49 protein-coding genes, 2 tRNA genes and 2 pseudogenes (1 of these 53 cut by a window edge) are annotated in these 56,546 nt (G+C 65.1%); 19 read left to right on the top strand and 34 right to left on the bottom strand.

Going from position 1 to position 56,546, the window contains the following annotated elements:
• Positions 1–237: 237 nt before the first annotated feature.
• The 7 genes from HOP53_RS15175 to HOP53_RS15145 form a co-directional block, all read right to left on the bottom strand.
• A tRNA-Lys gene (locus HOP53_RS15175) sits at positions 238–313 on the bottom strand.
• A 31-nt stretch (positions 314–344) separates the two neighbouring features.
• Positions 345–420 (bottom strand) — tRNA-Lys (locus tag HOP53_RS15170).
• Positions 421–583: 163 nt separating this feature from the next.
• Positions 584–1,441, bottom strand: a complete 858-nt coding sequence (gene rluB, locus HOP53_RS15165) for a 23S rRNA pseudouridine(2605) synthase RluB (RefSeq protein WP_234270811.1) — start codon at positions 1,439–1,441, stop codon at positions 584–586.
• Entirely contained in the window at positions 1,438–2,337 is a 900-nt protein-coding gene (gene scpB, locus HOP53_RS15160; RefSeq protein WP_234270810.1) for an SMC-Scp complex subunit ScpB, read from the bottom strand. The genes rluB and scpB overlap by 4 nt, the downstream gene beginning before the upstream one ends.
• Positions 2,334–3,323, bottom strand: coding sequence for a segregation and condensation protein A (locus HOP53_RS15155; RefSeq protein ID WP_234270809.1), 990 nt, complete (start codon positions 3,321–3,323; stop codon positions 2,334–2,336). The genes scpB and HOP53_RS15155 overlap by 4 nt, the downstream gene beginning before the upstream one ends.
• 172 nt (positions 3,324–3,495) lie before the next feature.
• Complete coding sequence (radD, locus tag HOP53_RS15150) at positions 3,496–5,331, bottom strand: DNA repair helicase RadD (RefSeq protein WP_234270808.1); 1,836 nt, start codon at positions 5,329–5,331, stop codon at positions 3,496–3,498.
• Between the two features lie 55 nt (positions 5,332–5,386).
• On the bottom strand, positions 5,387–6,181 hold the full coding sequence (locus tag HOP53_RS15145) for a crotonase/enoyl-CoA hydratase family protein (protein ID WP_234270807.1): 795 nt from the start codon (positions 6,179–6,181) through the stop codon (positions 5,387–5,389).
• Between the two features lie 327 nt (positions 6,182–6,508).
• Between HOP53_RS15145 and HOP53_RS15140 the strand changes: the two genes are divergently transcribed.
• Positions 6,509–7,000: a hypothetical protein gene (locus HOP53_RS15140; RefSeq protein WP_234270806.1), complete on the top strand. Its 492-nt coding sequence runs from the start codon at positions 6,509–6,511 to the stop codon at positions 6,998–7,000.
• Positions 7,001–7,117: 117 nt separating this feature from the next.
• Here the strand turns inward: HOP53_RS15140 and purL are convergent, their stop codons facing one another.
• The gene (gene purL, locus HOP53_RS15135; RefSeq protein ID WP_234270805.1) at positions 7,118–11,068 is read right to left on the bottom strand and encodes a phosphoribosylformylglycinamidine synthase; all 3,951 of its coding nucleotides are present in this window, start codon (positions 11,066–11,068) and stop codon (positions 7,118–7,120) included.
• A 153-nt stretch (positions 11,069–11,221) separates the two neighbouring features.
• On the opposite strand from purL, the gene mltF reads away from it, so the two are divergent.
• On the top strand, positions 11,222–12,691 hold the full coding sequence (gene mltF / locus HOP53_RS15130) for a membrane-bound lytic murein transglycosylase MltF (RefSeq protein WP_234270804.1): 1,470 nt from the start codon (positions 11,222–11,224) through the stop codon (positions 12,689–12,691).
• 9 nt (positions 12,692–12,700) lie between these two features.
• Positions 12,701–14,677, top strand: a complete 1,977-nt coding sequence (locus HOP53_RS15125; protein ID WP_234270803.1) for a GGDEF domain-containing protein — start codon at positions 12,701–12,703, stop codon at positions 14,675–14,677.
• Here HOP53_RS15125 and tadA read toward each other — a convergent pair.
• Positions 14,654–15,145 carry a tRNA adenosine(34) deaminase TadA gene (gene tadA / locus HOP53_RS15120; protein ID WP_234270802.1) on the bottom strand — a complete coding sequence of 164 codons (492 nt, stop codon included), beginning with the start codon at positions 15,143–15,145 and terminating at the stop codon, positions 14,654–14,656. The genes HOP53_RS15125 and tadA overlap by 24 nt on opposite strands.
• Before the next feature lie 62 nt (positions 15,146–15,207).
• On the opposite strand from tadA, the gene HOP53_RS15115 reads away from it, so the two are divergent.
• Complete coding sequence (locus HOP53_RS15115) at positions 15,208–16,023, top strand: acyl-CoA thioesterase (protein WP_234270801.1); 816 nt, start codon at positions 15,208–15,210, stop codon at positions 16,021–16,023.
• Between the two features lie 185 nt (positions 16,024–16,208).
• A complete protein-coding gene (locus HOP53_RS15110) occupies positions 16,209–17,975 on the top strand; it encodes a methyl-accepting chemotaxis protein (RefSeq protein ID WP_234270800.1) in 1,767 nt (588 codons plus the stop codon).
• Positions 17,976–18,360: 385 nt separating this feature from the next.
• On the opposite strand, the pseudogene HOP53_RS15105 reads toward HOP53_RS15110, so the two are convergent.
• From HOP53_RS15105 to chrA, 3 genes and pseudogenes are all read right to left on the bottom strand, one after another.
• A pseudogene (locus HOP53_RS15105) lies at positions 18,361–19,743 on the bottom strand (methyl-accepting chemotaxis protein); the annotation flags it as partial.
• 289 nt (positions 19,744–20,032) lie between these two features.
• On the bottom strand, positions 20,033–20,908 hold the full coding sequence (locus HOP53_RS15100) for a bifunctional nuclease domain-containing protein (protein ID WP_234270798.1): 876 nt from the start codon (positions 20,906–20,908) through the stop codon (positions 20,033–20,035).
• Between the two features lie 92 nt (positions 20,909–21,000).
• Positions 21,001–22,374, bottom strand: coding sequence for a chromate efflux transporter (gene chrA, locus HOP53_RS15095; protein ID WP_234270797.1), 1,374 nt, complete (start codon positions 22,372–22,374; stop codon positions 21,001–21,003).
• 241 nt (positions 22,375–22,615) lie between these two features.
• Here chrA and HOP53_RS15090 point away from each other — a divergent pair, with 241 nt between their 5' ends.
• Together HOP53_RS15090 and HOP53_RS15085 are read left to right on the top strand one after the other, a co-directional pair.
• Positions 22,616–22,792: an MgtC/SapB family protein gene (locus HOP53_RS15090; RefSeq protein WP_234270796.1), complete on the top strand. Its 177-nt coding sequence runs from the start codon at positions 22,616–22,618 to the stop codon at positions 22,790–22,792.
• A 9-nt stretch (positions 22,793–22,801) separates the two neighbouring features.
• Positions 22,802–23,857 (top strand): MgtC/SapB family protein, encoded by a 1,056-nt coding sequence (locus HOP53_RS15085; protein WP_234270795.1) that lies wholly within the window; start codon positions 22,802–22,804, stop codon positions 23,855–23,857.
• 7 nt (positions 23,858–23,864) lie between these two features.
• On the opposite strand, the gene HOP53_RS15080 is transcribed toward HOP53_RS15085, so the two are convergent.
• From HOP53_RS15080 to HOP53_RS15065, 4 genes are all read right to left on the bottom strand, one after another.
• Positions 23,865–24,227: a DUF1428 domain-containing protein gene (locus HOP53_RS15080; protein ID WP_234270794.1), complete on the bottom strand. Its 363-nt coding sequence runs from the start codon at positions 24,225–24,227 to the stop codon at positions 23,865–23,867.
• A gap of 40 nt (positions 24,228–24,267) precedes the next feature.
• The gene (locus tag HOP53_RS15075) at positions 24,268–25,515 is read right to left on the bottom strand and encodes an RNA polymerase sigma factor (RefSeq protein WP_234270793.1); all 1,248 of its coding nucleotides are present in this window, start codon (positions 25,513–25,515) and stop codon (positions 24,268–24,270) included.
• A 7-nt stretch (positions 25,516–25,522) separates the two neighbouring features.
• Entirely contained in the window at positions 25,523–25,882 is a 360-nt protein-coding gene (locus HOP53_RS15070) for a YciI family protein (RefSeq protein WP_234270792.1), read from the bottom strand.
• 96 nt (positions 25,883–25,978) lie between these two features.
• Positions 25,979–26,848, bottom strand: coding sequence for a LysR family transcriptional regulator (locus HOP53_RS15065; protein ID WP_234270791.1), 870 nt, complete (start codon positions 26,846–26,848; stop codon positions 25,979–25,981).
• A gap of 167 nt (positions 26,849–27,015) precedes the next feature.
• Here HOP53_RS15065 and HOP53_RS15060 point away from each other — a divergent pair, with 167 nt between their 5' ends.
• Positions 27,016–27,327: a cupin domain-containing protein gene (locus HOP53_RS15060; protein WP_234246579.1), complete on the top strand. Its 312-nt coding sequence runs from the start codon at positions 27,016–27,018 to the stop codon at positions 27,325–27,327.
• On the opposite strand, the gene HOP53_RS15055 is transcribed toward HOP53_RS15060, so the two are convergent.
• Positions 27,324–27,965: an NAD(P)H-dependent oxidoreductase gene (locus HOP53_RS15055; RefSeq protein WP_234270790.1), complete on the bottom strand. Its 642-nt coding sequence runs from the start codon at positions 27,963–27,965 to the stop codon at positions 27,324–27,326. The genes HOP53_RS15060 and HOP53_RS15055 overlap by 4 nt on opposite strands.
• A gap of 14 nt (positions 27,966–27,979) precedes the next feature.
• The gene (locus tag HOP53_RS15050; RefSeq protein ID WP_234270789.1) at positions 27,980–28,921 is read right to left on the bottom strand and encodes a DMT family transporter; all 942 of its coding nucleotides are present in this window, start codon (positions 28,919–28,921) and stop codon (positions 27,980–27,982) included.
• A 69-nt stretch (positions 28,922–28,990) separates the two neighbouring features.
• Between HOP53_RS15050 and HOP53_RS15045 the strand changes: the two genes are divergently transcribed.
• Complete coding sequence (locus HOP53_RS15045; protein ID WP_234270788.1) at positions 28,991–29,482, top strand: MarR family winged helix-turn-helix transcriptional regulator; 492 nt, start codon at positions 28,991–28,993, stop codon at positions 29,480–29,482.
• 15 nt (positions 29,483–29,497) lie between these two features.
• Here HOP53_RS15045 and ogt read toward each other — a convergent pair whose 3' ends face one another.
• Positions 29,498–30,037 (bottom strand): methylated-DNA--[protein]-cysteine S-methyltransferase, encoded by a 540-nt coding sequence (gene ogt, locus HOP53_RS15040; RefSeq protein ID WP_234270787.1) that lies wholly within the window; start codon positions 30,035–30,037, stop codon positions 29,498–29,500.
• Positions 30,038–30,089: 52 nt separating this feature from the next.
• On the bottom strand, positions 30,090–31,040 hold the full coding sequence (locus HOP53_RS15035) for a DNA-3-methyladenine glycosylase family protein (RefSeq protein WP_234270786.1): 951 nt from the start codon (positions 31,038–31,040) through the stop codon (positions 30,090–30,092).
• A 386-nt stretch (positions 31,041–31,426) separates the two neighbouring features.
• Between HOP53_RS15035 and HOP53_RS15030 the strand changes: the two genes are divergently transcribed.
• Genes HOP53_RS15030 through HOP53_RS15020 form a run of 3 tightly spaced genes read left to right on the top strand, consistent with a single transcriptional unit; the run spans position 31,427 to position 33,230 of the window.
• Positions 31,427–31,891: a GNAT family N-acetyltransferase gene (locus HOP53_RS15030; RefSeq protein WP_234270785.1), complete on the top strand. Its 465-nt coding sequence runs from the start codon at positions 31,427–31,429 to the stop codon at positions 31,889–31,891.
• 11 nt (positions 31,892–31,902) lie between these two features.
• Entirely contained in the window at positions 31,903–32,514 is a 612-nt protein-coding gene (locus tag HOP53_RS15025; protein ID WP_234270784.1) for an FMN-binding negative transcriptional regulator, read from the top strand.
• Entirely contained in the window at positions 32,511–33,230 is a 720-nt protein-coding gene (locus HOP53_RS15020) for a GNAT family N-acetyltransferase (RefSeq protein ID WP_234270783.1), read from the top strand. The genes HOP53_RS15025 and HOP53_RS15020 overlap by 4 nt, the downstream gene beginning before the upstream one ends.
• On the opposite strand, the gene pdxR is transcribed toward HOP53_RS15020, so the two are convergent.
• Genes pdxR through HOP53_RS15000 form a run of 4 tightly spaced genes read right to left on the bottom strand, consistent with a single transcriptional unit; the run spans position 33,222 to position 36,957 of the window.
• A complete protein-coding gene (pdxR, locus tag HOP53_RS15015; protein ID WP_234270782.1) occupies positions 33,222–34,769 on the bottom strand; it encodes a MocR-like pyridoxine biosynthesis transcription factor PdxR in 1,548 nt (515 codons plus the stop codon). The two genes, HOP53_RS15020 and pdxR, sit on opposite strands and share 9 nt — an antisense overlap.
• Positions 34,753–35,763 carry a GGDEF domain-containing protein gene (locus tag HOP53_RS15010; protein ID WP_234270781.1) on the bottom strand — a complete coding sequence of 337 codons (1,011 nt, stop codon included), beginning with the start codon at positions 35,761–35,763 and terminating at the stop codon, positions 34,753–34,755. The genes pdxR and HOP53_RS15010 overlap by 17 nt, the downstream gene beginning before the upstream one ends.
• Before the next feature lie 57 nt (positions 35,764–35,820).
• Complete coding sequence (locus HOP53_RS15005) at positions 35,821–36,330, bottom strand: SRPBCC family protein (protein ID WP_234270780.1); 510 nt, start codon at positions 36,328–36,330, stop codon at positions 35,821–35,823.
• Positions 36,331–36,333: 3 nt separating this feature from the next.
• Complete coding sequence (locus tag HOP53_RS15000) at positions 36,334–36,957, bottom strand: LolA family protein (RefSeq protein ID WP_234270779.1); 624 nt, start codon at positions 36,955–36,957, stop codon at positions 36,334–36,336.
• 136 nt (positions 36,958–37,093) lie between these two features.
• On the opposite strand from HOP53_RS15000, the gene nfo reads away from it, so the two are divergent.
• Positions 37,094–37,942 (top strand): deoxyribonuclease IV, encoded by an 849-nt coding sequence (nfo, locus tag HOP53_RS14995; RefSeq protein WP_086511462.1) that lies wholly within the window; start codon positions 37,094–37,096, stop codon positions 37,940–37,942.
• A 5-nt stretch (positions 37,943–37,947) separates the two neighbouring features.
• Here nfo and HOP53_RS14990 read toward each other — a convergent pair whose 3' ends face one another.
• The 5 genes from HOP53_RS14990 to HOP53_RS14970 all read right to left on the bottom strand — a co-directional run bounded on the left by HOP53_RS14990 (position 37,948) and on the right by HOP53_RS14970 (position 43,188).
• Positions 37,948–38,571: a response regulator gene (locus tag HOP53_RS14990; protein WP_234270778.1), complete on the bottom strand. Its 624-nt coding sequence runs from the start codon at positions 38,569–38,571 to the stop codon at positions 37,948–37,950.
• Positions 38,480–39,901 carry a cache domain-containing protein gene (locus HOP53_RS14985; protein ID WP_234270777.1) on the bottom strand — a complete coding sequence of 474 codons (1,422 nt, stop codon included), beginning with the start codon at positions 39,899–39,901 and terminating at the stop codon, positions 38,480–38,482. Before HOP53_RS14985 ends, HOP53_RS14990 begins: the two co-directional genes overlap by 92 nt.
• Positions 39,902–40,100: 199 nt before the next feature.
• Positions 40,101–41,426 (bottom strand): TRAP transporter large permease, encoded by a 1,326-nt coding sequence (locus tag HOP53_RS14980; protein ID WP_234270776.1) that lies wholly within the window; start codon positions 41,424–41,426, stop codon positions 40,101–40,103.
• Positions 41,427–41,429: 3 nt separating this feature from the next.
• Positions 41,430–41,954 (bottom strand): TRAP transporter small permease subunit, encoded by a 525-nt coding sequence (locus HOP53_RS14975; protein ID WP_234270775.1) that lies wholly within the window; start codon positions 41,952–41,954, stop codon positions 41,430–41,432.
• 124 nt (positions 41,955–42,078) lie between these two features.
• Complete coding sequence (locus HOP53_RS14970; protein WP_234270774.1) at positions 42,079–43,188, bottom strand: TRAP transporter substrate-binding protein; 1,110 nt, start codon at positions 43,186–43,188, stop codon at positions 42,079–42,081.
• A 580-nt stretch (positions 43,189–43,768) separates the two neighbouring features.
• Between HOP53_RS14970 and HOP53_RS14965 the strand changes: the two genes are divergently transcribed.
• Complete coding sequence (locus tag HOP53_RS14965; RefSeq protein ID WP_234270773.1) at positions 43,769–43,927, top strand: hypothetical protein; 159 nt, start codon at positions 43,769–43,771, stop codon at positions 43,925–43,927.
• A 3-nt stretch (positions 43,928–43,930) separates the two neighbouring features.
• On the opposite strand, the gene HOP53_RS14960 is transcribed toward HOP53_RS14965, so the two are convergent.
• Positions 43,931–48,268 (bottom strand): DEAD/DEAH box helicase, encoded by a 4,338-nt coding sequence (locus HOP53_RS14960; protein WP_234270772.1) that lies wholly within the window; start codon positions 48,266–48,268, stop codon positions 43,931–43,933.
• Positions 48,269–48,343: 75 nt separating this feature from the next.
• A complete protein-coding gene (locus HOP53_RS14955) occupies positions 48,344–49,252 on the bottom strand; it encodes a LysR family transcriptional regulator (protein WP_234270771.1) in 909 nt (302 codons plus the stop codon).
• A gap of 104 nt (positions 49,253–49,356) precedes the next feature.
• Here HOP53_RS14955 and trpB point away from each other — a divergent pair, with 104 nt between their 5' ends.
• Positions 49,357–50,562, top strand: a complete 1,206-nt coding sequence (gene trpB, locus HOP53_RS14950; RefSeq protein WP_234270770.1) for a tryptophan synthase subunit beta — start codon at positions 49,357–49,359, stop codon at positions 50,560–50,562.
• A gap of 20 nt (positions 50,563–50,582) precedes the next feature.
• Positions 50,583–51,404: a tryptophan synthase subunit alpha gene (trpA, locus tag HOP53_RS14945; RefSeq protein ID WP_234270769.1), complete on the top strand. Its 822-nt coding sequence runs from the start codon at positions 50,583–50,585 to the stop codon at positions 51,402–51,404.
• A 79-nt stretch (positions 51,405–51,483) separates the two neighbouring features.
• Here trpA and HOP53_RS14940 read toward each other — a convergent pair whose 3' ends face one another.
• Positions 51,484–52,413, bottom strand: a complete 930-nt coding sequence (locus tag HOP53_RS14940) for a LysR substrate-binding domain-containing protein (RefSeq protein ID WP_234270768.1) — start codon at positions 52,411–52,413, stop codon at positions 51,484–51,486.
• A 146-nt stretch (positions 52,414–52,559) separates the two neighbouring features.
• On the opposite strand from HOP53_RS14940, the gene HOP53_RS14935 reads away from it, so the two are divergent.
• Complete coding sequence (locus HOP53_RS14935; RefSeq protein WP_234270767.1) at positions 52,560–53,255, top strand: FMN-dependent NADH-azoreductase; 696 nt, start codon at positions 52,560–52,562, stop codon at positions 53,253–53,255.
• An 84-nt stretch (positions 53,256–53,339) separates the two neighbouring features.
• Positions 53,340–54,293 carry an OmpA family protein gene (locus tag HOP53_RS14930; RefSeq protein ID WP_234270766.1) on the top strand — a complete coding sequence of 318 codons (954 nt, stop codon included), beginning with the start codon at positions 53,340–53,342 and terminating at the stop codon, positions 54,291–54,293.
• 152 nt (positions 54,294–54,445) lie between these two features.
• Here HOP53_RS14930 and HOP53_RS14925 read toward each other — a convergent pair.
• Positions 54,446–54,682 (bottom strand): annotated as a pseudogene (locus tag HOP53_RS14925) (hypothetical protein); the annotation flags it as partial.
• Between HOP53_RS14925 and HOP53_RS14920 the strand changes: the two are divergent.
• Positions 54,619–54,993, top strand: a complete 375-nt coding sequence (locus tag HOP53_RS14920; RefSeq protein WP_234270765.1) for a TetR family transcriptional regulator C-terminal domain-containing protein — start codon at positions 54,619–54,621, stop codon at positions 54,991–54,993. The pseudogene HOP53_RS14925 and the gene HOP53_RS14920 overlap by 64 nt on opposite strands.
• Here the strand turns inward: HOP53_RS14920 and HOP53_RS14915 are convergent.
• On the bottom strand, positions 54,986–56,546 hold the 3' portion of the coding sequence (locus tag HOP53_RS14915) for an MFS transporter (protein ID WP_234270764.1). 29 nt of this gene lie beyond the right edge of the window; only the last 1,561 of its 1,590 coding nucleotides appear in the window; its start codon lies off the right edge, out of view — the gene reads right to left on this strand; it ends in the stop codon at positions 54,986–54,988. The two genes, HOP53_RS14920 and HOP53_RS14915, sit on opposite strands and share 8 nt — an antisense overlap.

Below are 56,546 nucleotides of genomic sequence, written 5' to 3'. Positions count from 1 at the left end.
CGTGTCTACCACCGTGACTGGCAGGGGCTCCCCCTGCGTGTACCGGGTGCACCGTGAACCGTACGCTCCGTACGGGCGATGCGCCTGGGGCTGTCGTCGGCGTCTCTCGCCATCGCAGCCCATCACGCTATTCTACACCACCTCTGCGTCTACACCACCTCTTCGCCTACACCGCACCAGCGAGAGTCGAACCACGACAAAAACGCCCCCGACTCGAAGAGCCGGGGGCGTGGAATCTGGTGGGTCGTGTAGGATTCGAACCTACGACCAATTGGTTAAAAGCCAACTGCTCTACCAACTGAGCTAACGACCCAGCACTTGCAAACAAGCTTCCAGGTCCGGAATGGTGGGTCGTGTAGGATTCGAACCTACGACCAATTGGTTAAAAGCCAACTGCTCTACCAACTGAGCTAACGACCCTTCCGAACGGGTGCAGATATTACTGATCACACCCTTCACTGGCAAGGACTTTTTTGACTTTAGGCGAGCATGCCCGCCTCAGGAAAGCGCGGACTGTTTCCTAGAAGCCCGGAGAACCGCGCAACGCAGTGATTCGCTCGCGCAGGCATTTGTGCAGTGTTTCCTAGCGTCCCTTGGTACTCTTGGGCTTCCTCATCGCCTGCACCGGGCGCCGCTTGTTCTTGTCGCGGCTCCAGCGGTTCTTCTCGTCCGGGGTGAGCTCGGGCACCTTGCGCGGTTCCATGCCGGCGGACAGCGCCAGATCATCGATCTCGTCCTGGGACAGCTCCACCCACTCCCCCGCCTTGGCCCGCTTGTCGAGGAAGATGTTGCCGTAGCGCACCCGCTTGAGCCGGCTCACCGTCAGTCCCTGGGACTCCCACAGCCGCCGCACCTCGCGGTTGCGCCCTTCCGTGATCACCACGTGGAACCAGGTGTTGATGCCTTCGCCGCCGAACTCCTGGACGTCGGTGAAACGCGCCGGCCCGTCTTCGAGCATCACGCCCTCGACCATGGCCACCACGTGCTCCTTGCGCACCTCACCCATGACCCGCACGGCGTACTCGCGCTCGACCTGGGTGCTGGGGTGCATCAGCCGGTTGGCCAACTCGCCGTCGGTGGTGAACAGCAGCAAGCCGCTGGTGTTGATGTCGAGACGGCCGATGGCGATCCAGCGTTCGCCCTTCAGGCGCGGCAGGCGTTCGAAAACCGTGCGGCGGCCTTCCGGATCCTTGCGCGTGCACAGCTCGCCTTCCGGCTTGTTGTACATGATCACGCGGCGCGGCGTCTCCTCGGCACCGCGCAGGGTCACCGGGCGGTCGTCGAAGCTGACGCGGTCGCGCATCTCGATGCGGTCGCCGAGAGTGGCGACCTTGCCGTTGACCTTGACGCGACCGGCCTCGATGGCCGCTTCCATCTCGCGGCGTGAGCCCAGCCCGGCGCGGGCCAGGACCTTCTGCAGTTTTTCCGTGTTGCTCGTCATTCTGACTTCTCGTCTACGGTGGATTCCGCCCCCGCTCCGCCGTCATCGTCGACGCTGGTGCGGGCACGTTCGGCCAGGCGCGCTTCGAGATCGGCGAAGCTCAGTCCCGGCCTGTCGGACGCCTTCCCGGCGTGTGTTTCGTCAGCCATCCCGGCCGTCGTTGGGTCAAGCGTCGCCTGTGCGGCGATACGCTCGTCCATGGGTTCGTCGTCGAACGCCTCGTCGTCGAACGAATCGTCTTCGATGTCGTCGAGCGTAGCGTCCTCGGTTTCATCCTCGTCACCGGTCGCCGACTCGCCGGCCTGCTCCAGCAGGGGGCTGGGCGGTGGCGGCGACTCGTCCTCGAACAGCGGCTCGGCCATGCCCTTGAGTTCGTGCATGGGCGGCAACTCGTCCAGCGTCTTGAGACCGAAGTCGTCGAGGAACTGCCGCGTGGTGGCGTAGACCGCCGGTCGCCCGGGAACGTCGCGCTGTCCGACCACGCGAATCCAGCCGCGTTCGGCCAGGGTGCGCATGATCGAACTGCTCACCGCCACACCGCGCACCTCCTCGATATCGCCGCGGGTCACCGGCTGACGATAGGCGATCAGCGCCAGCGTCTCCAGCAGCGCCCGAGAATAGCGCTGCGGGCGCTCGTCCCACAGCCGCGACACCCAGGGCGAAAGCCGTGGACGAATGCGCAGCTGGTAGCCAGAGGCGGTTTCGATCAGCTCGAGCGCCCCCCGCTCGTGGCGCAGCCCCACCCGCTCGAGCGCCTCGCGCAGGCTGCGCCGCTGGGGCCGCTCATGGTCGTCGAACAGACCCTCGAGCCGCTCCAGCGACAGCGGCTCGGCCGCTGCCAGCAGTGCCGCCTCGAGAATTTCATCGAGGCTGTCGGGCAGCTCCATGGCGGTCATGAGCGCTCATCTCCCCGGGGCATGCTTTCCTCCACTTCGGCGCCTGACTCTTCAAAACCGGGCTCCTCGAAATCGGGACCTTCGGCAAAGGGGCTCTCGACGTCGGCCCCATCGTCATCGAAAGCCGCTTCCTCGCTGTACTCCCGTGGCGCCCGGGCACGCAAGTGGATCGGCGACAGTGGCGCATTTTGCACGATCTCGATCATCGCCTCCTTGGCCAGCTCGAGGATGGCCATGAAGGTGACGATCACCCCCGCGCGCCCCTCCTCGAGCGTGAACAGCGCCTCGAAGGGGGTGTAGTGTTCGTGGTTCAGGCGCTCCATGATGGCCAACATGCGCTCCCGGGTCGAGAGCACCTCGCGCCCCACCTGGTGAGCCTGGTTGAGCTCGGCACGACGCAGGATGCCGGCCAGCGCACCGAGTAGCTCGTCGAGTTCCACATCGGGATGAATCACCCGGGCCTGCAGCGGCGGCAGCGCCGCCCGCGCCGGGAACCAGTCGCGCCCCACTCGCGGCAGCTCGGCCAACGCCTCGGCGGCGCTCTTGAGCTGCTCGTACTCCTGCAGGCGGCGGATCAGCTCGGCGCGGGGGTCCTCCTCCGCCTCGTCGCCCCCCTCTTTCGGGGGGCGCGGCAGCAGGGTGCGCGACTTGATCTCGGCCAGCATCGCCGCCATCAGCAGGTACTCCCCGGCCAGCTCGATCTCCATCGCCTTCATCAGCTCCACGTACTCGATGTACTGGCGCGTGATGGCAGCCACGTCGATGGCCAGGATATCCAGGTTCTGACGGCGAATCAGGTAGAGCAGCAGGTCGAGCGGCCCCTCGAACGCTTCGAGGAAGATGCGCAGCGCCTCCGGCGGGATGTAGAGATCCTCGGGCAGCTCGGTGATCGGCTCGTCGAACAGCCGCGCCAGCACCGCCGACTGGGTCTCGGCGTCGCTCGCGGCCGGCTGTTCGGCAACAGCCGTGGGGGGCGTCTCGCTCACGCGGGGGCTGGCCTCTCGGCTGGGCTGGTCTGATGATCGATCCTGCAGTCTAACAAGAGTGCAGGGTCAGGGTAAGTCCGGCCCGGCCTCGACACAGGCCCCCAGCGGTGGACGATGCTTGGCAGTCGGAAAGCTCGACCTGATCACACCAATCGCGGCGTGAGTGTCGGCCTCACTCCACCGCCTCGGCCTTGCGATAGCGCCCGGTATAGTCGAACAGCTTTTCGCGCACCTGCCAGTGGCGCCCCACCTTGCGCCCCACCACGAAATCGGGATGTCGCAGGCGCCGACGCTCGGCGATGACCTCTTCGGCACTCAGCGGCTGCCAGCGCGCTCCAGGCGCACGCAGGTGATCGCGCAGGAACACCGCAGCGAAGGCGGCGCGCTGAGCCGGGGTTTCCAAAGCGAACCACTCGCTCAGGCTCGTCCCGTCCTCGTCGTGGTAGGTGACCTTGAGCCGCGGCAGCCCGCGGCCGTTGACGGTGGCCTCGAGCTGCATACCGGCCACCCGCAGCACCCGGGCATCCCTGAGGCGCAGCGCCTCCTTGAGCTTGTCGTCGGCGTCGACCAACTGGGTCTGGCAGCCATGGCAGCGCCGCGCCGCGATATCGTTCTCGGCACCACACTCGCCGCACACCTTGAAGCGGTAGCGGAACGAGCACTGCTCCATCGCAGACGTTGTCGATGCTGACCTTATGTTTTTCGCGCGGGGTCGGGCGCGTTCAACGAGCCCCTGACAGCGCCTGCCGAAATGCTCGATGACGATTTCGCCCTCCTTGCGGCCCCAGAACAGGTTGGCATGGCCGCAAGCGGGGCATTCGACCTGCACCGGCTCGGTGTCCGAGGCCGAGCGCGGGCTGCCCACTTCCGGCGCATAGAGATCCCAGGGGTTGCCGGCGTAGTCGAGAATCAGGCAGTCGCGCTTGCCCGGGGCCAGGCGTAGGCCGCGACCGACGATCTGCTGATAGAGACTCACCGACTCGGTAGGTCGCAGAATGGCGATCAGATCGACATGAGGCGCGTCGAAGCCGGTGGTGAGCACCGCCACGTTGACCAGGTACTTGAGCTCACGGGCCTTGAAGGCGGCAATGATGCGCTCGCGCTCCCGCGACGGCGTCTCGCCGGTGATCAGCGCCGCCTCGGCGGCCGGCAGGTAGCCGAGCACCTCCTCAGCGTGGACCACGCTGGCGGCGAACAGCATCACGCCCTGGCGGCTGCGGGCGCGCTCGACGATCTCGGCGACGATACCCGGCGTAGCACGATTGCCCGCCGCCACCCGGTTTAGCTCCTCCTCGCGGAACACCCCGCCCGCGCCCGGCACCAGCGCGGAAAAATCGTAGCGCTCCACAGCAGCATCCACGCGCCTGGGTTCGGCCAGGTAGCCCTGCCTGACCATCAGCCGCAGCGGCTGCTCGAACACGCAGTCGCGAAAGAAGCAGTCGTCGTCGCCGCGCACCATGCCATGGTGATGGCGGTGATAGATGAAGCCCTGGCCCAGGCGATAGGGCGTAGCGGTCAGGCCCAACACCTTGAGCCGCGGATTGACCTGCCTGAGCGCTTCGATCACACGACGATAGCTGGCCTCCTTGTCCGGCGCGACGCGGTGGCATTCATCGATTACCAGCAGGGTGAAACGGCCCTGCTCCGGGGCGGATGCATCGAAGCGCGAAAGGTTGCGCACCACCGACTGTACCGAACCGAACACCACCTGGCGGGCGCTCTCCTTGCGCCCCAGGCCGGCACTGAAGATGTCCGCCTCGAGGCCATAGGCCAGGTACTTGGCGTGGTTCTGCACCACCAGCTCACGCACGTGGGCCAGTACCAGCACCCGCCCGCGGGCGAGTCGCGCCAGCTCGGCGATGACCAGCGACTTGCCGCTGCCGGTGGGCAGCACCACCACCGCCGGCTCGTCGCTGGCGCGGAAGTGCGCCACCACGCGGCGCACCGCCTCCTGCTGGTAGGGGCGCAGCGCAGGGGCGGCGGTGTCGGGCGGGGTGACGGTTCTCATGTGCGGACAGTCGGCAATCGATGGCCGCTCATCTTACCCGCCCGCGGGCACGAAATCAGGTGAAGCGAGGCTCGCGTCCGGCCATCCTGGCTGCTACCGCTTCCAGCTGCTCCTCGCCGCCAAGCAGGCCGCGCTGCAGACTGGCCTCCAGCGCCAGGCGCTCGCGCTTCGACATAGCAGGGGCGCGCGTGAAGAGTTCACGTGCCGCCGCCACCGCCTTGGGCGAGCGCGCCGCCACCGCGGTGGCAATGTCTCGCGCGGTACGCCGTGGATCATCGGCGAGACGCGTGCCGAGCCCCAGCGCAACCGCTTCCTCACCGCCTACCTTGCGCCCGGTCCAGGCCAGCTCGCGCAGCACATCGCTGCGAATCGGCTCCCCTGTCACGCTGATGCCCATGTCGGGAATGATGCCCCAGACGATCTCCAGCAGTGCCAGCCGGGCCTCGGGATGCACCACGCGAACGTCGGCGCCCAGGGCAATCTGCAGCCCGCCGCCATAGACGTGCCCGTGCAGCGCGGCGATCACCGGCACGCCGGCATCGCGCCAGCCAAGCGCCAGGCGCTGTACCGGATTGATGCCCTGTTCATCGGGAGCCAGCAGCGAGGGCAGCCGTTCGGGACGAGACATGATCGCCGCCATGTCGAGCCCGGCGCAGAAGCTCTCCCCTTCTCCCTGTAGCACCACAGCGCGCAGCCCCTCAAGCTTGGTCAGGTGCTGCTGCGCCGCCAGCAGAGCGTCGATCATCGCCCAATCGAGGCCGTTGTGCTCACGGGGACGCACCAATGTAACCTCGGCGACATGATCCTGAAATTCCAGTGTCACTCGCTCATGAAAGACTTCCCTAGTCATGCCTCGCAGCCTCTTGTCGTTGGTCTCGGCAGTCTGGCGTGACGGCTACAGTTGTCAAACCTTCGTTTCATTTTTCTTCATGGCTTCTTCCGCAGTTCGACTATAGTGAAAACTCAGTGCCGTGTCGGACGAGACCACCCTAGGGCGATGGGAAAGCGGGTGGTTTGCGTCATACCGGTGGATGGAATCACTGGTTCTTCAGACCTAAACGCCTCGAAACTTGATGAAGGTCATGCAAACTGGGGGCACTATTCGAGCATCATTCCAGCGCTGTGGAATCAAGCAGGGAAGCAGCCGATGCTCAGCCTCCGACAAGAGGACACTGCCATGCCAGAAAGACCAATAACGATCGCCAGGCGGGCCCTGGCGCTGGATGAGCTGTTGACACTCGCTGAAGCCCACGAACGTGCCGAGGTGACTCGGTATCGAAGGCTTGCCTTCAGCTTTCTACCCTTCGATACCTCCGTGAGCCGGCTGTTGGCCTCGCTCGGCATCCAGTGCGAAATGCGTGTCGAGGAGCTCCGCCGTCTTTCGCGCCAACTGGGCCTGCCGGAAGGCGCCACCCAACAGGCGGCACAGGCCATGTCGCCACCGTTGTTCATCGATACACCACTACAGGCGCACGAGACCCTTACCCAGGCGATCGTCGATGCCGAGCAATCGCTGCATTTCCACAAGCATCTGCGTGAAGCCAGCACCGTGACGGCGCTGTACCCGGCACAGACAGCGATCATCAAGCAGAAGCAGGCAGAGCATGTGGTACTGGAGGGCTTCGTCGCCTCACGCAGCGAACCGAGGCAGATGGAACAGCGCGCCTGAGGGCGACTCAATCCCGCCTCTCGGAGTCAGCGATACCCAGGCAGGGATAAGCCAGAACAGCATGAAGCAAAGAGGCGGCCACTGGCCGCCTCTTTCATTTGCGAATGACGGGCAAGATCAGCCCAGCCATACCCTGGCATTACGGAACAACCGCAGCCAGGCACCGTCGCGGGTCCATTCCACGGGCCGCCAGGAGTTGGTGACCGCCCGCACCACACGCTCGGGGTGCGGCATCATGATGGTCACCCGCCCATCCGGCGTGGTGAGCCCGGTGATACCGGAAGGCGAGCCATTGGGGTTGGACGGGTAGTGGGTAGTTACCTGGCCATAGTTGTCGACGTAGCGCAGGGCAACCTGAGAACTGCCCTGCATGCTGCGCAGGTGCGCGCTGTCGCGGAACTCGGCGCGCCCTTCACCGTGAGCCACGGCAATGGGTAGCCGCGAGCCCTCCATACCGGCAAGCAGGATCGATGGGCTCTGCTCTACCTGAACCATTGCCACCCGGGCCTCGAACTGCTCGGATTCGTTACGCACGAAACGCGGCCAGCTGTCTGCGCCGGGAATCAGCTCCTTCAGTTGGGAGAACATCTGGCAGCCGTTACAAACGCCGAGGCCGAAGCTGTCGTCACGCTCGAAGAACGCCGCAAACTGCTCCCGTGCCCGCGGGTTGAACAGTACCGACTTGGCCCAACCCCCGCCGGCTCCCAATACGTCGCCATAGGAGAAGCCGCCGCAGGCGACGAGCCCCTTGAACGAGGCGAGATCGACACGTCCGGCGAGGATATCGCTCATGTGCACGTCCACCGACTCGAAGCCGGCGTGGTGGAAGGCCCAGGCCATCTCCAGGTGACCGTTGACCCCCTGCTCGCGCAGAATGGCCACCGCCGGGCGTGTGGTGTTGACGAACGGTGCCGCGACGTCCTCTTTCACCTCGAAGGTAGGGCTCGCGGAGAGGCCCGGGTCGCGACCGTCGAGCAGGCCGTCGAACTCGCTCTTGGCGCAGTCGGGGTTGTCGCGCAGCGCCTGCATGCGGTAGCTGGTCTCGGCCCAGGTACGCTGGGCCAGCAGCCGGGTGGTCTCGAGCAGCGGCTCCTCGAACAGGGTCACGCGTACCTGGTCGTCGTAGCGCGGCCGGGCGATGACGCCACAGGTCTCGATACCCGCAGCGGCGAACTGGGCCAGCACCTCTTCGGTGTACTGACGATTGATCTGGATTACCGCACCGAGCTCCTCGGCGAACAGCGCATCCACCGCCTGGGTAGGCTCGTCGATCAGCCAGTCGAGCTTGATCTCGAGGCCGGCATGGGCGGCGAAGGCCATTTCCAGCAGTGTGACCAGCAGACCGCCGTCGCTGCGGTCGTGGTAGGCCAGAAGCTTGCCGTCAGCATTGAGCCCCTGGATCACGGCGAAGAACGCCTTGAGATCCTCGGGATCGTCGAGATCGGGACATTCGTTGCCAAGCTGACCGTAGACCTGCGCCAGCGCCGAGCCGCCCAGACGGTTCTTGCCGCCGCCCAGATCGATCAGGATCAGATCGGACTCGTCCTGCTCCAGGTTGATCTGCGGTGTCAGGGTCTTCAGCGCATCGGTGACCGGGGCGAAACCGGTGACCACCAGCGACAGCGGTGCGGTGATACTCTTCTCCTCGCTTTCGCCCTTGTCGGTCTCGGCCTGCCAGGCCGTACGCATGGACATGGAGTCCTTGCCCACCGGAATGGCGATGCCGAGCTGCGGACACAGCTCCATGCCCACCGCATGCACGGCATCGAACAGCGCCTGGTTCTCGCCGACGTGATCCGCGGCACTCATCCAGTTAGCGGAGAGCTTGATGTCGGACAGCTTGGCGATCGGCGCGGCGGCCAGGTTGGTGATGGTCTCCGCCACCGCCAGGCGGGCGCTGGCCGCCGGATCGATCAGCGCCACCGGCGGGCGCTCACCCATGGCCATGGCCTCGCCGGCATGGGTATCGAAGCTCGCCGTGGTCACGGCGACGTCGGCCACCGGCACCTGCCACGGGCCAACCATCTGGTCGCGGGCCACCATACCGGTGATGGAGCGGTCGCCGATGGTGATCAGGAAGCTCTTGGAAGCCACCGTGGGCAGCCGCAGCACGCGCTCCATGGCCTCGCGCAGGTCGAGGTTGTCGAGCATCACGCCGGGCAGCTCCAGCGACTCGCGCTGGAACTCGCGCTGCATCTTCGGCGGCTTGCCGAACAGCACGCTCATCGGCAGATCGACCGGCCTGCTTGCCATGGACTGGGCCTCGAAGTGGCCGTCGCGCACCTCCAGGTGATGCGCCTCGGTAGCCTCGCCGACCACCGCGTAAGGGCAGCGTTCGCGGGCGCACAGCGCATCGAAGGTGTCGAGATCCTCGGGCGCCACCGCCAGCACGTAGCGCTCCTGGGCTTCGTTGCACCAGATCTCCAGCGGGCTCATGCCCGGCTCGGCATTGGGCACCGCACGCAGATCGAACAGGCCGCCGCGCCCGCCGTCCTTGACCAGCTCCGGCAAGGCATTGGAGAGCCCGCCGGCGCCGACGTCATGAATGAAACGGATGGGGTTGGCTTCGCCCAACGCCCAGCAGCGGTCGATCACTTCCTGAGCGCGGCGCTCGATCTCGGCGTTGTCGCGCTGTACCGAGGCGAAGTCGAGATCGGCGCTGGAGGCGCCGGAGGCCATCGACGAGGCAGCACCACCGCCCAGGCCGATCAGCATGGCCGGGCCGCCCACCACGATCAGCTTGCCGCCGACCGGAATCTCGCCTTTCTGGACGTGACCCTCGCGAATGTTGCCGTAGCCGCCGGCGATCATGATCGGCTTGTGATAGCCACGCCGCTCGATACCGCCGGCACCCAGGGTGTCCTGCTCGTAGGTGCGGAAATATCCGGTCAGGTTGGGACGGCCGAACTCGTTGTTGAACGAGGCACCGCCGATGGGCCCTTCGAGCATGATGGCCAGCGCCGACTGCATGCGCTCGGGCTTGCCGTAGTCGAAGGCTTCCCAGGGCTGGACGAACTCGGGAATGCGCAGGTTGGACACGGTGAAGCCGGTCAGACCCGCCTTGGGCTTGGAACCGATGCCCGTGGCCCCCTCGTCACGGATCTCGCCGCCGGCGCCGGTAGCCGCCCCCGGGTAGGGCGCGATGGCGGTGGGATGGTTGTGGGTTTCCACCTTCATCAGGATATGGATCGGCTCGCGATGCGCAGCGTAGACGGCACGTTCGGCGGCCTTGCCGGTCAGCGGTGCGGCAAAGAAGCGCCCCGCCTCGCTGCCCTTGATCACCGCGGCGTTGTCGCTGTAGGCGGAGAGAATGTCGCCGGGCGAAGCCTGGTAGGTGTTCTTGATCATCTTGAACAGCGAATGGCTCTGCGCCTCGCCGTCGATCACCCAGTCGGCGTTGAAGATCTTGTGTCGGCAGTGCTCGGAGTTGGCCTGGGCGAACATCATCAGTTCGACGTCGGTGGGGTTGCGCGCAAGCTCGCGGAACGCCTCGACGAGATAGTCGATCTCGTCCTCGGCCAGGGCCAGGCCCAGCGCGACGTTGGCCTGCTCCAGCGCCGCCCGGCCGCCCTCGAGAATGTCCACCCGCCCCAGCGGGGCCGGTTCGTGATGAGCGAACAGCTGAGCGGCATCGGAGGCATCGACCAGCACGCTCTCGGTCATGCGATCGTGCAGGGTCTCGCGAATCGCCATGAAGGCCGCTTCCGACATCGGCGCCCTGAGCGCCACGCGATAGGCAACGCCCCGCTCGAGGCGGCGCACCCGCGCCAGGCCGCAGTTGCGGGCGATATCGGTGGCCTTGGACGACCACGGCGACTGGGTACCGATACGCGGCACCACCAGAAACAGCTGGCCGTCGGCCTCGCCCTGAGCGCCATCTTTGGCGCCATAGTCGAGCAACTGGCCGAGCAGACTCCGTTCATCGTCGGATAGCTCACCGTCGTGATCCACGAAGTGCACGTAGGAAGCGTGCAGGGACTCGACCTCGGGAACCCGTGCGCGCAGGGCAGCCAGCAGCTTGTCGTGACGGAAAGCGGAAAGGGCAGGCGCGCCTCGAAGTTCGAGCATGTCTTGAAGCCTCTGAAGCAAGCGGAGGAAGGGCCGCGCGGCGGCGAAGAAAGGCGCTATGATACTGGAAAGCGACGGGCAGACGAAATGCAGCGGATGACAGCCGTGTCTCGGGCCGTTATCGTGAAGCTCTCATCGCCGATCGTCAGCTGAATGCCCGAGTTCGCGAATCGAATATTGCTGAGCCGTCTGCGCCTGGCCGCCATGCTGCTGCTGGGAGTCGTTCTGTGCCTGACCCCCTACCGCCATTTCAAGCCTGCCAGCGGCCTGCTGGAAGAGGTGCGCGAGCGCGACTTCATCAGCATCCATACGCGCAATACGCCAACCACCTATTACGAGGGACGTCACGGCCCGACCGGTTTCGAGTACGAGCTGATGCGCCGTTTCGCCGAGTATCTCGGCGTCAGTCTGACCCTGGATGCCCGCCACCATATCCAGAGCGCGCTGGACGCGGTGCGTCAGGAGGGCGACCTGGCGGCGGCGGCCCTGCCGCTGGATCTGACCCAGCCCGACCTTATCTATAGCCGCCCCATCCTCGACCTGCAACCGCTGCTGGTCTATCGCCGTGGCCTGCCGCCGGTGAAAGACCCGGAAGCCCTCGCCGGCCTGACCATCGGCACCATCCGCGGGTCGGGCACCGATCGCGTGCTGCGCGAGCTGCAGGCGGAACATCCGGAGCTCGGGTGGCGCGAATCCTCGGAGGTGGAAGTCGCCGAGCTGCTGAGCCAAGTGGAGGGCGGCTACCTGGATGCTGCCGTGGTCTTCGAGCATCAGTTCCGTATCAACCGGATCTTCTTCCCCGGCGTGGAGCGCGGTTTCCCGCTGGGCAAGCCACTCTCAATGGCATGGGCCTTTCCCGCCAGCGGCGGTCTGAGGTTGCAGCAGGCGGCCAACCGCTTCCTCTACGGCCTGCAACAGGCAGGCGTGCTCGACGAGCTGGTGGCCCGCCACTTCGGCCATGACGACTATCTCGAGTACGTCGGCGCGCGGGTCTTCATTGCACACCTCAACGAGCGCCTGCCCACCTATGCCGACCTGTTTCGCGAAGCGGCGCGCAACACCGGCTTCGACTGGAAGCTGCTGGCGGCGCTGGGCTATCAGGAGTCGCACTGGGATCCCGAGGCCACCTCGCCTACCGGTGTGCGGGGGCTGATGATGCTGACCCTGCCCACCGCCGGCGAGATGGGTGTGAGCGATCGCCTCGACCCGGCACAGAGCGTCGACGGCGGAGCGCGCTACCTGCGTCAATTAAAGGATCGGCTGCCCGAGTCGATACAAGGAAATGACCGCCTCTACATGGCCATGGCCGCCTACAACGTCGGCATTGGTCATCTGTACGATGCCCGCCGTATCACGGAAGAATTGGGTGGCGACCCCAACCGCTGGGAAGATGTACGTGAGGCGCTGCCGCTGCTGCAGAAGCGCGAATGGCACAGCAGAACCCGCCACGGCTATGCGCGGGGCGGTGAGCCGGTGATCTACGTGCGCAACATTCGGCGCTACTACGAGATCCTGTCGTACGTCGACCGCAGCCAGCAGCAATACCTGCAGCTGAACGATGCGTCAAATGGCGAGGATGAGGAGTTCCCGTTGTTCGATATCATCTCCCCCCTCCACCAGTAGAGGGTACTCATGTCCCGCCACGCCGCTCTTCTGACCAGCCTGGCTTTCGTTCCCCTCACCCTGGGGCTCGTCGGCGCGGGCGGCGACCAGCCCCCCTTGCACGAGTCAGTCACGTTGGGCCTTGTCGGACTGCTCATCCTGGCCCAGTTGATGGCGCTGCTGGGCGGACGGGCGCTGGCCAAGGGGGTGGTAGGCGTCGTGATGCTGCCGGCGTCCCTGGCCCTGACCAGTTATGCCCTGCCGGAATACTGGGTGACGCTGGAGAGCTGGGACGCCATGAGCCATGGCCTGGCCAAGGGAGTGACACTGGAAGCATGGCGTCCGGCCCTGCTGACGACCCTGAGCCTGATCCTCGTGGCCGTACTCATCCTCACCCACTCCCGGTCTACGCATGGCGGCCCGCTGCTGCTGGTCATGGCCGTGCTACTGAGCGTACAGGGGCTGCTCGACGCTGCCGCGCCAAGTGAGTCGCTGCTGCGAACCACGGCCGGCCTCTGGACCACACTGTCCCTAGCGCTCCTGCTGGCCGGTCTGAGCGTGGCGGCACTGCCGGGTTGGCGACTTCACGCGGCCCCACTCAGGCGGGCCCTGGTTCCCTCTTTGGCCCTCGTACTTACCGTGCTGCTGCTGTGGCACCACCAGAAAAACATGACCGAGCGGGAGCTGCATGGCACCGTCGCGACGGAAGCCAGGCAGCTCGGACAGCGGCTCACGCGTGAAATACAGGATCATCTGATGGCGGTGGAGCGCTTCGCCAACGTCTGGACGCTGTTCGATGCGCCCCCCAGCCAGGAACAGTGGTCTCGCCAGGCAACGCTGTATCACCGCGATTTTCGCTACCTGCTCAACATCGCCTTCGTCGATCCCGACAGCCGCCTCACTCGCGTCTATCCGCCCAGCGACATCAACCTTCAAGTGCTGGGCGCACGCCTCTTCGATGCCCAGCCCGCCGGGCGCGAGGCCGTGAGTCGAGCGCTGTTCGAACGGCGCATCGGCCGCACCGACGTGATCATGCTGCTGCAGGGCGTTCCCGGCATCATTCATTACCTGCCGATCCCCCTCGATGAACAGCGCACCCTCGGCGCCGTGGCCATGGTCATCGGCCTGCCGATGCTGGCCGAGGCGCTGTTCAGCGAGGTCGATGGCCAGCACTTCGGCCTGCTCCTCAGTCAGGGAGAGCAGGTCTTGGCCAGCCAGACGCCTGACACACGGCTCGCGTCCTGGCAGCACCAGGCTCAGCTCGACGTGGCAGGCACTCCCCTGCTGCTCAGTGTGCAACCCAGCCATGCCCGGCTGTTGCAGCGCCTGCCGCGCCACCCGGTGGTCACGCTGATCACCGGGCTTACCCTGGCCTACCTGCTCTACCTGGTGCTGCACGGCTACACCCGCCTGGCACGCCAGCATCGCCGGGTACGCGACACCAACCGGGTGCTGCGCCGTGAAATTCTCATGCGCAGCCAGCTTCAGGAAGAGGTCGAGTGGCTGGCCCGGCATGACGAACTGACACGACTACCCAATCGGCGCCTGTTCATGGAAGCGCTCGAGGCCAACGCCGTGCGGCGTCCGCTGAGCGTGCTGATCTGCGATGTGGATCATTTCAAGCGCATCAACGATCACCAGGGCCACCTGGTGGGAGATAGCTACCTGGTTGAAATGGGTCGGATCGGGCGCGAGCTGATCGAGCCGCAGGGTGGCCTGTTCGCCCGTTACGGTGGCGAGGAGTTCGTCGCCTGCCTGCCACAGGTAGATGCCATCCAGGCGCTGGAAATCGCCGATACGCTGCGCCGTCATCTTGCGGAAGCCGAGCTGCAGCATCATGACGGTCAGCTCCTGACTGCCAGCGTGGGCGTGGTCACGTTGATCGACGGTCCGCTCGACGTTGCCGTCATCATGCAGGCCGCCGACGACGCCCTCTATCGCGCCAAGGCCGAGGGCCGCAATCGGGTCAAGGCGGCGCCGCCCTTAGTGATCGCCGAGCGGGCCTGATGCCGCTTCGTCACGTTCTCTCCGGGCCTCGAAGAAGGTCTTTAGCAGCTTGGCGGCGCGCGCGGCCAGTACGCCCCCCTCCACCGTGACCCGATGATTGTGCCAAGGCTGGGCAAACAGGTTGGCCTTGGACTCCACCATACCGGTGCGCGGTTCTACCGCTCCATAGACCAGCCGGGCGATGCGCGCATGGATGATCGCCCCGGTGCACATTAGGCAGGGCTCAAGGGTGACGTAGAGCGTGCACCCATCCAGTCGATAGTTGCCCAGCCGCTGAGCGGCATCGCGCAGGGCGCGAATCTCGGCATGAGCGCTGGGATCGTGTCCCGAAATGGGCGCATTGAAGCCCGCTCCCACGATCTCTCCGGACGGGCTCACCACCACCGCTCCCACCGGCACCTCTCCGGCCGCCAGCCCTTCACGGGCCTGGTCCAGCGCCCGATGCATGTAGAATTCGTCACTGCGCATCGGCGCGGACTCCGTTATGCTGATGCCTTAAACAACCGTATGATACGCCCTGAGGAAGCCACATGTCCGACGCCCTGAATCAGCTCGTCGCCCTGCTCGGCCTGGAAGAGATCGAGGAGAACCTGTTCCGCGGCCGCAGCCAGGACCTGGGGCTACCCCAGCTGTTCGGCGGCCAGGTACTCGGCCAGGCGCTATCGGCGGCCACCCGCACGGTGGATGCCTCGCGCCAGGCGCATTCACTGCATGGCTACTTTCTGCGCCCCGGCGACCCTAACCGCCCCGTAGTCTATCAGGTCGACCGCGTACGCGATGGCGCCAGCTTCACTACCCGGCGTGTCACCGCCATTCAGAAGGGGCGCCCGATCTTCTTCTGCAGCGCCTCCTTCCACGGCCGTGAAGAGAGCATCGCCCACCAGATGGCGATGTCCCAACTGGCAACGCCCGAGGCCCTGGCTCCCAGCGCCCGGCTGGAGCGCTTTCCCGGCCACCCCATCGAGTTTCTGCACCTGGGCGACGAGGCCGAGCCGGGGCAGCCCTCACGCAAGCGGCTGTGGTTTCGTCTCACCGGCGAGCTGCCCGACGACCCCGCCCTGCACCGCTACCTGCTGGCCTACAGCTCCGACTTCAACCTGCTGACTACGGCACTGGTGCCGCACGGCATCACCTTCCGCGACCCCAAACTGCAGATCGCCAGCCTCGACCATGCGCTGTGGTTCCACCACGACGTGCAGGTCAACGACTGGCTGCTCTACGACATGGACAGTCCCTGGGCCGGCGGTGCCCGCGGCTTCACCCGGGGGAGCATCTATGACCGCAGCGGCCGGTTGGTGGCCTCTACCGCCCAGGAGGGACTGACCCGGCTACGGAACCCATCCTGACACCCAGTCAATACTGGCGTTGTTTGCCATGCTGCCTGACGCGTTTCCACTGGAAAAACGCAGCCGCGGCATTATGTCTCACTGTCAAGCCCGCGAAGTACCCTTCAGTTTTCTCCTTTGCAGCCGAAGTAAGCAACGGCATCCCGCCAAGCCCTCGCTTACCTTCGTCCGTGAAGGAGTCCCATATGAACGAACCTCCCAGCAAGACCTCATTTTTCTCAAGCCTTCAGGCTCGCATCCTCGCCCTGGTACTGTTCCCTCTGCTGTTGACCACCGCCACCCTGGTTATCGTCGATGCCTTCGGGCGTATCAAGGACAGCCACACCAACCTCGCCCACCAGCGTCAGCTCCTCATCGAGACCCGACAAGTCGGCGTACGCGACGTCGTGGAAAGTGCCCGCACCGCCATCCAGCCGGTGCTGCAAGACCGCTCCCTCAATGACAGTGAAAAGCGCGAACGTGCCGCCGAGATCCTGCGTGCCATCCGCTTTGAAGGCGATAATTATATTTTTGCCTACGAGTACAACGGCACCAATATCGTGTTGCCATACAGCCGCGAACGCGAAGGCACCGATATGAGCGGCGTGCAGACGCCCGATGGTGCTTACCTGGTACGCGATCTGGTGCAGGTTGCGCGTCAAGGCGGCGGCTATTACGAGTATCCTTGGCCTTACCCAGGCACCAACGAGATCATTCCGAAATACTCTTTTGCCGATGCAGTCCCTGAGCTGGACTGGATGATCGGCGCCGGGGTCTATGTCAACGATATCGACGCAGCCATGGCGGGTGCCGAGTCAAGAGCCGCCCACGAGCTACGCAGCTCCATCATTACCTCGGCTCTGCTCGGTATGCTGATCTTCATGGGCGTTGCGGCAGTTACCATATGGATGGTACGTCGCACCGTGCAGCCCATCCGCCGCACCGCAGAAGCGATGCGCGACATCGCCAAGGGCCAGGGCGATTTGACGCGTCGTCTGAACATCGAGAGCCGCGACGAGATCGGCGAGCTGGCCGCCCAGTTCAACGCCTTCGTTTCGCGCATGCAGGAGACCCTGCGCGACGTGCGGCGCAGCACCACCAGTGTGCACCAGGCCGCCGAGGAGATTGCCCAAGGCAGCGACGAACTGGCCACCCGCACCGAACAGGCCGCCGCCAACCTGCAGGAGACCTCCGCCTCGATGGAGGAGATCACCGCCACGGTGAACCACAGCGCCGAATCGGCCGAACAGGCCAATCAGCTAGTCATCGCTACCTCACAGGTCGCCCGTGAAGGGGAAGCCGCGATGCAGCAGGTCGAGCGCACCATGAGCGACATCGACACCTCCTCCTCGCGCATTGCCGAGATCATCAGCCTGATCGACGGCATTGCCTTCCAGACCAACATCCTGGCGCTCAACGCCTCGGTCGAGGCGGCACGGGCCGGTGAGCACGGTCGCGGTTTTGCCGTGGTGGCCCAGGAAGTCCGCTCGCTGGCCAGCCGTTCGGGTGAAGCCGCCCGGGAAATCCGCGCCTTGATCGACGCTTCCGTGACCCATGCCCGCGACGGCAGCGCCATCGTTCAGCGTGCCGGCGAGACCATGCGCGAGATCGTGACCAGCGTGGCGAGGGTCAATGACGTCATCGCCGAGATCAGCGCCGGAGCCCGGGAGCAGAACGCCGGCATCGGCCAGATCAACACCGCCGTGGCCGAAATGGATACCATGACCCAGCAGAACGCCGCCATGGTGCAGCAGACCAGCACCACCGCCAACGAGATGCGCCGCCACGCTCAGCATCTCAACGAGCTGATCGGCACCTTCGTGCTCGGTGAGGATGGTCATGTTCAGGCCGCAACGCGCCGGCCTGCCGCAGCGGCCCAGCCGCGTGCCGCACTGCCTCGCCCTGCCGCGGATCCCAAGCCGCACCAGGCACGTCAGGCACGTCAGGCCGAGGAGGAGTGGGAAACCTTCTGAGGCGGTCCGACAGCAGCCAGGGCGGCCAATGCCCGCCCTGGCTGGTCACTTGCACTACCCGTTCGCTTCGCAAGGCGTGTTAAAAGCTATCCCACTCCGGTTCTAGCTGTCGCTTCGCCTGACTCGGCCGGGGCTCATGACGCTCAGCGGGCGGCGCGACCAAGGCCGTGGCACTCTTGGCAACAGTACGGCCTAAGATTGCGCCCTGACTCGGATCCTGGCGATGAATTTTGAAGGAAGCAACCGCTTCGCTCAGCTCCCTCGCCTGCTGCTCCAATGACGCCGAGGCATTGGCAGTCTGCTCAACCAGAGCTGCATTGTCCTGAGTCACCTGGTCCATTTGATTCACCGCAACGCTGACCTGCTCGACAGCAGCATTCTGCTCCTGAGAACCACGCGCCACTTCATCCATCAATTCAGACACACGCTTTACGCCTGCAACGATCTCATCCATTGCCGTACCTGCCTCATCGACCAGCAAGCTTCCTTCCTTGACGATCCCGGCATTCTGATCCACCCGTGACTGAATCTCCTGCGCCGCATCGGCACAGCGCTGCGCCAGATTGCGCACTTCCTGCGCAACGACGGCAAAACCACGGCCCTGCTCGCCGGCACGAGCCGCTTCTACCGAGGCGTTGAGGGCGAGGATATTGGTTTGGAAAGCAATGCCATCTATGACTTCGATGATGCCACTGATCTTCTGCGAACTTTCGTTGAGTTCACGCATCTTTCCCGCCACCAATTCGGCCTTTTCACCCCCGGTTTCTGCACTCTGGCTCACCTGACGTGTCAGTTGGTTCGCCTGTGCCGCATGCTCGGTATTCTGCTTCACCGTAGCGGCAACCTGCTCCATGCTGGTAGCGGTTTCCTGCAGACTGGAAGCCTGCTCTTCGGTTCGCTGAGAAAGATCGGTATTTCCCGAGGCTATCTGCCCTGAACCCGTAGCAATGTTTCCTGCCGACTGTTGAATCGAGACGATCAGCTCTCGCTGCTGTTCCTGCATGTCAGCCAGTGCTCTCAAGGCAAGCCCTACCTCGTCCTTCGCTCCGGTCACGATAGGCTGGCTGAGATCGCCTTTGGCCATGAGCGAGAAATGCTCCATCATTCGCTTGAGCGGCTGCCCGATGGCGCGAATCAACCACCAGCTCATACCAACCGAAACCAGCAAAGCGAGAAGAAAGGCGCCAATGATCAGATTCCTCTCAAATACGTAATAATCCAGGGCGCTGGAAAATTCATCCTGAGCAACTGCCGCTTGCAAGTCGATCAATTCATGAGCCACATCGTTGGCAGCCTGGAAGAGAGGGAGCGTAAGCTGCTGGTATACGCGATTACCGGCCGCAAAATCACCATCCGCATAGTACTCCAGTGCCGGCTCGAGCCCTGTGGCAACAAACTCTCCCTGACGGGTTTCGAATATTTCAGCGAGCTGACGTTCTTCATTTGTCAGTCGATGCGCGGTGAACGCTTGCCAAGTGGCTTCTATCTCTTCGGCATTGTTCTCGATGTCGGCTTGTATGTCGCCAAATGAACGGGCCTCTTCACCGCCCCGATCTAATCGAGGATCATTCAACACTATTTGACTCATGGCAATGAGATTCTCACGCATTAGCTCATCGATTCTTGTTAGCTGAATAGTAGGAATGAGTCTATCTTCGTACACGGTCTGGATAGCGCGGTTACTAGTGTTCATTCCGCTTAGCCCAAACCCACTCACCAACAGCAGGAAGGCAAGGAACATGATGCTGAACATGATGAGCCTTGCTCTGATGGTAATCGTCATTGCCGTCTCCGCGTCATGTAATATACATTGCCGACAATTTACATCAATGAGCTATTCGATCAGGATGGCGCTCTAGCAAAAGTCGTCAGAAATGGATTCCGACGTCATCACAAAAGTGCAAAAAACCCTAACTCACGTTTCACCCTAGCCAAATATCCAATGAAAAAATCGCGGCCTCAAGACAGATAACGGCCTCAGCATATATAACTTTAGGAAAAGTTAATTAATTATAATTAGAGCAATATAATTCACCTAAAAGGTTTCTTTTGAGGTCTCAGGTGCGAATGCCGGGCACGTCCTGCCTCGGCCGCGGCATGGGCTCACGCGGTGGTACGTCAGTAGTGACCTCGATCTCGTGTTCCTCGCCCTGCTGCCAGTAGCGCAGCCGGGCGTCTTCGTCCACGGCCGTGTCGCGCACCAGCTCGAGATAGCGCAGCGGCGTCTCGGGCACCTCACCGTTCACTTCCAGCAGCAGCGCGCCCGGCTCCAGGCCGGCCTCGGCCGCTGGGCCGCGCACGTCACTGACCAGCACACCAGGCTGGTCGGGCAACCCCAGCGCTTCGCGCAGGTCATCGGTGGCCGGTGCAACGGTGATGCCGAGCGCCACCACCACCTGATCGTCCAGACCTTCGTACTCGATGTCACGCGCCGCCTCGAGCACCTGAGGTGCAACATGAATGCTCGCCCCGGCATGGATGGCCAGAGCGATGGCATCGCTGGGGCGGCTGTCGATGCGGATCCTCTCGTCGCGCCCCGGCAGGCTGAGTTCGAGCATGCCGAGAAAGGTATGGTCGACGATGGCATCGACGTAGACGCGCTCCAGGGTGGCTTCCATCTCGCCCAGTACGTCGCTCAGCAGATCGTGGGTCATGGGCCGCGGCGAACGCTCTCCGGCGAGGCCGCGCAGGATGGCACCGGCCTCGTTGACGCCAATGAAGATGGGAATCACCTCGCGAGCCCCCGGCTCCCGAAGCAGCACCACGGGTGGACCACCGAAGCCGGCCACCCCAACCGTGGCGATCTCTACTTCGACCATCTCGTCAATCTCGGCAGCGAGCTCCCGTGCGTTGGCGGTACCCAACGATGCCGCCAGCAGCGCGACACCGCACAGCAACGACAGCAGATAACTCCCGAGTTTTGGCAACGACATAGCTTTCTCCGGCTAGGCTGCAGGTCATGGGTTCAGCATGGCACCCATGGCGCCGGCCTGCCATGCCGTTACTCCTCCTGCCCCGCCAGCGTCTAGAAAACCAAAGAGAACAGCACACCCAACAGCGCACAGCCACCCAGCACCTTCAGCATGCCGATCTTGAAGTGGAAGATGGCGGCCATGGCCCCGGCAGCCAGCAGCAGGGCCAGAGGATCCAACGTGCCGAGCTGAGGAATCAGCAGGCGCACCCCGAGCAGGTGCCGTTCGGCGACTTCGGCAAAGATCACGTGGAGACCGAACCAGATCGCCAGGTTGAGGATCACGCCCACCACCGCGGCGGTAATGGCCGACAGCGCGGCACTGAGGGCACGGTTGTCACGCAGCCGCTCCACGTAAGGGGCACCGAGGAAGATCCACAGGAAGCAGGGTACGAAGGTCACCCAGGTGGTGAGCACCGCCGCCAGGGTAGCCGCAACCATGGGATCGAGCCCGGTCGCCTCGCGATAGGCACCCATGAAGCCGACGAACTGCACCACCTGGATCAGCGGCCCCGGCGTGGTCTCGGCCATGCCCAGGCCGTCGAGCATCTCGCCGGGGGCCAGCCAGCCGTAGTTCTGCACCGCCTCCTGGGTCACGTAGCCCAGTACCGCATAGGCGCCGCCGAAGGTGACTACCGCCATCTTGCTGAAGAAGGTGGCGATCTGGCTGAAGACGTTGTCGCCGCCCAGTGTGACCAGCAGCAGCGCCACCGGCGTCAGCCACAGCAGCAGGAAGATCGCCGAGACGCGCAGTGACCAGCTGCGGTTGGGGCGCGCATGGGCCGGCAGCCCCTCGCCGAGCAGCGAGTCGCGGTCGCTCAGCCCCGGCCCGCCGCCATCGCCGTGGCCGCCGCCCGCCTGGAAAGCCGTCATGCCGCGCTTGCCGCCCCAGAAACCGATCAAGGCGGCTCCCAGGATAATCAGCGGGAAGGCGATCTCGAGAAAGAAAATCCCCACGAAGGCTGCCGCCGCCAGGCCGATCATCACCCGGTTACGCAGTGCGCGCTTGCCGATGCGCACCACGGCGTGGAGCACCACCGCCAGTACGGCCGCCTTGAGGCCGAAGAAGAGCCCCGCCACCAGGCCCACGTTGCCCAGCGTGGCATAGAGGTAGCTCAGCGCCAGGATGGCGATGAAGCCGGGCAGCACGAACAGGCTGCCCGCCACCAGACCGCCCTTGGTGCGGTGCATCAGCCAACCGATGTAGATGGCCAACTGCTGGGCCTCCGGCCCTGGCAGCATCATGCAGTAGTTGAGCGCATGCAGAAAACGCTTCTCACCGATCCACTTCTTCTCCTCGACGAGGATGCGGTGCATCACTGCTATCTGCCCCGCCGGGCCGCCGAAGCTGAGCATGGCCACGCGCAGCCAGACCATCACGGCCTCGCGGAAGGGAACCTGATGGGGCGTTTCGTTAACGGGGGGCATGGGCACGCTCACAGCAAGGAAATGGTGGTTCGAGGGCAGAATTCTGCCCTGTTATGGCTCGCCGAACCAGCACGGGAGTATGAATGGATTACGTAACGGACTGATGACACTGCACTTGCGAGAAGACAGCTAACGGCCGAGGAGTTTGCTCAGTGCGATACGACGTTCCACTCTGAAGGTGATATTCCAGAGAAGAAAAAATCGATGGACGGTATTGCTCGCGATTTTCTTGCAGATAACCATGATACTCATGGAGCTTGCCGTGGCGTTGCTGCTGGGGGCCCTGATCGGTATCGAACGAGGCTGGTCCGCCCGCGAACGGGAGTCCGGCGAACGCGTGGCCGGGGTACGCACCCATGCGCTGATCGGCCTGTTCGGTGGCGTGGCCGCGCTGCTCTCGGAGGTACTCACGCCTTAGGCCTTTCCATTGATCTTCCTGGCGGTCGCCGTCATTGCGCTGGCCGGCTATCGGGCCAGCATGGAGAAGAGCGGCGACTACAGCATCACCGGCCTGATCGGGCTGCTGTTGACCTTCTGCTTCGGTGCCCTGGCGGTTGCCGTGGATATCGCACTGGCGACGGCCTGTGCCGTGGTCACGGCGCTGATTCTCGACAACAAGCGCGAGATTCACGGGCTGCTGCACAAGCTTCACGCCAACGAGCTGGATGCCGCCTTGAAGCTCCTGCTGATCAGCGTGGTGGTACTGCCGCTGTTGCCCAACGAGGACATGGGCCCCGGCGGCGTGCTCAACCCCTATGAGATCTGGTGGCTGGTGGTACTGATCGCCTCGATCTCGTTCATCGGTTACTTTGCTGTGCGACTCGGTGGCACCGAAAAGGGCATCCTGTTCACCGGCCTGTTCGCCGGGCTGAGCTCCTCCACCGCCCTGACCCTGCAGTATGCCCGGCAGGCGCGTCGTGAACCCCAGTTCTCTCCGATGCTCGCCGCCGGCATTCTGCTGGCCTGCGGCACCATGCTGCCCCGCCTGCTGCTCTATGCCGCCCTCGTCGGTCCGGCCATGCTGCCTCAGATGCTGGCACCACTCGCGGCCATGGGGCTGGCCCTCTTCCTGCCGGCGCTGTGGCTGTGGCGCCGCCACCGCCACGACATCAAGGCGGAACGTCCGATGAACCAGAACCCGCTGGAGCTGCGCGCCGCGCTGCTGCTGGGCGCCCTGCTGGCGGCGGTCATGGTCATGGGCGAATGGTTACGCGCCTGGCTTGGGGATGCCGGCGTCTACCTGCTTGCTGCCACCGCCGGCATCGCCGATGTGCATGCCATCGCCCTGTCGCTGGGCCGCATGGCCACGAACACCATCACACCCACCACCGCCGTGATGGGTATCGTGCTGGCCGCTGCGGTGAACAATCTGTTCAAGGTCGTGCTGACCTTCAGCGCAGGGAATGCCCGCCTGACGCGTTGCCTGGTAGGCCCGCTGCTGGCCTCGGCCACGGCCGGGCTCACCGTGGCCTGGCTGGTCTGACGCTTCCTCAAGGCAGCCTCAGCACCTCACGAAAACCACCCCAGATCATGCGCTTGCCATCGAAGGGGTGGTTGGCCGGATCCATCATGTCTGCCATGCGCGGGTCTTCCATCACCTTGGCATTGATGCGGTCGCGCTCCTCCCGCGAGGCGTAGAGAATCCAGGAGAAGATCACCGTCTCCCCCGGTTCGAGCTTGACGCTCTGGGGGAAGGAGGTATGCACCCCCGGCTTGACGTCATCGGCCACGCATTCCACATATTCCAGCGCGCCGTGATCGCGCCAGACCTCCCCTGCTCGTCGAGCCATCTCCATGTAAGCATCGAGATTGCCTTCAGGCACCGGTAAAATGAATCCATCGACGTAGCTCATGATCTTGCCTCCTGTGGTTGGCACTGCGCCCGACATGGGCTCATGCCTTCTTCGAGCCGACCAATGCGAAATCGACATCGCAGCGTTGCGTCACGACCTCCTGTAGACGACGCTCGAGAAAGCGCCGTTCGGCGCCCTGGGTCACCAGTGCCAGGGCCTGGCGGTACTGCTCGGCCGCCTCGCCATGGCGCCCCAGCCGACGCAGCAGGTCGGCGCGCGTGGCGGGCAGCAGGTGATAGCCGGGCAGGTGAATCTTGTCGAGCAGCTCCAGGCCCGCTTCCAGCCCGTCGGCCATGGCCACCGCCACAGCCCGATTGAGCGCTACCACCGGCGTAGGCTGAATGGCGTAAAGCAGGCTGTAGAGCGCAGCGATGCGCCGCCAGTCGGTGTCTGCGGGAGTCGCCGCCTCGGCGTGCAGCGCGGCGATGGCGGCCTGCACCGCGTAGCCACCGGGCAGGCCGCCACGCAGCGCGATACCCACATGGGCACTGCCCTCCTTGATCTCGTCGGCATGCCAGCGCGAGCGATCCTGCTCGTCCAGCAGCACGATGTCACCGGCCGCGTCGGTACGCGTATCGCGCCGGGCATGATGCAGCAGCATCAGCGCCAGCAAACCCCGCGCCTCGTGCTCCGCCGGCAGCAGCTGCACCAGCATGCGCCCCAGGCGAATCGCCTCACGGCACAGGTCGCCGCGCACCCAGTCGTCGCCGAAGCTGGCCGCATAACCTTCGTTGAAGATCAGGTAGATCACTGCCAGTACCGGCTCCAGGCGCTCGTCCAAGGCGGTGTCGTCGGGCACCTCGAAGGGAATGCCGGCATCGCGAATCTTGGCCTTGGCCCGTACCAGGCGCTGGGCCAGGGTCGGCACCGGTACCATGAAGGCCCGGGCGATCTCCTCGGTACGCAGCCCGCCCAGGGTGTGCAGTGTCAGCGCCACCTGGGCGGGCCGTGCCAGAGCCGGATGACAGCAGGCGAAGATCAGGCGCAGGCTGTCGAGAGGTTCGGCTTCGAGGTCGTTGTCGAGCAGCAGCTCCAAGTGCTGACGCAGCTCGTCGCCCTTGCGCTCGCGCATCTGTTGGTGGCGCAACTGATCGACCACCTTGTGGCGCGCGGTGGCAATCAGCCACGAGGTCGGATTCGGTGGCCAGCCCTCGGCCGGCCACTGCACCATCGCCGCCTCGAAGGCCGCCTGCACGGCATCCTCGGCCAGCTCGAAGTGACCGAAGCGGCGAATCAGGCTGGCCAGCACGTGGCCATACCCACGGCGATACAGCTCATCCAGAGACACGCAGTCCTCACAATCGATAGGCGGGATCCACCGGCCTCACCTCCACCGAGCCGCCGACCCGCAACGGCGGAATGCGCCGGGCCAGCGCCAAGGCCTCATCCAGGTCACGACACTCCACCACGTGAAAGCCGCCCAGTTGCTCGCGGCTCTCGGCAAAGGGACCGTCCAGCATCACCGTCTTGCCATTCTGCTCGCGCAGCGTGGTGGCCGACTCCACCGACTGCAGCCGAGCCCCTCCGCGGTAGTGTCCGCTGGTGACCATCTCCTGGATCAGGGCGTGGTAATCGGTCATGACGGCATCGCGTTCGGCATCGGGCAGGCCGTTCCACAGCGCCTCGTCGATACAGCACATCAGCATGTATTGCATGGCAGTTCTCCTGATAAGCGCAGCCGCATGGCTGCCTGATAAGGGATCGAACCAGCACGCCACGAATCGACAGGGCGTGCTGATGAACATCACGAATCAGGCAGTCTCGACCGCTCGAACCGGCCGCATGCCCTCCAACAGGGCATCCGCCAATGCCTTCGACAGGCCCCGTTCTGAATGACTCGCTTCGCTGACCAGCATGATTTCCGCGGCAGGCAATTCCGGCAACCCATGCTCTGCGGACAAGGCGATCAGCCCCGGCTTCAATTGGCTAGCCGGCATGGGTGCGACGGCAAACCCGGTGGCGGCAGCGACATGCAGACCCGCCCCGCTCATGCACAGCATGGCAGTGCGCTGGGCGATGCCCGCCATGGCCAGTTGAGCCAAGGCGATTTCACGATAGGGGCAGGGCTCAGGGAAAAGCGCCAGAGGCAGGGGCGAAGGCAGCTCTTGTTCCGCCCGTTCACTCCAAGCCCACACCAAGGGTTCCTGCCATAGGCGGGTTCCCGTGACAGGCTCGTCACATTGCGCCCCAAGCACCATATCGACGTAACCCTGACGCATGGCACCGAGCAATTCCCCTGGGATGCCGACACGGACTTCGATATCCACAGCGGGGTGGCAATGCATGAAACGCTTCAATAGCGTGAGCAAGCGTTCATTGGCGAAGTCCTCTGACACTCCCAAGCGTATGCTGCGCTGATCGGCAGAGCGGGAAATCTCTTCCATGGCATCCCGGTTCAACGCCAGGATCGCACGTGCATAGCCCAGCAGGCGTTCTCCATCCGGTGTCAGTTGAACGCTGCGGGTGGTTCGTTCGAGCAACGCCTTGCCCAGTTGAGACTCCAGGCGGCGCAGGTGTCCGCTGATGGCGGGCTGAGTCAGGTGCAGCCGGTTGGCGGCAGCCGTAAAGCTTCTCTCTTCGACGACCGACACGAAGCTACGGAGCAGCAGGAGATCGAGCATTATAAAGTTTCGCTATAAATAAAATGACTTGGTTATTATTAATGGGGTGTTTTGAAACACCGCGGCATCTTCAACCAAAAAAATATAGCAGAAAGAAGCAGTAACTCCGCTTAAACTCTGCATCGATACGGCTGAAAAACTCGGACTGACTCCAAGGAATTCAATTCATGAAAATTACCCGCAGTCGGGACTTTACCGCCGAGCGCGCCTGGGGCGCTCAGGACATCGCCAACATGAATGGCATCACCACCCGCCTGCACTGGACCGACCAGCCCTACCGCTGGCACATCAACGACGGCGAGGAAGTCTTCGTGGTCCTCGATGGCCAGGTGGAAATGCGCTATCGCTGCGAAGGTGTCGAGCATAGCCAACTGCTGGAAGTGGGCGATATCTTCTATGCCTCGGTAGGTACCGAGCATGTCGCAAGCCCAGTCGGCGAAGCCCGGGTGCTGGTGATCGAAAAGGAAGGTAGCGTCTAGGCCCCGCTCAACTCCACCACGAATCGCTCCCTGGGCCAGCGCACCTTGGCTTGCCCGGCCAGACGATCCTGTTCGGTATCGCGATACCCCAGCGCCAGCAGCACCACACTGCGCAGGCCCTGCTCTTCGAGCCCCAGCAGGGCGTCCAGCGCGGCAGGATCGAACCCTTCCATCGGCGAGGCATCGACTCGCTGCGCTGCGGCAACGGTCAAGGCCGTGCCCAGGGCAATATAGGCCTGCCGAGCCGCCCACTGCTGCCGAGCCTCCGGCGTGGCGAAGCCGGCGACGGCGTCATGCAGTGCCTGCCGATACCCTTCCAGCTCTTTCGGGTCGAGGCCGCGGGAGGCGGCTGTCAGTTCGATCAGCTCATCCACATGCCGTCCATCCACCTCGGACCAGGCGGCAAAGATCAACAGATGGGAGCATTCGCTGATCTGGGGCTGGTCGCAGGCTGTACGCCGGATGCGCTCGCGCAGTGCCGGCGTTTCGATCACCAGCACGCTGTAGGGCTGAAGGCCGTAGGAGGATGGCGCCAGGTGCGCCGCATCGAGGATGTTATCCAGCGCGTCTCGCGCCACCTTTCTTCCATTCATGCGCTTGGCGGCATAGCGCCAGTGCAGGGCTTCCATGACGGACATGATGTTCTCCCGGTTCAAGGTTTCGCCACGGCCAGCGTCGGCGGTGACGTGTGGTGCGAAGCGCCACGGTGGAACAGCGCGGCACCGAGGGCCACCAGCACCCCCGCCAGGCCAAGGAAGGGCGGCACCGACTCACCCAGCAGCAAGACGGCGATCAGGGTGCCGACCAGCGCCGCCACCATGCCGATCTGGCTGAGATAGACGGGGCCTGCGATCTTCTGCAGTACGAAGTAGAAGACGTAGAGCACGGTGAAGACGGCGACCTCGGCGAACAGCAGCCGGAGCACGTCGGCAGAGCCGAGCAGCTGAGCGAATTGACGCGCCTCGAAGGCCAGCACGAAGGGCGCAAGCGCCAGGGCGCCACCCAGCAGCATCAGAGCGGCGAGATAGACCGGCCCCGCCTCGCCGGGCCAGCGCAGGGTGCGGTAGATATTGCCCAGCGCGATGATCAAGGGAATCGCCAGAACCAGCATGACCCAGCCCTGGGCACCCGACATGCCGCCCGCCTTGGCCCACGCCAGCAGCACCCCGCCCGAGAGCCCCAGCAGCACACCGCTCAGTCGCAGCAGGTTCATGCGCTCCATGCCCAAGCCTAGCGCCAGCACCCAGGTCACGAGGATCGGAAAGGCGAAGCTGAGCGAAACGAAACCCGCCCCCACGTGGCGTACCGCCAGGAAACCCAACGCATTGGGCAAGGCAAACAGCGCACCCGACACCAGCGCGTACTCGATGATGCGCCGGTCGAGCTTCATCGGCTGGCGTTGTACCGCCGCCAGTACCAGCAGCAGTACGCCAGCGCCGGTGACCGCCACCATCAGGAAACCAAGGCGCGGTGCGCCGGCGTCGTCGGCAAGCTTGGCCACGGCTAGCGAAAGCGCCAGCAGGCTGCCGACCAGCAGCAGGCAGCCCAGGGCATACCAGCCGGTACGGTTGCTCGATAGCGTGGAATTGGTCATGATCGACTCCTATAGCGCGGCAACAAGAATCTTGCCGAAAAGTATCTTGATAGAAAGATAAATACGCACATGAACCGTGTCAAGCACGCCGTTGCGCAATGGCAGCGCGAAATGCCCGAACTCGACCTGTTGCCGATGGAGGTGGTGGGGTATCTGAAGACCACGCAGTTGCTCACCCAAGAGCGGTTGCAGGTCTTTTTCAAGTCACATGGCCTGCAGGCCGGGGAGTTCGACGTGCTGGCGACGCTGCGCCGCGCGGGCCCCCCCTATCGCCTGGGGCCGACGCAGCTGTTCGAGACGCTGATGATCTCATCGGGTGGCATGACCAGCCGGCTGGACCGGCTGGAGAAGGCGGGCCTGATCGTGCGCTCGCCGAACCCCGAGGATCGCCGCGGCACGCTGGTCTCGCTGACCGACAAAGGTCTGGCGCTGATGGAGCGCATGATCCCAGAGCACGTCGACAACGAGGCCAGGATGCTCGCCGCCCTGAGCCGCGAAGAGCAGGAAACATTGAGCGAACTGCTCGGCAAGCTGTTGGAAGGGTTGTCGGACGAATCCTGAGCCGGCCCGGCTGGGCTAGGGAAGCGCCAGCTCTCCTTGGAACAACTCGCCCTGCACCAGCCCCCGCTCATGCTCCACCAGCCAGCGCTTGCGCGGCAACCCGCCGCCATAGCCGGTCAGGGTACCGTTGGCGCCGATCACCCGATGGCAGGGCACCACGATGGAGATCGGGTTGGCGCCATTGGCCAGGCCCACGGCGCGGCTGGCCCCGGGCCGTCCTATCCTGGCGGCCAGCTCGCCGTAGCTGATGGTGGTGCCGAATGGAATGCCGCGCAGCGCCTGCCACACCAGACGCTGGAACTCGGTACCGCCGGTGGCCACCGGCAGCGCATCGAGATGGGACGGGTCGCCGGCGAAGTAGGCTTTCAGGGCCTCACGAACGAGCAAGGGCGCTCTGCCCTTGGAGAGACGGTAATCGCGATAGTGACGCGCCAGCAGGCGATGCAGGCGCTCGTCGTTGCTGTCGAACTCCAGCGCTCGCAGAGCCCCCTGCTCGTCGCCGACCAGACTCAGTTCGCCCACTGGCGACGGCATCAGATCAAGCCAGAGTTGCATCGTGTCTCTCCTGTCTCGCTATTGGCCTGTCTCTCTATTGGCCTGTCTCGCTTTAGCCTGTCTCGCTCGCTTTTGCCTGTGTCGTTGCCGCATCGGCATGCCACAGGTGCATCACGGCATAGGCACGCCAGGGCCGCCAGGCCTCGGCGCGGGCGAGCAGCTCACGCGGCGAGGGGCGTTTGTCCTGCTCCGCCAGTGCCCGCTGTACGGCCACGTCCGAAGGCAAGAAAGCATCGCTCTCCCGCAGCCCGCGCATGGCGATGTAGTGCGCCGTCCAGGCACCGATACCGGGCAGCGCGCACAGCTGCGCCACGCTGTCGTCAAGGTCGCCACGCCGCTCGAACAGCTGCGGCTGCTCGCGGTAGGCCGAGGCCAGTCCCGCCAGGGCGTTGGCGCGTGCGCTGGGCATGCCGAGGGCCTTGATCTCGGCGAAGGTGAAGCGCTCGGGTACGGGGAACAGCCGGTCGAGCCCTGGAGCGAACGGCGCTGTCAGCCGCTCGCCCAGGCGTTCGACCAGGCGCCCGGCAAGCCGGGTGGCGGCATCGACGCTGACTTGCTGGCCGAGTATCGCGCGTGCGGCGACTTCGAAAGGGTCCCAGCCGCCCGGCACCCGCAGTCCCGGACGGCGCGCGACCAATGGCGCCAGGGTAGGATCGCGGCCGAGCCCCTGGCGTATCGCCTCGGGGTCCGCCTGCAGGTCGAAGAGCCGCTGCAGCCGCGCGACGACAGTGGACGGATCGATAGACTCGGGCAGACGCAGCGTGACATGCAGCGACGTATCGGCCGGAGCGTGAGTGACACTCACGGAGCCCACCGCTCCCTGTTCGAGGAAGAGGCGGTGATAGGTCTCGCCATCGATACGCTCCAGGCCGGCAATAGCGCGCCGGGCCAGAAAGTCGAGTATCGCCTGCCAGTCGTAGGGGGGCCGATAGGGCAGGCGCAGCGTCGTCTCGGCGGCTGGGGTCATGCCGCCCGTGTGACGGCGTTCGGTCGAGAGAGTCATCGCTCCATTCTAGCCCGCTCATGGCCGATCGCCGGTGTTTTTTGCAACCTCCCTGCCAACGCAAAGTGGTTCTCCTGAATGACGCCGAACTGGCCCTTAGCAAGGAACCAGATTCATACCACACTGGCCCTCACCCTTCGGGAAGCGCTGAACAAATCGACGAGCGGGATGAAGCACAAGGCGCACGGAGCACAGTACCAAGCGAAGCGACAAACAGCCGTAGGCTGGCCCCGAAGGGGCGAGAAGCCGCAGGCTGCGAGTCAACCGGAGCATATGGGGTATATGTGAGGATTCCGACGGTCCGACGCTTCGGCACCGCGCAACGCAGTGATTCGCTCGCGCAGGCATTTGTGCAGTGTTTCCTTCGCAACGCAGAGGAGCCACCCATGACCATTCGCCAAGCCACCCTTAACGACCTGGAGCCACTCAGCCAACTGCTCGACGGCTACCGGCAGTTCTACCGCCAGGCGCCCGATCTCGAAGGCGCCCGGCAGTTCCTGCAGGCGCGCCTGGAGCGCGGCGACTCCTACATCCTGGTCGATACCGGCAGCCAGGGAGAACTGCAGGGTTTCTTACAGCTCTACCCCCTGCTTTCCACCGTGCGCCTGGCTCCGCTGTGGCTGCTCAACGATCTGTTCGTCGCCCCCGAGGGTCGTCGCAGCGGCGTCGGGCGCGCCCTGATGCAGGCCGCCAGGGAGCTCGCCCGAGCCCATGGCGTCGGCCATCTCAAGCTCGCCACCGAGATCGACAACCGCACCGCCCAGGCGCTCTACGAATCGCTCGGCTGGCAGCGCGATACCACCTTCTATCACTACGGTCTGCTGTTCGACACCCAGGCAGACCAGGACTGAGCGGAGGCGCCATGTACGTTCCCCCATCGATGCGGCTGACGCGCGAGCAGGCCTGGGCGCTGGTCGAGCGCTACGGCTTCGCCGTGCTGGTCGGCGCCGATCTGCAGGCTACCCACCTGCCCCTGACGCTGGAACGAAGCGAAGGCGAGCTCGGTTCGCTCTACGGCCACTTCGCCCGAGCCAATCCTCACTGGCGAGCGCTGGACGGCAACCGGGCGCTGGCGATCTTCAGCGGGCCCCACGCCTATGTCTCACCGAGCTGGTACGCCAGCCGGCCTGCCGTGCCCACCTGGAACTACCTGGCCGTGCACGCCACGGGGAGCCTGGAGCTGCTGGACGCCGCGGCCACGCGGGAGCTTCTCGAGCGCAGCCTGGCCCACTTCGAACCCGCCCTGCTCGATTCGCTGGGCCGTGAGCACGACTACCTGGAGAAGATGCAGGCCGGCGTGGTCGGATTTCGCCTGCGCATCGAAGCGCTCGAGGGCAAGGCCAAGCTCGGCCGACAGCGCTCCCGGGCCGATCAGGAAGGGGTAGAAGCGGCCCTGGCGCAGAGCACCGACCCGCAGGCGCGCCAGCTATGGCGCTACATGCAGAAACTGACAGACGAGGAGCTGCAGGCATGAGCACGCAACCCGTAGACGGCCGCCCCATCGGTGTCGCCCTGCCTGGCTGGCAGCCGGCAAGCCGGCCGCAGCGAACCCCTCTACAGGGAGAACGGGTTCGCCTCGAACCGCTGTCGGCAGAGCACCATGGCGATTCGCTGTTTGCCGCCTTTCTATTGCCCGGTGAGGGTCCCCACGACACACCACAAGCACGCTGGGCCTATTCCGGCGGCATGCCGTTCAGCGATGCCGAGCAGTGTCATGCCTGGCTGGCCGAGTGTGCGCACAGCGAGGATCCGCTCTTCTTCGCCATCGTCGAAGCGACATCCGAGCGGGCCCTGGGGATGGCCAGCTATCTCAACATCGTGCCGGAACATGGCAGTATCGAGGTCGGCCATATTCATTTCACGCCACCGCTGCGACAGACGCCGGCGGCCACCGAAGCCATGCTGTTGCTGATGCGCAACGCCTTTGCCCTGGGCTACCGGCGTTACGAATGGAAGTGCGATGCGCTCAATGCCGCCTCGCGGCGTGCCGCCGAACGCCTGGGCTTTCGCTTCGAAGGGATCTTCCGTCAGCACCGTGTAGTCAATAGACGCAACCGCGACACCTCCTGGTTCTCGCTGCTCGACGGCGAATGGCCCGCCGTCGAAGCGCAGCTTGGGTGCTGGCTCGCATCGGACAACTTCGATGACGAGGGTCGTCAGAGGTCGTCGCTATCGGCGCTGTCAGCCTAGGTTCAGCCATTCGCGAGCCAGCCAGCACCCGGCCTGCTCGAGCTCGGCCTCCACGGTACCGGCATAGCCCAGCACCAGACCGGGGCGAGCGGGTGCCTTGAGGTAATAACTCGACAGCGGCGACAGCGAGATGCCCTGCTCCTCTCCCCGCCGGAGCAGCTCCCGCTCATGTTCCGCCTCGTCGAGCCAGGCAACGAGATGCATCCCCGCCTGCCCGTCGGAAAGGCGCAGGCCACGCGCCACGGCGGGGGCCAGGGCCTTGCGCAGCCGCGCCTGACGCCGACGGTAGCAGTCACGCATGCGCCGGATGTGACGAGAGAACTGGCCGCCGACGATGAACTCCGCCAAGGCCGCCTGTACCGGGTACTGCCCTTCGCGGTGAAGCCGCGCGTTGGCCCGGCGGAACGGCTCGACCAAGGGCTCGGGCAGTACCACGTAGCCCAGGCGCAGCCCGGGATACATCACCTTGCTGAAGGTGCCTACGTAGATGACACGGCTATCGTCGACGAGCCCCTGCAGGGCGGCGATGGGACGCTGCCCGTAGCGAAACTCGCTGTCGTAGTCGTCCTCGACGATCCAGGCGCCGTGCCGCTCCGCGGCTTCCAGCAGCGCCAAGCGACGGGACAGACTCATGGTCACGCCGCTGGGGTATTGATGCGAGGGCGTCACATAGATCAGTCTCGGACTCTCGGCGTTCGCCGCAGCCGCTACGCTGATGCCTTCGTCATCCACCGGCACCGCCTGCAAATCGAGTCCGGCAGCCGCGAAGCAGGCCTGAGCGCCAGGGTAGCCCGGCTCCTCGATCCATACCTTGTCGCCGGGGTCGCTGAGCAGCCTGGCGATCAGCTCGAAGCCCTGCTGCGCCCCCTGCACGATGAGAATCTGCTCGGGGCGACAGCGCACCGAGCGCGAGAGCTGCAGATAGTCGGCCAGTGCCTCGCGCAGCGTCGGCACGCCGCCCTGGGCCTGATAGGCCAGCCAGTCCTGCGGCATGCGCTGCTGGTGGCGGCGTACCAGCCGCTGCCACGGGTCATGAGGGAAACGATCCAGTGCCGGCACACCAGGGGCCAGGATGGGGCGCTCCTGGCTGGCATGGCAGAACGCCAGCAGCGACGTGCCGCGCGAAGAGAGCGACGGCGCATCCGCTCGAGCCGGTAGCGTGTGCGACGTGGTGAGCCCAACCGCTATTGCCGGCTGGGCGGCTGATTGAGTGGTACATGGGAAAGCCAGGTCGGCAACGAAGGTGCCCGATCCATGGCGCGTCACCAGGAAGCCCTCGGCCAGCAGCTGATCGAAGGCGGCCAGCACCGTGTTGCGCCCCAGCCCCAGCTCGCCAGCCAACTGACGCGATGAGGGCAGTCGCTGGCCGCAAACCAGGCGTCCCGTCTGGATCCACTCGCGCAGCTGATGATAGAGACGCGTGGCCAGCGGCTGGGGCGAGCCTTCTGCCAGCGCCAAGCCCAGCGCATCGGCCAGCCAGTCGGTCTGCCCGATGCCGGCAGACGTGGACGACAGCCCCCTGTCAGCTATCCCATTCATCCGAGATGACCCGATTGCGCCCCGTACGCTTGCCCTGGTAGAGATTCTGATCGGCACGATGCAGGATCGCCTCGACCGTTTCCTCGGCACCGTGAAACGCCGACACGCCACAGGTGATCGAGGCTTCGAAGCGATGCCCCTCCTCCGAGGTGAACGCCTGCTCGAGCACAAGCTGACGCACCTTCTCCGCCACCCCGACGGCTTCCTCGAGGCCGGTTTCCGGCAGCAGCAGAGCGAACTCCTCGCCGCCGAGCCGCGCCGGAATGTCGTTCGTGCGTAGTCGTTCCCGCAGCAGCTTGCTCACCTTCACCAACACCTGATCGCCGGCCGGATGGCCATGGGTGTCGTTGATGCGCTTGAAGTGATCGAAGTCGAACAGCACCACCGAGGTCGGTCTGCCGTAGCGACGATAGCGGGCCAGCTCCTGCAGCAGGCGCTGCATGAAGTAGCGGCGGTTGAACAGGCCGGTGAGTTCGTCGGTACGTGAAAGCTGACGCAGGCGCAGCTCGAGCTTCTTCTGCTCGGTGATGTCACGCACCGTGCCGATCAGGATCTGGTCATCGCCCTCGGGCACGTAATCGGCCAGCTCGTGCACCCAGCGAATCTCGCCGTCGGGCCGAATGATGCGATGCACTACGTCATGGCTGCCGTCCTGCTCGGCACGCCGCATGCTGGCTTCGACGCTTTCCAGGTCATCGGGATGAACCATGGCCTTGAAGGCACGAATGCTGGGGGTAAATGTCTCGGGGTCGACGCCGAAGATGTCGTAGGTCACCTCGGACCAGTAGAGTTCGTTGGCCTTCAGGCTGGCTCGCCAGTAGCCCAAACGAGCGATCTGCTGAACGCGATGCAGGGTACGTTTGAGATGCGCGATCTCCTCGCGTGCCTCTTCGAGTTCACGACGAAGACGATCACCGGGGTCGCCGCAAGAGCCGCCGCCATGCGTCTCTTCGGTGGAGCTCCCATCATCGATATGGTTGTGTGAGCCCTTCATGGCATCTCTACGGCAATTTCTGGACGACTCCAACAAGCATACCTTTTCCCCTAATGACTACCAACGCCCTCTTGATGGAACGCTTTCCATCTCGTCTGCCGGCTGTGCCTTGGCACCGCCGAGATGTCTGGCCAACCCCTTCTGGCCTCCTCGCATCATGGCATGGTGGTTCCAGACCACCAGCGGACGTGCCACACCGGCCAACAGGCTCATCCAGGGCCGCACCGTTCGCACCTGCCATAGATAGTGCACTCTGGTACCCCCGCTCTCCTCGCACAGCCGCCAGCGGCCGATGCCGGCCACGTCGCCATCGGCCACGCCCTCGATCAGGCAGGGCTCGCAAACGCGGGTGATGCGAATGTCGAAACTCAGGTAATAGCCCAGATGGCTCTTCCAGACGAAGCGCTGCACCCGACCGATGCCGCCCTCGTCACCGGGCTCACGCTGCTCAACGTCCACCAGCCCGGGCCACCACTCGGGCCAGCGCAGCGAGTCGGTGAGGGCATCGAAGACCGCTTCGATCGGCGCCTCGAAGTGCCAGTCGGTAACGAACTCGAATCTCGCCATGGCCTAGGGATCGAAGTGGTCGGCCGGAAAGTCGGGGTCGAGCTGAACGTTTTCCAGCAGCACACTCTCCATGCGCTGCCCCTGCCGGTCGTAGCTCGCCACCCGCAGCGGAAACAGCGTCTCCTCATCGAGCCACAGATCGTAGCGCGCCACCTCGTGCACGGCCCGACCGGGCTCGGCCTCCACCACCACATGCTGCACCGGTCGGCCTTCGTGGGTCGCCGGCTCCAGGCGACGCGTACTGCCATGCAGCTGCAGACGCTGGACGTTGCGCAGCAGCGTGCCGACGTCCGACTGGTCCACGCGATGACCTTGCGAGCTGCGCACCATACGGTTGGTGGGCCGCAGCGAGAGTGCCGGGCGCCGTCCCGGTGAACCGAAGGGCCACAGTTGGACCTTGCCCGTATCGTGGCGATAGATCAGCACCGCGCCGCGATAGGGCGACTCCATGTCCATGCGCACGTCGCCGGGACGCCGGTAGCTGTAATGAATGATCTCCTCGCCACCGCTACCCTGGCTGCGCAGGGTCAGGCGATAGCCGGAGAGCGAGTCGATGCGCGCCAGCGCCTCGGCCACAGGGTCCGGTCCGGGTACATCGCTCAAGGCAAGCAGTAACAGCGGCAGCATACGGCGTCTCCAGCGGGCTCTGACTTGAGCCTAGCAGGGCCTGGGCGCTTTAGAAGCGGGCGGGGCGAGGGCGGCAGGCGAGGTGGAGACCCGGCGTGCTATCGTAGTGGCGTCAGCCAACCCACGGAGAGGACAGATGAAATACCTTGGCGCCCACGTCAGTGCCGCCGGCGGACCCGACCAGGCCGTGCTGCGCGCCGTCGAGATCGGTGCCGACGCCTTCGCCCTATTCACCAAGAACCAGCGCCAGTGGCGTGCCAAGCCTCTCGACGACGCTACCATCGAGGCCTTTCGCAGCGCCTGCCAGGAGCACGGCTTCGGCCCCGGCCAGATCCTCCCCCACGACAGCTACCTGATCAACCTCGGCCACCCGGACAAGGCAGGACTGGAGAAGTCGCGTGCCGCCTTTCTGGACGAAATGCAGCGCTGCGAGCAGCTCGGCCTCACCCTGCTCAACTTCCACCCCGGCAGCCACTTGAAGAAGATCAGCGAGAGCGAGTGCCTGACCCGTATCGCCGACTCGATCAACCATGCCCTGGCCGAGACCCGCGGCGTCGTCGCGGTGATCGAGAACACCGCCGGCCAGGGCACCAACCTGGGCTGGCGCTTCGAGCATCTGGCCGAGATCATCGAGCAGGTCGACGACAAGTCGCGGGTCGGCGTATGCATCGACACCTGCCACGCCTTTGCCGCCGGCTACGACCTGCGCACGCCCGAGGCGTGTACCGCCACCCTCGACGAGTTCGGCAAGGTGGTCGGCTTCGAATACCTGCGCGGCATGCACCTCAACGACGCCAAGAGCGAATACGCCAGCCGCGTCGACCGCCACCACAGCCTGGGCCAGGGCAACATCGGCCTCGATGCCTTCACCACCATCATGCGCGACCCGCGCATCGACGAAATACCCATGGTGCTGGAAACCATCGAGCCCGAGATCTGGGCCGAGGAGATCGCCTGGCTACGCGCCCAGGCGGCAGACGACTGACGCCATCACTCCAACTCGACCAGGCCATGGCGCATCGCGTAGCGAAACAGGCCCGCCAGCGAGTTGGTGTTGAGCTTGCGGTAGATGTTGCTGCGGTGCGACTCCACCGTGCGGGTGCTGATGCTCAGCGCCTCACCGATGTCACGACTGCTCATGCCCTCGAACATCAGCTTGAGGATGGCCGTCTCGCGCGGGGTCAGGCGCTCCTGCTTCTCCTCCAGCAGCACTCGGGACACGCCGGAGCCGAAATGGCTGCGCCCGCCGGCCACCTCGCGCAGGGCGAATACCATCTGCTCGGCCGAGGCGTCCTTGAGCACGTAGCCGGCCGCGCCACAGGCCACCGCGCGGCGAATGTACTCCTCGTTGTCGTGCATGGTGAGCACCAGCACGCGAATCTCGGGACAGGTGTCATGCAGGATCTTGCACGCTTCGAGGCCGGACAAGCCGGGCATGGTGATGTCCGTCACCACCACGTCCGGCGCCAGCGCCTGAGCCAGCGACAGCAGCTCCTCGCCCGAACTCGCCTCGCCGACGAGCTCAATGCCCGGCTGCGCCTCCAGCCGGTAGCGCAGCCCCTCCAGCACCAGCGGATGGTCGTCCGCCAAAAGTACGCGTATAGGCCCTGCCATCGACTCTCTCCCGACTCGTTCCGGTGGCGCGCTGAAACGGCACCTTGATGAGAATGCGCACGCCCTTGCCGGGGGCCGCCTCGATCGTCAGGCGCCCACCCAGCAGATCCACCCGATCCTGGATGTTGCGTAGTCCCATACCAGCCCCACCCTGCTCATGGCTCTGCTCGGCGCGCCAGCTGAAGCCCTCGCCGTCATCGGCGATCTCGAGATAGACCCAGCCGCGGCGGCGGCGCAGCCTCACCCTGACCTGGCTAACGTTACCGGCATGCTTTTCGATGTTGTGCAGGCTTTCCTGAGTGATGCGATACAGCGCCGTGGCCAGTACCGGCTGGCATTCGCCGCTGTCGAGGTTGGACTCGAAGTGAATACGGAGGGGTTTGCGTTCCACCAGGTCCGAACACAGGCTCTCCAGGGCCGCCACCAGGCCCAGGTCGTCGAGCACGCTGGGGCGTAGGTCATAGGCCAGCCGCCGCAGATCCTGAATGCCCCTTTCCAGAATGCGGTCGGTCGCCGCCAGGGCGGATGATGCATCGACATGATCGCCGCGCCCCAGCGCATCGTCGATGCGCTCGAGCTTGAAGCGTGCCGATACCAGCAGCTGATTGATGCCATCGTGCAGCTCGCGGGAAATCCGCCGCCGCTCCTTCTCCAGGAAGCTGAAGGTCTTCTGCGCCATCGTGACCAGCCGGCGATTCGCCACCCGCGCTTCACTAAGGTTGACCGCCAGACCGATCACGGCGATGACGAGCAGACAGGAAACGGTAAAGAAGGCCATCAGCAGGATGGTCCGGCGGGCGTTCTCCACCATGTGATGCTCCATCTGGCCGACCACCTGTTCGATGTCATCCAGGTAGAGCCCCGTTCCCACCATCCAGCCCCACTTCTCCAGGGCGATGGAGTAGCTCAGCTTGAGTACCGATTCGCCGCCTGAAGGCTTGTCCCAACGATATTCGGTGAAGCCGCCGCCTTCCTGGGCTTGTTCGATGAGCCGCTGGATCAGGAACTTGCCATCCTCGTCACGAAAGTTCCACAGGTCCTGCCCGACCAGATGCTCGAGCCGCGGGTGGACGATGTTCAGCCCATCGTAGTCATAGACGAAGAAGTAACCGTCGGAGCCGTACTCCATGCGGTGAAAGGCATCCGTTACCAGCCTTTGCGCTACGTCTACCGCCAGCTCGGGGTCCTCGTAGATGTCTCGAATCGCCGTGTAGGCGAGTTCCATGTAGTTCTTGAGTTCAGCCCGCTTGGCTTCCAGCAATCCGTCCTTGAGGATTTCCGACTGCGCCCCGCTCAATCGCGCACTCTGATGAATGGCAAGAAACGTCACACCTGCACTAAGTATCAAAAGAGGCAGCAAGGTCAGCAGTGTCAACTTGGTTCTGAACGTGAACACTGGCGCGTTACCTTTACTTAATTATTATTCTTTTCGGCTCTGTCGACTTTTGGCTAATCACAGCCGTCTTATTGCAGTTGGCCGATTGCAGTCGACAGAGCCTTTATCAGGGAGTTTTAAAGTAAAACCCGACTCACCATCCTACCACTCGCGGCAACCACAGCACCACATCGGGGAAGACGATGATCAGCGCCAGTGCCAGGATCTGGATCAGCACGAAAGGCACGGCCCCCTTGTAGATGTCGCCCGTGGTGATTCCCGGCGGTGCCACGCCCTTCATGAACAGCAGCGACCAGCCGAAGGGCGGCGTCAGGAACGAGGTCTGCAGGTTCATGGCGATCAGGATCGCGACCCACACCATCGACATGTCGCCCTGGCTTGCCAGGAACGGCAGGAACAGCGGCACGGCAATGTAGGAGATCTGGATCCACTCGAGGAAGAAGCCCAGGAAGAAGATCAGCAGCAGCATGAAGATGAGCGTGCCGTACATGCCGCCCGGCACCCATTCGAACATCGCCTCGATCAGGAACTCCCCGTCCAGCCCGCGGAAGGCCAGAGCGAAGACCTGCGAGGCGATCAGTACGAAGAAGATCATGCAGCTGATACGCAGCGAGGTCTTCACGGTATCGGAGAGCACCCCCAAGGTCAGGCGGCCGGACACTGCCGTCAGCAGCAAGGCCCCCACGGCTCCTACCGACGCCGCCTCCGTGGGCGCGGCCACCCCGCCGATGATCGAGCCGAGCACGGCGAAGATCAGCAGCAGCGGCGGCACCACCACCTTGACGAAGTCCTTGCCCAGCTCCAGCTTGCTGATCGCGGCGCGCTCCTGCTCGTCGATGGCGGGCACGTCGGCGGAGAAGAAGAAGGCCAGCAGCAGCAGATAGGCCAGATACATGCCGGCCAGCAACAGGCCGGGCACCAGCGCCGCGGCGAACAGGCTGCCGACGGAGAGGTTCATGATATCGGCCAGTACCAGCAGCACCAGGCTGGGCGGGATGATCTGCCCCAGAGTGCCCGCCGCACAGATGGTGCCGCAGGCCACCGTCTTCTTGTAGCCGCGCCGCACCAGGGTTGGCAGCGCCATCAGCGTCAGGGTGACGATAGCCGCCCCGACGATACCCGTCGCTGCGCCCAGCAGCACGCCGACGATGATCACCGCCAGGGCCATGCCGCCCGGCAGGCCACCACACAGGTGACCGATCACGTCGAGCATGCGCTCGGCGATCTTCGAACGCTCCAGCATCACACCCATGAATACGAACAGCGGAATGGCCAGCAGGGTGTAGTTGGCCACCACGCCGTAGATGCGCGAGGGCAGCAGCTCAAACAGCCAGCCGTCGAAGCCGATGAAGCCGAACACGAAGCCGACGAACGCCACCACGAAGCCGACTGGAATGCCGGTCATCACCAGCACGAAGAAAGCCACGATCATGGCCAGCGCGTAATATTCCAAGGGCATGGCTTAGGCTCTCCCAGTGTAGTGTTGGACGAGGCGCCGACCGTTCTCGAGCGCCTGGCGCAGCGACTCGGTCGCCACGAAGACGAAGCCGACCACCACCATGGCCTTGGGAATCCAGCGCCAGGGAAGACCGGAAGAGTTGGGTGAGCGCTCGCCGCGAATGAACGAGGTTTCGGCGAACGGCAGGCTGTAATGGATGATCAGCAGCGCGCAGGGCAGCGCCACCAGCAGCGCGGCGATGAGGTTCAGCCACAGCATGCCGACCGGGCTGAAGCGGCTCGACAGGATGTCCACGCGCACGTGGTCGTCGAACTTCATGGCGTAGGCGATGCCCATCATCGCCATGACCGACAGCAGGTACCACTCCAGCTCCTGGGCCCACACCGCGCCCAGGCCGAAGGCATAGCGGCTCAGCATGTTGCCGAAGATCAGCGCGATCATGATGAGCATGGCCAGACAGCCGATGAAACCGGCCAGGCCGGTTATTCGCTCGAGCGCACGCTCGAGCCAGGTACACAGACGCAGCATTTCAACTCCCCCTCTGGAAGGGCGCCCAGCGGACGTCAAAGGTGGGGTAAGCGCGACCCGGGTGGGTCTGGCAGGAGGGCGCTCTGCGTTACGGACTGCCGCTCGGCCGAGCGCCCGGCCGACGTCAGATCATGCCCTGACCGTAGCGGCTGATGGTGTTGGCGAAGACGGCCTCGCTGTTGGCATGCCAGCCGTCGTGCTTCTTCTTGAACGCCCAGAAGCTGTCGTTGATGCGCTTGACCAGCGGGTCCTTGTCGGCTTCGGTCGCCAGGATGTCGCGGGTGGCTTCGAACAGCGCCCGGATGACGTCGTCGGGAAGGGTCTCGAACGCCACGCCGTGGTTGTTGACCAGATCGTCCAGGGCATCGCCGTTCTGGGCCTCGATCCAAGTGTGAGAAGTGATGTTGCAGGCGGCAGCGGCGTTGTGGAGCACGGCCTGCAGATCGCTGGGCAAGGAGTCGTAGGCGTCCTTGTTGACGATCACCTCGGTGGTGGTGGAGGGCTCGTGCCAGCCCGAGGAGTAGTAGTGCTTGGCCGCGTTGTGCAGGCCCAGGGCACGGTCGAGATAGGGACCGACCCACTCCGCAGCATCGATGGCGCCGCGCTCCAGCGCCGAGAAGATCTCGCCGCCGGGCAACAGGCGGGCGTTGGCACCGATGGCGTTGTAGACGTCGCCGGCCAGCCCCGGCATACGGATGTTCAGGCCACGGAAGTCCGCCACGCTGGTCACCGGCTCGCGGAACCAGCCCACCGGCTGCGCACCGGTACAGCCCACCGCCAGCGGGATCAGGTTGTAGGGCTCGTAGGTTTCCTTCCACAGCTCGTAGCCGCCGCCGTGGGCCAGCCAGGCATTGAAGCCCTGGAAGGTCATGCCGAACGGCACGGTGGTAAAGTATTGTGCGGCGAACGACTCTCCGGCCCAGTAGTAGGAGCAGGCATGGTTGAGCTGCACCTGCTGCCCGCGCGATACCGCATCGAAACCGTCGAAGGCGGGAATGAGTTCACCCGCACCATACACACGAATCTTGATGCGCCCGCCGGACATCTCTTCGACCCGCTTGGCGAAGTCCGTCGCGGAGCCGGGGCCAGACTGGAAGAACGGAAAACCGGATGGCCAACTGGTGGTCATGCGCCAGTTGAAGGTTTCCTGAGCCTTGACGATGCTCGGTGCCATCACGGTACCCACTGCGGCGGCACCGCCATACTTGAGGAAATTACGCCTGTTGACGCTCATGGCTATATTGACTCCCGGCGTGCTCGATGAGGTAGCGCGCCATCGAGCAATGCCCTCGTTTGTTTTAATGATTGAATCGCGAGCTGGTCAGAAAACTGACTTGGGGAGAATAAAACGGTGGGTATCAAATTAAATCCGGAGAGCTGCGTAATTTACCCTGCGGCCATCCCTTAGTCAGAAATACGGATAATGCCTCCGTAGAATTACGCAAAGTCGTACTGAATATTAGCCAGAAGTATATATCTGGAAATATATTTCAATAATTCCGATAAAAAAGCAATAGCGACTCAGATCCGCACGGCAATCCAGTGAGCTCTGGCAGGCACCTCGCCAGCAGGACATCGGCAGCTCGATGGAGAGAGGGTTGGTGAGACCGCGCGCCGGGCCGGCGGCTAATACCAGCCCATGCGAGGCGTCGTACCCGCTTTTTCTCGCGAAGCGTTAAAACTTAGTCCACCCCTTCGGGTCAAAGCATTTGTCGGCCGACGAGAAAGCTGCCACTCTCAATTCACAGGCACGCCTCTCGTGGGGACAGTGAGGTCCCGAGGGTCGCCCCATTCACCCGCAGGAGGACATGCGCATGGGTATCATCGAAATGCTGACCGTGAGCGTGGCCGCAGTGGCGCTTTCGGCTCTGGCCTACACCATGAGCGAGAAGCAGAGGCACCCCATCCGCAAGGAAGTGCGTATCGAGGAGGATGAACGCATTCCTCACCGGCAACGCTCGCGGCACGACTGAGCGTCAGCGGATCGATATCGCAGCCCCCGGCACTTCTGGTGTCGGGGGTTTTTCATATCCTGGCCCTCGCCGCAGCAATTGCTGCACCTGCCACTTCGCCTCGGTGGGCAGCGTCTCGAGGAAATGGATCTCGCCGTTCTGCAGCACCGCCTCCGGCACCCCGTCGCGATAGAGCAGGCGATTGCCCGACACCGCCGGCAGCCGCGTGCCGGGCGCGAGAATGCCCACCAGATTGAGCGGGTCGGCGGCAGCCACCACCACGCGGGTACCGTCCGGCTCCCGGCGGCGCATGGCCTTGAGCGCGCCCACCGCCTCGGCCAGGGCAAACTGCTCGCCGGCAAACTGCTGCACGAAGCGCCCGCCGCGAATCTCGCCGCGCGCTTCCAGCCGGCGGTAGACGTACAGCAGCTCACGCCAGGGCGGCAGTGCCGGCTCGCGCTCGATCACCCGGCGAAACACCACGCCGTAACGCTCCAGCAGCACCCAGGCGATGTGCTCCAGGCTTTCCATGTCCGTCGCGATTCGGCGCTTCTCCGGCGCCGAATCGCGCTCCGGCGCCGGCAGCCACGACCAGCGCCCGGCGGCGTCCACTCCCGGCGCATGCCGCCGGCGCCGACGCCCGCCTGCAGCGATGGGCGGACGCTTGCTGGCCGGGGCGATCAGCGCCCGCAGGCCGGTGAAACTGTCGGAGGTGACCAGGCCCCATGAGGCCAGCTCGCCCAGCGCTTCCTCCACCTGGGTGCGCAGCATGTGCGCGGGGCCGAGCAGGTCGGCGAAGAACATCGCCCCTCCGCCCTGCAGCGCTTCGAGCACCCGGCGCGCCCCGCCGGAGAGCGGCAGCTCCTCGACATCGGGAGCCGGCGCGGCCTGACGCCAGTCGTTCAACGCCAGGCGTTCGATCAAGGCAATCGGCGTGTTGCGCAGCGGACCGGGCCGCTGGCGTTCGTCGCCTTCGGCGATTCTGGGCGGCAGCAGGCGCAGCCAGATGAAACGCCCGCTGGCGAGCAGTTGGTCGAGCATGTGCGGCGAGAAGTCGGCCACCCGCGCCGGCAGCACGTCGCTCTCCCAGGCGCCCGCCGCCACGGGAAACCCCTCCAGCCGCTCCACCGCCGCGGCCAGCGCCTCCGGCCCCTGCGGGCGCTCGGTCAGGCCGTGCCAGTCGAGCAGGAAACGCAGGTAGTGCTGGATGCTCACCGGCTCGATCTCGGCGCGTCGGCGGTCGATGGCGTAGCGATGCAGGCGCGCCAGCAGGCGCCGCTCGCACCAGGCCACCTGGCTGCCGCCGAGGAAAGCCCCTTGCAACACGAAGCCCTCGACCTCGAGGCGCGCCAGCGCCGCCATGACGCGCTCCAGCGAGACGCCGAGCGGCACAGAGAGACTTGCCGCGGCGACCGGCCCCAGCGTCTCCAGGCGCGAACGCAGCATCTCGGTCAGTGCCTCGTCGGGGGTTTCCGGCATCTCGCCCGCCGCCTCGATGGGCGGCTCGATGCCTGCCCCGGGGTGGAGCGCCAGCAGCTCGCCGAGGCGCTCCGCTGCCGTCCACAGCGGCTCTCCGCCGGGTGGCGTAACGACCGCGGCACGCCTGTCCCGGGCGAGTGCATCGAACCAGGGCCGCCACTCCTCTTCGGCTTCACGCCCGGCGATGAAGCCGCTCACGACCAGCGCATCGTGCAGCTCGTCGGCATCACGGGGGGCGGGCCAGGCCTCCTCGCGTACCCGGGCGATCACCTCCGGGGCGTAGCGCGCCGAGGCGGCGGCCTCGGCCACGTCGAGCGCGCCGCCGGTGCGCACGCTGAGGGTGCGCCGCTCCTCCTGGGCGCCGTCGTCGAGGAAGGCGTAGGGCCGCGCGTTGACCACCTCCTCGGAGAGCGGCGAAGGTGCCGCCAGGTCGCGGCCGCTGACGGCGATCTCGCCAGCTTCGAGACGCGCCAGCAAGCGCTCGAGGCCGTCGATGTCCATTGCCTCGGTCAGGCAGTCGTGCAGAGTCTGGTCGACCAGCGGATGATCGGGCAGCTCCCGCGCCCCGGCCAGGTTCTCGGCGCAGGCGAGCTGGTCGGGAAAGACCACCGAGAGCAAGTCCTCGGAGTCCTGGCGCTGCAGCTGCGGCGGGCGCCGTCGGCCATTGCGGGTGCGCGGCACGGCGAGCCCCACCGAGGCGTTCCAGCGCCAGCGCAGACCGAACATCGGCGCGTCGAGTAGCGCCTGGATCAGCACCTCGCGCACCGTCTTGGCGTTGAGATAGCCCCACACCTCGTCGAGGGGGAAGCTGTGAGTCGGCCCCAGCGACAGCACGATGCTGTCCTCCAGCGCCGCCGCCTGCAGCTCGAAGTTGAACTTGCGGCAGAAGCGCTTGCGCAGCGCCAGGCCCCAGGCGCGGTTGAGCTTGGAGCCGAACGGCGAGTGCAATACCAGGTGCATGTCGCCGGCCTCGTCGAAGAAGCGCTCCAGCACCAGGTGGCACTGGCTGGGAATCACACCCAGCGCCGCCCGCGCTACGGCCAGGTAGCGCACCAACTGCTCGGCGGCGGCCGGCGCCAGGCCGTACTCGGCTTCCAGCCACGCTTGGGCTTCGGCCTCGTCGCCCTCGGCCAGCTGCCGGTCGAGCCCCTCGCGCAGCCGCGACACCGCTTGTGACAGCTCTTCCGTACGCGCCGGCGCCTCGCCGAACCAGAACGGGATGCTCGGCGGTGCCCCGCGAGCGTCCTCGACGAAGAGCTTGCCGGTGGCGAGCTTGAGGATGCGATAAGCCTGGTTGCCGAGTTGGAAGATGTCGCCCGGCATGCTCTCGAAGGCGAAGTCCTCGTTGACGGTGCCGACGCGGATCTCCTCGGGCTGCAGAATCACGTCGTAGTCGAAGTGGTCGGGAATCGCCCCGCCGTTGGTCAGGGCAACGAGCCGCGCGTTGCGCCGCGGGCGCAGACGGCCGTTGACCCGGTCGCGATGCAGGTAAGCCCCGCGCCGCCCACGTCGGGTGGTGTAGCCATCGGCGAGCATCTGCACAACCGCGTCGAAACGCTCCTCGCTCAGCGCACGGTAGGGCCAGGCGGCGCGGATGCGTGCGAACAGTACGCTCTCCTCGATTTCGCCCGCCCCGGCGACCTCGGCGACGATCTGCTGCGCCAGCACGTCGAGCGGCCCCTCGGGGATATGCAGCCGGTCGAGCTCGCCGGCCTGCACCGCGCCCATCAACGCGCTGCACTCAACCAGGTCGTCGCGGGTCAGCGGGAACAGCCGCCCCTTGGGGGTACGCCCCACGCCATGGCCGGAGCGCCCCACCCGCTGCAGGAAGGCCGACATCGAGCGCGGCGAGCCGAGCTGGCAGACCAGATCCACTTCGCCGATGTCGATGCCCAGCTCCAGCGAAGCGGTGGCCACCAGCGCACGCAGCCCGCCCTGCTTCAAGCGCTGCTCGGCGTCCAGGCGGTGCTCGCGGGCCAGGCTGCCGTGATGCGAGGTCACCCACTCATCCCCCAGGCGGTCGGCCAGGTGGCGCGCCACCCGCTCACAGACCCGCCGGGTGTTGGCGAAGATCAGCGTGGTGCGGTGTTCTCTCACCAGCGCTGCCAGGCGGTCGTAGACCTCTTCCCACACCTCGTTGGCCATCACCGCGGTGAGCGGCGAGCCGGCCACTTCAATGGCCAGGTCGCGCCGGCGCACGTGGCCGGTGTCGACGATGGTGCACTCACTGCCGCCGGTGAGGAACGCCGCCACCGCCTCCACCGGTTTCTGTGTGGCCGAGAGCCCGATGCGCTGCGGCGGGCGCGCGGTGAGCCCGGCCAGCCGCTCCAGCGACAGCGCCAGGTGCGAGCCGCGCTTGGTGCCGGCCACCGCATGAATCTCGTCGACGATCACCGTGCGCACGCTGGAGAGCATCCGCCGCCCCGAGTCGGACGTCAGCAGCACGTAGAGCGACTCCGGCGTGGTGACCACGATATGCGGCGGACGCTTGCGCATGCGCTCGCGCTCCGACGAGGTGGTGTCGCCGGTGCGCACCCAGGCGCGTATCTCCGGCGCCTCCCGGCCGTCTGCCTCAAGCCCCTCGGCGATGCCGCGAATCGGCGCCTGCAGGTTGCGCTGAATGTCGTTGGACAGCGCGCGCAGCGGCGAGACGTAGAGCACCACGGTTTCGTCAGGCAACTCACTGTCGAGCCCGCGGCGCACCAGGCCATCGATGGCGGCGAGAAAGGCCGCCAAGGTCTTGCCCGAGCCGGTGGGGGCGGCGATCAGCACATGGCCGCCTGCGCCGATGGCCGGCCAGGCGCGCGCCTGAACCTCGGTGGGCGCACCGAGGTCGCGTTCGAACCACTGGCTGACGGCGGGATGGAAGACGTCGAGCGGCATGGGCGCTCCGGAAATCGCTTTTCTACAACGTAATCGAGTGCGGGGAGATATGCGATGTTCCCGGGCAGTCTCCGGTTACCGCGATGAGAGCATGTCGTTCAGCTCACGCTCGAGCCATTCGATGAGCCGAGCGCTACAGCGTCGATTGTCCGTGGGTGAAAGCCACAGACACAGCCGGGCGGACGTCTCGACGAAGCCCCACGGTGCGATCAGCCGTCCCTGACGCAGCTCGTCCTCGACCAGCAGCCGAGGCGCTATCGCCACCCCCAATCCGGCTACTGCCGCCTCGATCAGATAATAGAGATGATCGAAGCCCTGGCCCTCGGCCAGCGCCCGGTCGAGACGCGCCGAATCGAGCCCATGTGCACGCGCCCAGTGCGGCCAGGCCTGAGGGCGCGAGGAGGTATGCAGCAGTTTGGCGTCAAACAGCGTCGCCGGCCGCTCGGGATCGAACCGAGCGGCCAGCGGCGGGCTCACCACCGCGCCGATGTGTTCCGCGGCCAACTCGATCACCTCCAGGTCGGCCGGCCATGGCGGCTCCGCGAACGTCAGCGTTGCGCTGACCTCGTCCCTCCCCGGGGTAGCTTCGCTCTCGCTGGCGACGACATGCAGCTTGAGTTCCGGCAACGCACGATGAAGACGGTCGAGCCGCGGAATGAGCCAGCGTGCCAGCAGGCTACCCGGACAGGCCAGGATGAACGGCGCCGCCTCGACGTCACGCTTCAACTGCGCGCAGCTGTCTCGCAGGCGCAGGAATGCCTCGCCAACGCCGTGCTGCAGCCGCTCCCCGTGACTCGTGAGCTGCAGGCCGCGCCCCGCCTTGGTGAACAGCGCCACGCCGAAATGCTCTTCCAGGCTCCGCAGCTGACGGCTGACCGCGCCGTGAGTCACGCTGAGTTCATTCGCCGCGGCCGTGACGCTACCCAACCGCGCGGTGGCCTCGAAAGCGCGCAGTGCGCTGAGAGAAGGCATGGAATTGAGCATCGACCTGTGATCCTGACTCACATATTGCTGCCATCTTATCGATTTTTCGCCACGCCTGTCTGCGTTAGCTTCATCGAAAGCTCCCTGACCCTTCGAGGCACCCCATGACCGACCTTTCGATGCAGCCCGATGCCCATGGCATGTTTGGCCGCTTCGGCGGACGCTTCGTCCCCGAGACGTTGATGCCGCTGATTAGCGAGCTTCAGAGCGAGTACGATGCGGCCCGGCAGGACACCGAATTCCAGCGCCAGCTCGCCTACTTCCAGCGCGATTACGTTGGCCGGCCCAGCCCGCTCTACTTTGCCGAGCGTCTTACCGAGCACTTTGGCGGCGCCAGGATCTATCTCAAGCGCGAGGAGCTCAACCACACTGGAGCTCACAAGATCAACAATTGCATCGGCCAGATCCTGCTCGCCAAGCGGATGGGCAAGACCCGCATCATCGCCGAAACGGGCGCCGGCATGCATGGCGTCGCCACTGCCACCGTCGCGGCACGCTTCGGCATGCCCTGTGTCGTCTACATGGGCTCGGCCGACATCGAACGCCAGCAGCCCAACGTGTTTCGCATGAAACTACTCGGCGCCGAGGTCATTCCGGTGACGACGGGTACCGGCACGCTCAAGGATGCGATGAACGAGGCGCTGCGCGACTGGGTGACCAACGTCGACGACACCTTCTACATCATCGGCACCGTGGCCGGGCCGCACCCCTACCCCGCCATGGTGCGTGACTTCCAGGCGGTGATCGGACGCGAGACTCGCGCCCAGATTCTCGAGAAGGAAGGACGTCTACCCGACTCTCTCGTCGCCTGCATCGGTGGCGGCTCCAACGCCATGGGACTGTTCCATCCCTTCATTGCTGATGAAACGGTCCAGATGATCGGCGTCGAGGCCGGCGGCAAGGGCGTCGACACCGGTATGCACGCGGCGAGCCTCACCGGCGGCGAGCCCGGCGTACTGCACGGCAACCGCACCTACCTGCTGCAGGATGAAGATGGCCAGATCACCGATGCTCACTCGATATCGGCCGGGCTCGATTATCCCGGCATCGGCCCCGAGCATGCCTGGCTGCATGAACGCGGACGTGTCGAGTACGTCTCGATCACCGACGACGAAGCGCTCGCGGCGTTCCAGTGTTGCTGCCGTCTGGAAGGGATCATTCCCGCGCTCGAATCGGCCCACGCCCTGGCCGAGGTCGCCAAGCGTGCGCCGTCGCTGCCCCGCGACCACCTCATGGTGGTCAACCTGAGCGGGCGCGGCGACAAGGACATGATGAGCGTCGCCCAACACTTGGGAGAGAACGTCCAATGAACGGTGCCAAGGAAAACCCCATGAACGCCGCGACTCGCCTCGATGAATGCTTTGCCGCGCTCAAGGCGGAACAAAGGCCGGCCCTGGTAACCTACGTCACTGCCGGCGACCCTGACTTCGAGACCTCGCTGAAAATCCTCCAGGGGCTGCCCGCGGCAGGCGCCGACGTGATCGAGATCGGCATGCCGTTCAGCGATCCCATGGCCGACGGCCCCACGATCCAGAAGGCAGCGCTACGCGCCCTCGGGAGCGGACAAACCATGACCCGGACGCTCGAGTTGGTGCACGCCTTCCGCCAACAGGATTCGCAAACGCCACTGGTGCTAATGGGCTATTACAATCCCATCCACCGCTACGGCGTGGCGCGATTCCTGGCCGATGCGGCCCGCGCCGGTGTCGATGGCTTGATCGTGGTCGACCTGCCGCCCGAGCATGATGTCGAGCTGTGCCTGCCCTCCAGGGAGCACGGCATTGCCTTCATCCGCCTCGCCACCCCGACCACCGACGCCAAGCGGCTGCCCCGGGTGCTGGATAATGCCTCGGGCTTCCTCTATTGCGTCTCGGTAAATGGCATCACGGGTGACCGTGCTCCGGATTTCCGCGATGTCGAAGGCATGGTGGGTCGGCTGCGCGAGCACAGCCACCTGCCGATTGCGGTCGGTTTCGGCATTCGCAATGCGGTACAGGCCGCAGCGATTGGCCGATTCAGTGACGCCGTGGTGGTCGGCTCGGCGCTGGTAGAGGCCATCGAAAGCGCTGAGACTCGACCTGGTGCCATCGAGGCGGTTCATGGCTTGGTGCGTGAACTGGCCGAAGGCGTCCGCCGGGCGGCCAACACCTAGAGCGATTCTGGAAGACCAAGCGACATGGCGCGGCTCCTGCTGCATCCAACCGGAAAAGTCCTGCCCCGACCTGACATCATCAATGGTGGGCAGGCCTGTCCAGTATGGCGGCGCTCCCCCCGCCGAAGTCTCGGGCAAATTCCTCGCGCAGCCACGCCGCAACCTGCTCCAGCGCCGCATGCCCGGCAAACCGCCGATGCCGAACCAGTTGATAACGCAGCCCCGGCAGCCTCGGCCCGAAGGGCACCTGAAGCACGCCGCGCTCGAGTTCCGCCTTCACCAGCGTAAGGCTCAGCAGGGCCACTCCCTGAGCGGCAATGGCGGCCTGGATGGCATGGCTCTCGTCCGAGAAACTCAAGCTTGCGCCGAGGTCGGCCGGGGCCAGACCCGCCGCCTGGCACCAGTGCTGCCAAGAGGGCAGGCCCAAGCTGGAGCAGTGCCAGTCGAAGACGATGTGGCGTACCGTCTTCAGATCCTCATACCCTGCCAGTGCCAGCTGTGGGCTGGCTACCAGGGCAAAGGCATCCTCGGCCAGCACCTCGGCCTCGAGCTCCGGGTAAGGCCCCATGCCATAGCGAATCGCCAGCGACGCACTGCGTGACAGATCCAGCGGCGCCTCGCTGGCATGAATGCGCAGATCGGTATCGGGGCACCGCGCATGGAAGTCAGCCAGGCGCGGCAACAGCCACTGGCTGGCAAAGGCCGGCGTGCAGGAGAGCGTTACGCTACCGCCATCGCCCTGCTCCCGCAGCGCCTCCAGCGCTTCGCCGAAGGCATCGAAGCCGCGCTGCAGCACGGGAAGAAGTTGCATGGCGGCCGGGGTCGGCGCCACCTGGCGTACACGGCGCTCGAACAGCGCCACGCCCAGCAGCGCTTCCAGCTCACGTACCTGGTGGCTGACCGCCGCTGGCGTGACGGCCAGCTCCTCGGCGGCCCGTTTGAAACTGCAATGGCGCGCCGCCGCTTCGAAGGCGCGCAATTGGGATAGCGGCAGCGTGCGTCGGTTCACCGACATCTCCTTATCGAAAGCCCAGCCTGTGGACAAGCTCAGCTATTCCATCCCTCAAGAAATCATCGTTTGTCAGCCTTGCATCATGAACCGATCCTGTGTTTCACGCATCACGCGAGTTGAATTTTTCTTGTCAGGAGACGCTCATGATCACGCTACTTCACCTCGACGCCAGCGCCCGCTCCGGCCGTTCCGGTATCGACCCGCATGGCTCCCACTCCCGCCGCCTCAGCGCGCGCTTCGTCGCGCAATGGAAGAAAGCCCGCGCCGGCGACCGCATCCTCTATCGCGACGTGGGTCAGCATCCTCCCCAGCCAGTGACCGGCGAGTGGATCCACGCCGCCTTCACCAAGCCGGAGGCGCGTGAGCCCTGGATGCACGACGCCCTGGCCGAGAGCGATGCCCTGGTCGACGAACTGCTGGAGGCGGACCTGATCGTGGCCGGCGTGCCGATGTACAACTTCGGCGTCCCGGCCGGCTTCAAGGCCTATATCGACAATATCGTGCGGGTCGGGCGTACCTTCGGCTTCGACCGCTCGCGCCAGGGGCTGCCCTACTGGCCGATGCTGACCGAGATGCGCAAGCGCCTGGTGGTGCTGAGCTCCCGCGGCGATTACGGCTACGAACCGGGCGAGCGCATGGCCCACGCCAACCACGTCGAGCCGCACATTCGCACCGTGTTCGGCTACCTGGGCATCGACGACGTGCACGGTATCGCGGCGGAGTACGACGAGTTCGGCGGCGAGCGCCTGCAGGCCTCGCTGGCCCAGGCCGAGCAGGATATCGATGCCCTGGTTGCGGCATTGGCCAAGAATCTCGAGGAGGATCTGGTCGGCGCCTAAGCACTGGACATGGGCAGCGGATACGGCGATAACAAAACACCTTGGGCCTTCTACGCAACAATAACGACAATCAGGAATCGTCAGATGGAACTGAAACGACTGACCGCTCTCGCCGTACTGCTGCTTGCCTGTTCGATGTCCACCATGGCTGATATCGAAGGCTCCGCCGACCACCCGCTGCTCGGCCGCTTCGGCAGTGCCACCATCAGCGCCTACCAGGCCTCCGACTACGATGCCGCGACGCTGCCCGGCGGCCCGATCGCCGATGCCAGGGCAGTCGACAACCAACTCGAGCTCGAAGGCCGCGTGACCCGCATCGGCTATCGGCTGCCCGTCGAGCATACTGCTCTCGAAGTCGCCCGAAACTATGAAGCCACCCTGGCCGAGGGGAACTTCGACATCCTCTTCCAGTGTGCCGGACCTAGCCAGTGCGGGCGGGGGTTCAGTCGCTACGTGATCAATGAAGGTGTGGTCTTCCCATCAGCCTTCGATCGCGCCGCCTTCAATGACAACTCCCGAGCGCTGCTGGCCATGCGCGACGACGAGCAAGGCACGGCCCATGTCTTCCTCTACATCATGGAAGATCGATCAAACGATCGGACTCTGGTCCGCCAGTTGGTGGTCGAGAGCGAGCCACTGCAGCTCGGCCAGGTCAGCGTCAAGGATGCCGGCGCCCTGCAGGCGGCCCTCGATGCCGATGGCAGCGTGATCGTCGACGGCATCTTCTTCGCCACCGACAGCGCCACCATCGAGACGGAGTCGGCCGATGCCCTCGAGCAAATGGCCGAGCTCCTGCGCAACGCCCCCGAGCTCAGCGTCTACATCGTCGGCCACACCGACAACCAGGGCAGCCTCGACTACAACCTCGAGCTCTCGCAGCGGCGCGCCAATGCCGTCGTCGAAGCCCTGGGCGCTCTCGACGGCATCGACGCCGCCCGGCTGGACGCACGCGGCGTGGCCTCGCTCGCCCCCATCGCCAGCAACGCCAACGAAGCCGGACGCGCGCAGAATCGCAGGGTCGAGCTGGTACTGCAGTGACAAGCCGTCGACGCCTTGGCCCACTCCGCTAGATATTGGCACCGCCGTCGATGGTGAACTCCGCCCAGGTGATCGAACGACCCTCCGGGCCGGCCAACCAGGCCCGCCTTGCTCATGGCATACAGGCTGATGCCTGACCAGGGCACCCGAACGGCAAGGTTGCTGCCTATGGTAATGATGCGCCCACCCTCCGGCATATGCCCCACTGCTGCCATTGACGCCACCACCGGCGCGCGCAAGTTGATCGCGATGGTGCGATCCAGCTCCTCCAAGGTGGTTTCTTCAATCCTACGTCCAGACGGAAGGCAGCGGTATCTGGGAACAAGTGGAGACGGCGCCGACGGCGCGCGCCGCCATCGCCCAAGTGCTGCATGCCACGGCCGAGGCATTCACCCGCGGCGATACGCCTCGCGGCTGCATGATCGTGCTTGCTGCCCCGCAGATGCAGGGTGCCAACGCCCAGGTCTGCGATGCCTTGAAGGCCCACCGCCAGGAGAACGGCTGCCTGTTGGAACGCCGCCTGAAGCGTGCCGTCGAGGAGGGCGAGCTACCCGCCTCGACGGATTGTCGCGCCCTGGCCAGCTACTTCGTCACCCTGCAGCACGGCATGTCGATCCAAGCCCGCGACGGCGCCTCGCGCGAAACCCTGCTGAGCATTGCCGGCTGCGCCATGGCGAGCTGGAGCGCACTGACTAGCTAACCGGTGAGCAGGGCTCGCCCTTCTCTCCTGAGGCCTCCTGGGCCTCTCCACCTATCGCCCCGACATGGCGCAGGCTGACGATGGAAACCACCGCCAGCGCCAGGATGGCGATACCGCCCACCGTTGCGGTCACGTTCAGCCCTGCGGTAAAGGCCTGCTGGGCTTCCAGCAATACGCCGGCGGGCAGGCTCTCGCCGGCCGAAACGGTAGCCCATAGGCTCTCCTCGACGACGTCCGCCGCCTCGGCGATTTCGCCATCGGCCATCGTCGCGCTGACCTGGGCACGGTAGACGAAGGTGGCCAGGCTACCCAACAGCGCAACGCCCAACGCAACGCCAAGCTCCTGCACCATCTCCGACATGGCCGAGGCCGAGCCGGCCTTCTCCGCCGGCGCCGCGCCCACCACCAGGTCGGTGCCCAGAGCGGCGATGGTGCCAAGGCCGAGATAGACCAGCGAGAACCCGGCAATCGCCATGCCCACCCCGTTGGCGTTCACTTCGACGGCGGCCAGCAGCCAATAGCCCAGCGTCGAGAGCGCCAGGGCGGCGCCTACCACGTAGCCGGGACGAATGCGTCGGGCAATCAGCGGCGCCATGATGCCCGCCAGCACCATCATCAGCGCCGGCGGCCCCATCCACAGCCCCGCCGCCAGCGGCGTGAGCCCGGCCACCAGCTGCAGGTATTGGGTCACCAGCAGCATCACGCCGGAAACGCCGACCAGCCCCACCAGCAGCACGATCAGCGCGGCGCTGAAGGTACGGCTGCCGAACAGCCGCATGTCGAGCAGCGGGTCGTCCAGGCGCTGCTGACGACGCACGAAGACCAGCGCCATCAAGCCGCCTAGCGCCAGGGCAAGCACGGGAACCGGTTCAAGCCCCAACTTGGCGAGCTCCTTGACCCCATAGACCACCGGCAGCACGGCCGCCAGCGAAAGCGCCACGCTTGCAAGATCCAGCCGACCACTGCGTTTCGCACGGTACTCCGGCAGCAACAGCGGGGCCGCGACCAGCAGCACGATCACCACCGGCACCGCCACCAGAAAGGCCGCTCCCCACCAGAAGCGCTCCAGCAACACCCCACCGACTACCGGCCCCAGCGCCATGCCCAGGGCAAACATGGTCGCCCATACGCCAATGGCCAGGGCGCGCTGGCGCACGTCGCCGAACATGTTGCTGATCAGTGCCAGGGTCGACGGCATCAGCGTCGCGCCGGCCACCCCCAGCACTGCACGGGCGGCAATCAGCATGGCGGCACTAGTGGAGTAGGCGGCGATCACCGACGTGATGCCGAAGGCCACGGCGCCGATCATCAGCAGCCGGCGACGGCCAATACGGTCGCCCAGGGTACCCATGGTGATCAAAAAGCCCGCAATCATGAAGCCGTAGGCATCCATGATCCACAGCGCCTGGGTGCTGCTCGGCTGCAGATCCGCCGCCAGGGCGGGCAAGGCCAGATAGAGAATGGTGACGTCGAGACCGAGCAGCACGGTGGGCAGCGCCAACACCGCCAGGCCCGCCCACTCCTTGATGCCCGCCCGCTGCCGGGAGATGCGC

This window comes from Billgrantia ethanolica, from assembly GCF_021404305.1.
GTDB lineage: Bacteria > Pseudomonadota > Gammaproteobacteria > Pseudomonadales > Halomonadaceae > Halomonas > Halomonas ethanolica.
This window is presented reverse-complemented; position numbering and strand designations above follow the sequence as displayed.

What these genes read in the sequence shown, in the direction of transcription:
- rluB (WP_234270811.1), bottom strand. Translation starts at nt 1,441, where the DNA reads ATGACGAGCAACACGGAAAAACTGCAGAAGGTCCTGGCCCGCGCCGGG.
- scpB (WP_234270810.1), bottom strand. Translation starts at nt 2,337, where the DNA reads ATGACCGCCATGGAGCTGCCCGACAGCCTCGATGAAATTCTCGAGGCG.
- ogt (WP_234270787.1), bottom strand. Translation starts at nt 30,037, where the DNA reads ATGCAACTCTGGCTTGATCTGATGCCGTCGCCAGTGGGCGAACTGAGT.
- HOP53_RS15000 (WP_234270779.1), bottom strand. Translation starts at nt 36,957, where the DNA reads ATGCTGCCGCTGTTACTGCTTGCCTTGAGCGATGTACCCGGACCGGAC.
- HOP53_RS15060 (WP_234246579.1), top strand. Translation starts at nt 27,016, where the DNA reads ATGAAAATTACCCGCAGTCGGGACTTTACCGCCGAGCGCGCCTGGGGC.
- HOP53_RS15035 (WP_234270786.1), bottom strand. Translation starts at nt 31,040, where the DNA reads ATGACTCTCTCGACCGAACGCCGTCACACGGGCGGCATGACCCCAGCC.
- HOP53_RS15080 (WP_234270794.1), bottom strand. Translation starts at nt 24,227, where the DNA reads ATGAGCTACGTCGATGGATTCATTTTACCGGTGCCTGAAGGCAATCTC.
- HOP53_RS14970 (WP_234270774.1), bottom strand. Translation starts at nt 43,188, where the DNA reads ATGAGCGTCAACAGGCGTAATTTCCTCAAGTATGGCGGTGCCGCCGCA.
- HOP53_RS15050 (WP_234270789.1), bottom strand. Translation starts at nt 28,921, where the DNA reads ATGACCAATTCCACGCTATCGAGCAACCGTACCGGCTGGTATGCCCTG.
- HOP53_RS15055 (WP_234270790.1), bottom strand. Translation starts at nt 27,965, where the DNA reads ATGTCCGTCATGGAAGCCCTGCACTGGCGCTATGCCGCCAAGCGCATG.
- HOP53_RS15045 (WP_234270788.1), top strand. Translation starts at nt 28,991, where the DNA reads ATGAACCGTGTCAAGCACGCCGTTGCGCAATGGCAGCGCGAAATGCCC.
- HOP53_RS14975 (WP_234270775.1), bottom strand. Translation starts at nt 41,954, where the DNA reads ATGCTGCGTCTGTGTACCTGGCTCGAGCGTGCGCTCGAGCGAATAACC.
- chrA (WP_234270797.1), bottom strand. Translation starts at nt 22,374, where the DNA reads ATGCCCCCCGTTAACGAAACGCCCCATCAGGTTCCCTTCCGCGAGGCC.
- HOP53_RS15145 (WP_234270807.1), bottom strand. Translation starts at nt 6,181, where the DNA reads ATGACTAGGGAAGTCTTTCATGAGCGAGTGACACTGGAATTTCAGGAT.
- HOP53_RS15030 (WP_234270785.1), top strand. Translation starts at nt 31,427, where the DNA reads ATGACCATTCGCCAAGCCACCCTTAACGACCTGGAGCCACTCAGCCAA.
- mltF (WP_234270804.1), top strand. Translation starts at nt 11,222, where the DNA reads ATGCCCGAGTTCGCGAATCGAATATTGCTGAGCCGTCTGCGCCTGGCC.
- HOP53_RS14960 (WP_234270772.1), bottom strand. Translation starts at nt 48,268, where the DNA reads ATGCCGCTCGACGTCTTCCATCCCGCCGTCAGCCAGTGGTTCGAACGC.
- HOP53_RS15125 (WP_234270803.1), top strand. Translation starts at nt 12,701, where the DNA reads ATGTCCCGCCACGCCGCTCTTCTGACCAGCCTGGCTTTCGTTCCCCTC.
- HOP53_RS15110 (WP_234270800.1), top strand. Translation starts at nt 16,209, where the DNA reads ATGAACGAACCTCCCAGCAAGACCTCATTTTTCTCAAGCCTTCAGGCT.
- HOP53_RS15070 (WP_234270792.1), bottom strand. Translation starts at nt 25,882, where the DNA reads ATGCAATACATGCTGATGTGCTGTATCGACGAGGCGCTGTGGAACGGC.
- HOP53_RS15115 (WP_234270801.1), top strand. Translation starts at nt 15,208, where the DNA reads ATGTCCGACGCCCTGAATCAGCTCGTCGCCCTGCTCGGCCTGGAAGAG.
- radD (WP_234270808.1), bottom strand. Translation starts at nt 5,331, where the DNA reads ATGAGAACCGTCACCCCGCCCGACACCGCCGCCCCTGCGCTGCGCCCC.
- HOP53_RS15140 (WP_234270806.1), top strand. Translation starts at nt 6,509, where the DNA reads ATGCCAGAAAGACCAATAACGATCGCCAGGCGGGCCCTGGCGCTGGAT.
- HOP53_RS14935 (WP_234270767.1), top strand. Translation starts at nt 52,560, where the DNA reads ATGATCACGCTACTTCACCTCGACGCCAGCGCCCGCTCCGGCCGTTCC.
- HOP53_RS15100 (WP_234270798.1), bottom strand. Translation starts at nt 20,908, where the DNA reads ATGTCGTTGCCAAAACTCGGGAGTTATCTGCTGTCGTTGCTGTGCGGT.
- pdxR (WP_234270782.1), bottom strand. Translation starts at nt 34,769, where the DNA reads ATGAATGGGATAGCTGACAGGGGGCTGTCGTCCACGTCTGCCGGCATC.
- HOP53_RS15005 (WP_234270780.1), bottom strand. Translation starts at nt 36,330, where the DNA reads ATGGCGAGATTCGAGTTCGTTACCGACTGGCACTTCGAGGCGCCGATC.
- HOP53_RS14955 (WP_234270771.1), bottom strand. Translation starts at nt 49,252, where the DNA reads ATGCTCAATTCCATGCCTTCTCTCAGCGCACTGCGCGCTTTCGAGGCC.
- HOP53_RS14990 (WP_234270778.1), bottom strand. Translation starts at nt 38,571, where the DNA reads ATGGCAGGGCCTATACGCGTACTTTTGGCGGACGACCATCCGCTGGTG.
- HOP53_RS15010 (WP_234270781.1), bottom strand. Translation starts at nt 35,763, where the DNA reads ATGAAGGGCTCACACAACCATATCGATGATGGGAGCTCCACCGAAGAG.
- HOP53_RS15090 (WP_234270796.1), top strand. Translation starts at nt 22,616, where the DNA reads ATGATACTCATGGAGCTTGCCGTGGCGTTGCTGCTGGGGGCCCTGATC.
- HOP53_RS15025 (WP_234270784.1), top strand. Translation starts at nt 31,903, where the DNA reads ATGTACGTTCCCCCATCGATGCGGCTGACGCGCGAGCAGGCCTGGGCG.
- HOP53_RS14965 (WP_234270773.1), top strand. Translation starts at nt 43,769, where the DNA reads ATGGGTATCATCGAAATGCTGACCGTGAGCGTGGCCGCAGTGGCGCTT.
- tadA (WP_234270802.1), bottom strand. Translation starts at nt 15,145, where the DNA reads ATGCGCAGTGACGAATTCTACATGCATCGGGCGCTGGACCAGGCCCGT.
- HOP53_RS14930 (WP_234270766.1), top strand. Translation starts at nt 53,340, where the DNA reads ATGGAACTGAAACGACTGACCGCTCTCGCCGTACTGCTGCTTGCCTGT.
- HOP53_RS15065 (WP_234270791.1), bottom strand. Translation starts at nt 26,848, where the DNA reads ATGCTCGATCTCCTGCTGCTCCGTAGCTTCGTGTCGGTCGTCGAAGAG.
- HOP53_RS15020 (WP_234270783.1), top strand. Translation starts at nt 32,511, where the DNA reads ATGAGCACGCAACCCGTAGACGGCCGCCCCATCGGTGTCGCCCTGCCT.
- HOP53_RS14980 (WP_234270776.1), bottom strand. Translation starts at nt 41,426, where the DNA reads ATGCCCTTGGAATATTACGCGCTGGCCATGATCGTGGCTTTCTTCGTG.
- nfo (WP_086511462.1), top strand. Translation starts at nt 37,094, where the DNA reads ATGAAATACCTTGGCGCCCACGTCAGTGCCGCCGGCGGACCCGACCAG.
- trpB (WP_234270770.1), top strand. Translation starts at nt 49,357, where the DNA reads ATGACCGACCTTTCGATGCAGCCCGATGCCCATGGCATGTTTGGCCGC.
- purL (WP_234270805.1), bottom strand. Translation starts at nt 11,068, where the DNA reads ATGCTCGAACTTCGAGGCGCGCCTGCCCTTTCCGCTTTCCGTCACGAC.
- trpA (WP_234270769.1), top strand. Translation starts at nt 50,583, where the DNA reads ATGAACGCCGCGACTCGCCTCGATGAATGCTTTGCCGCGCTCAAGGCG.